The sequence below is a fragment of the Nonomuraea turkmeniaca genome (assembly GCF_005889735.1).
Taxonomy (GTDB): domain Bacteria; phylum Actinomycetota; class Actinomycetes; order Streptosporangiales; family Streptosporangiaceae; genus Nonomuraea; species Nonomuraea turkmeniaca.
Map to the genome: position 1 here is coordinate 56,430 of NZ_VCKY01000004.1, position 54,218 is coordinate 110,647.

The 54,218-nt window shown below is 70.7% G+C and carries 51 protein-coding genes (1 of these 51 only partly in view); 17 read left to right on the forward strand and 34 right to left on the reverse strand.

Annotated elements, in window-relative coordinates; translation table 11 throughout:
* Window positions 1-540, forward strand: partial view of a Rid family hydrolase gene (locus ETD86_RS02050; protein WP_138664342.1) — the 3' portion only. Its footprint begins 90 nt before the window's first position; only the last 540 of its 630 coding nucleotides appear in the window; its start codon lies off the left edge, out of view; the stop codon is at window positions 538-540.
* 64 nt (window positions 541-604) lie between these two features.
* Here the strand turns inward: ETD86_RS02050 and ETD86_RS02055 are convergent, their stop codons facing one another.
* A complete protein-coding gene (locus tag ETD86_RS02055; protein ID WP_138664343.1) occupies window positions 605-883 on the reverse strand; it encodes a hypothetical protein in 279 nt (92 codons plus the stop codon).
* A gap of 307 nt (window positions 884-1,190) precedes the next feature.
* On the opposite strand from ETD86_RS02055, the gene ETD86_RS02060 reads away from it, so the two are divergent.
* The gene (locus tag ETD86_RS02060) at window positions 1,191-2,171 is read left to right on the forward strand and encodes a C40 family peptidase (protein WP_246147521.1); all 981 of its coding nucleotides are present in this window, start codon (window positions 1,191-1,193) and stop codon (window positions 2,169-2,171) included.
* A gap of 51 nt (window positions 2,172-2,222) precedes the next feature.
* Window positions 2,223-3,089 carry an aldo/keto reductase gene (locus ETD86_RS02065; protein WP_246147522.1) on the forward strand — a complete coding sequence of 289 codons (867 nt, stop codon included), beginning with the start codon at window positions 2,223-2,225 and terminating at the stop codon, window positions 3,087-3,089.
* Between the two features lie 55 nt (window positions 3,090-3,144).
* Here ETD86_RS02065 and ETD86_RS02070 read toward each other — a convergent pair whose 3' ends face one another.
* The 13 genes from ETD86_RS02070 to ETD86_RS02130 form a co-directional block, all read right to left on the reverse strand.
* Entirely contained in the window at window positions 3,145-4,452 is a 1,308-nt protein-coding gene (locus tag ETD86_RS02070) for an acyltransferase family protein (protein WP_138664345.1), read from the reverse strand.
* A 41-nt stretch (window positions 4,453-4,493) separates the two neighbouring features.
* Window positions 4,494-5,348 carry a zinc metalloprotease HtpX gene (gene htpX, locus ETD86_RS02075; RefSeq protein ID WP_138664346.1) on the reverse strand — a complete coding sequence of 285 codons (855 nt, stop codon included), beginning with the start codon at window positions 5,346-5,348 and terminating at the stop codon, window positions 4,494-4,496.
* Window positions 5,349-5,446: 98 nt separating this feature from the next.
* Entirely contained in the window at window positions 5,447-7,858 is a 2,412-nt protein-coding gene (locus tag ETD86_RS02080; protein WP_138664347.1) for a glycoside hydrolase family 95 protein, read from the reverse strand.
* A 49-nt stretch (window positions 7,859-7,907) separates the two neighbouring features.
* Window positions 7,908-9,782 carry a glycoside hydrolase family 97 protein gene (locus ETD86_RS02085; protein WP_211369769.1) on the reverse strand — a complete coding sequence of 625 codons (1,875 nt, stop codon included), beginning with the start codon at window positions 9,780-9,782 and terminating at the stop codon, window positions 7,908-7,910.
* A 105-nt stretch (window positions 9,783-9,887) separates the two neighbouring features.
* Window positions 9,888-10,655 (reverse strand): IclR family transcriptional regulator, encoded by a 768-nt coding sequence (locus tag ETD86_RS02090; protein WP_246147524.1) that lies wholly within the window; start codon window positions 10,653-10,655, stop codon window positions 9,888-9,890.
* A gap of 14 nt (window positions 10,656-10,669) precedes the next feature.
* On the reverse strand, window positions 10,670-11,683 hold the full coding sequence (locus ETD86_RS02095; RefSeq protein ID WP_138664348.1) for a PDR/VanB family oxidoreductase: 1,014 nt from the start codon (window positions 11,681-11,683) through the stop codon (window positions 10,670-10,672).
* Window positions 11,680-11,958, reverse strand: coding sequence for a hypothetical protein (locus ETD86_RS02100; RefSeq protein WP_138664349.1), 279 nt, complete (start codon window positions 11,956-11,958; stop codon window positions 11,680-11,682). The genes ETD86_RS02095 and ETD86_RS02100 overlap by 4 nt, the downstream gene beginning before the upstream one ends.
* 5 nt (window positions 11,959-11,963) lie before the next feature.
* Window positions 11,964-13,013: an aromatic ring-hydroxylating oxygenase subunit alpha gene (locus ETD86_RS02105; protein ID WP_138664350.1), complete on the reverse strand. Its 1,050-nt coding sequence runs from the start codon at window positions 13,011-13,013 to the stop codon at window positions 11,964-11,966.
* A 176-nt stretch (window positions 13,014-13,189) separates the two neighbouring features.
* On the reverse strand, window positions 13,190-14,695 hold the full coding sequence (locus tag ETD86_RS02110; protein WP_138664351.1) for an acyl-CoA synthetase: 1,506 nt from the start codon (window positions 14,693-14,695) through the stop codon (window positions 13,190-13,192).
* A 16-nt stretch (window positions 14,696-14,711) separates the two neighbouring features.
* On the reverse strand, window positions 14,712-16,025 hold the full coding sequence (locus ETD86_RS02115; protein WP_138664352.1) for an MFS transporter: 1,314 nt from the start codon (window positions 16,023-16,025) through the stop codon (window positions 14,712-14,714).
* 29 nt (window positions 16,026-16,054) lie between these two features.
* Window positions 16,055-16,513 (reverse strand): MaoC family dehydratase, encoded by a 459-nt coding sequence (locus ETD86_RS02120; RefSeq protein ID WP_138664353.1) that lies wholly within the window; start codon window positions 16,511-16,513, stop codon window positions 16,055-16,057.
* Window positions 16,510-17,388 (reverse strand): amidohydrolase family protein, encoded by an 879-nt coding sequence (locus tag ETD86_RS02125; RefSeq protein WP_138664354.1) that lies wholly within the window; start codon window positions 17,386-17,388, stop codon window positions 16,510-16,512. The genes ETD86_RS02120 and ETD86_RS02125 overlap by 4 nt, the downstream gene beginning before the upstream one ends.
* A 1-nt stretch (window position 17,389) precedes the next feature.
* Entirely contained in the window at window positions 17,390-18,295 is a 906-nt protein-coding gene (locus ETD86_RS02130) for an SDR family oxidoreductase (RefSeq protein ID WP_138664355.1), read from the reverse strand.
* Between the two features lie 181 nt (window positions 18,296-18,476).
* On the opposite strand from ETD86_RS02130, the gene ETD86_RS02135 reads away from it, so the two are divergent.
* From ETD86_RS02135 to ETD86_RS02145, 3 genes are all read left to right on the forward strand, one after another.
* Window positions 18,477-19,322 (forward strand): PaaX family transcriptional regulator, encoded by an 846-nt coding sequence (locus ETD86_RS02135; protein ID WP_246147526.1) that lies wholly within the window; start codon window positions 18,477-18,479, stop codon window positions 19,320-19,322.
* A 137-nt stretch (window positions 19,323-19,459) separates the two neighbouring features.
* A complete protein-coding gene (locus tag ETD86_RS02140) occupies window positions 19,460-20,014 on the forward strand; it encodes a TetR/AcrR family transcriptional regulator (RefSeq protein WP_138664356.1) in 555 nt (184 codons plus the stop codon).
* A gap of 6 nt (window positions 20,015-20,020) precedes the next feature.
* On the forward strand, window positions 20,021-21,232 hold the full coding sequence (locus tag ETD86_RS02145; protein WP_138664357.1) for an FAD-dependent oxidoreductase: 1,212 nt from the start codon (window positions 20,021-20,023) through the stop codon (window positions 21,230-21,232).
* Window positions 21,233-21,285: 53 nt separating this feature from the next.
* Here ETD86_RS02145 and ETD86_RS02150 read toward each other — a convergent pair whose 3' ends face one another.
* Genes ETD86_RS02150 through ETD86_RS02170 form a run of 5 tightly spaced genes read right to left on the reverse strand, consistent with a single transcriptional unit; the run spans window position 21,286 to window position 26,482 of the window.
* Window positions 21,286-22,809, reverse strand: coding sequence for a tripartite tricarboxylate transporter permease (locus tag ETD86_RS02150; protein ID WP_246147528.1), 1,524 nt, complete (start codon window positions 22,807-22,809; stop codon window positions 21,286-21,288).
* Window positions 22,806-23,252: a tripartite tricarboxylate transporter TctB family protein gene (locus ETD86_RS02155; RefSeq protein WP_138664358.1), complete on the reverse strand. Its 447-nt coding sequence runs from the start codon at window positions 23,250-23,252 to the stop codon at window positions 22,806-22,808. Before ETD86_RS02155 ends, ETD86_RS02150 begins: the two co-directional genes overlap by 4 nt.
* Complete coding sequence (locus ETD86_RS02160; RefSeq protein ID WP_138664359.1) at window positions 23,249-24,235, reverse strand: Bug family tripartite tricarboxylate transporter substrate binding protein; 987 nt, start codon at window positions 24,233-24,235, stop codon at window positions 23,249-23,251. Before ETD86_RS02160 ends, ETD86_RS02155 begins: the two co-directional genes overlap by 4 nt.
* 14 nt (window positions 24,236-24,249) lie before the next feature.
* Window positions 24,250-25,527: a glucarate dehydratase family protein gene (locus tag ETD86_RS02165; protein WP_138664360.1), complete on the reverse strand. Its 1,278-nt coding sequence runs from the start codon at window positions 25,525-25,527 to the stop codon at window positions 24,250-24,252.
* A gap of 13 nt (window positions 25,528-25,540) precedes the next feature.
* Window positions 25,541-26,482: a 5-dehydro-4-deoxyglucarate dehydratase gene (locus ETD86_RS02170; RefSeq protein WP_281286859.1), complete on the reverse strand. Its 942-nt coding sequence runs from the start codon at window positions 26,480-26,482 to the stop codon at window positions 25,541-25,543.
* A 104-nt stretch (window positions 26,483-26,586) separates the two neighbouring features.
* On the opposite strand from ETD86_RS02170, the gene ETD86_RS02175 reads away from it, so the two are divergent.
* Both ETD86_RS02175 and ETD86_RS02180 read left to right on the forward strand, forming a co-directional pair.
* Window positions 26,587-27,381: an IclR family transcriptional regulator gene (locus tag ETD86_RS02175; protein ID WP_138664362.1), complete on the forward strand. Its 795-nt coding sequence runs from the start codon at window positions 26,587-26,589 to the stop codon at window positions 27,379-27,381.
* Window positions 27,382-27,399: 18 nt separating this feature from the next.
* A complete protein-coding gene (locus ETD86_RS02180; protein WP_246147530.1) occupies window positions 27,400-28,134 on the forward strand; it encodes a sulfite exporter TauE/SafE family protein in 735 nt (244 codons plus the stop codon).
* Here the strand turns inward: ETD86_RS02180 and ETD86_RS02185 are convergent, their stop codons facing one another.
* From ETD86_RS02185 to ETD86_RS02205, 5 genes are all read right to left on the reverse strand, one after another.
* On the reverse strand, window positions 28,135-29,010 hold the full coding sequence (locus ETD86_RS02185) for a carbohydrate ABC transporter permease (RefSeq protein WP_211369771.1): 876 nt from the start codon (window positions 29,008-29,010) through the stop codon (window positions 28,135-28,137).
* The gene (locus ETD86_RS02190; RefSeq protein WP_211369772.1) at window positions 29,007-29,930 is read right to left on the reverse strand and encodes a carbohydrate ABC transporter permease; all 924 of its coding nucleotides are present in this window, start codon (window positions 29,928-29,930) and stop codon (window positions 29,007-29,009) included. Before ETD86_RS02190 ends, ETD86_RS02185 begins: the two co-directional genes overlap by 4 nt.
* 62 nt (window positions 29,931-29,992) lie before the next feature.
* On the reverse strand, window positions 29,993-31,312 hold the full coding sequence (locus ETD86_RS02195; RefSeq protein WP_138664364.1) for an extracellular solute-binding protein: 1,320 nt from the start codon (window positions 31,310-31,312) through the stop codon (window positions 29,993-29,995).
* Between the two features lie 18 nt (window positions 31,313-31,330).
* Window positions 31,331-33,430, reverse strand: coding sequence for an alpha-galactosidase (locus tag ETD86_RS02200; protein ID WP_170222831.1), 2,100 nt, complete (start codon window positions 33,428-33,430; stop codon window positions 31,331-31,333).
* Window positions 33,431-33,587: 157 nt separating this feature from the next.
* A complete protein-coding gene (locus ETD86_RS02205) occupies window positions 33,588-34,607 on the reverse strand; it encodes a LacI family DNA-binding transcriptional regulator (RefSeq protein WP_170222832.1) in 1,020 nt (339 codons plus the stop codon).
* Between the two features lie 83 nt (window positions 34,608-34,690).
* On the opposite strand from ETD86_RS02205, the gene ETD86_RS02210 reads away from it, so the two are divergent.
* Together ETD86_RS02210 and ETD86_RS02215 are read left to right on the forward strand one after the other, a co-directional pair.
* The gene (locus tag ETD86_RS02210; protein WP_138664366.1) at window positions 34,691-35,578 is read left to right on the forward strand and encodes a DNA-3-methyladenine glycosylase family protein; all 888 of its coding nucleotides are present in this window, start codon (window positions 34,691-34,693) and stop codon (window positions 35,576-35,578) included.
* 43 nt (window positions 35,579-35,621) lie between these two features.
* Window positions 35,622-36,041, forward strand: coding sequence for a CoA-binding protein (locus ETD86_RS02215; protein WP_138664367.1), 420 nt, complete (start codon window positions 35,622-35,624; stop codon window positions 36,039-36,041).
* A gap of 253 nt (window positions 36,042-36,294) precedes the next feature.
* Here the strand turns inward: ETD86_RS02215 and ETD86_RS02220 are convergent, their stop codons facing one another.
* Entirely contained in the window at window positions 36,295-36,903 is a 609-nt protein-coding gene (locus tag ETD86_RS02220) for a hypothetical protein (RefSeq protein WP_138664368.1), read from the reverse strand.
* Window positions 36,904-37,285: 382 nt separating this feature from the next.
* On the opposite strand from ETD86_RS02220, the gene ETD86_RS02225 reads away from it, so the two are divergent.
* Complete coding sequence (locus ETD86_RS02225; RefSeq protein WP_211369773.1) at window positions 37,286-38,449, forward strand: NAD(P)/FAD-dependent oxidoreductase; 1,164 nt, start codon at window positions 37,286-37,288, stop codon at window positions 38,447-38,449.
* Window positions 38,450-38,453: 4 nt separating this feature from the next.
* Here the strand turns inward: ETD86_RS02225 and ETD86_RS02230 are convergent, their stop codons facing one another.
* The 3 genes from ETD86_RS02230 to ETD86_RS02240 are packed head-to-tail and all read right to left on the reverse strand — an operon-like array spanning window position 38,454 to window position 41,175.
* Entirely contained in the window at window positions 38,454-39,122 is a 669-nt protein-coding gene (locus tag ETD86_RS02230; RefSeq protein ID WP_138664369.1) for an alpha/beta fold hydrolase, read from the reverse strand.
* Complete coding sequence (locus ETD86_RS02235; protein WP_246147532.1) at window positions 39,119-40,354, reverse strand: YbfB/YjiJ family MFS transporter; 1,236 nt, start codon at window positions 40,352-40,354, stop codon at window positions 39,119-39,121. The genes ETD86_RS02230 and ETD86_RS02235 overlap by 4 nt, the downstream gene beginning before the upstream one ends.
* The gene (locus ETD86_RS02240; RefSeq protein ID WP_138664370.1) at window positions 40,345-41,175 is read right to left on the reverse strand and encodes an alpha/beta hydrolase family protein; all 831 of its coding nucleotides are present in this window, start codon (window positions 41,173-41,175) and stop codon (window positions 40,345-40,347) included. The genes ETD86_RS02235 and ETD86_RS02240 overlap by 10 nt, the downstream gene beginning before the upstream one ends.
* A gap of 79 nt (window positions 41,176-41,254) precedes the next feature.
* Here ETD86_RS02240 and ETD86_RS02245 point away from each other — a divergent pair, with 79 nt between their 5' ends.
* Window positions 41,255-41,851, forward strand: a complete 597-nt coding sequence (locus ETD86_RS02245; protein ID WP_138664371.1) for a TetR/AcrR family transcriptional regulator — start codon at window positions 41,255-41,257, stop codon at window positions 41,849-41,851.
* Window positions 41,852-42,042: 191 nt separating this feature from the next.
* Here ETD86_RS02245 and ETD86_RS02250 read toward each other — a convergent pair whose 3' ends face one another.
* A complete protein-coding gene (locus ETD86_RS02250; protein ID WP_138664372.1) occupies window positions 42,043-42,777 on the reverse strand; it encodes a maleylpyruvate isomerase family mycothiol-dependent enzyme in 735 nt (244 codons plus the stop codon).
* A gap of 140 nt (window positions 42,778-42,917) precedes the next feature.
* Here ETD86_RS02250 and ETD86_RS02255 point away from each other — a divergent pair, with 140 nt between their 5' ends.
* Window positions 42,918-43,985, forward strand: coding sequence for a trypsin-like serine peptidase (locus tag ETD86_RS02255; RefSeq protein ID WP_138664373.1), 1,068 nt, complete (start codon window positions 42,918-42,920; stop codon window positions 43,983-43,985).
* 323 nt (window positions 43,986-44,308) lie between these two features.
* Here the strand turns inward: ETD86_RS02255 and ETD86_RS02265 are convergent, their stop codons facing one another.
* A complete protein-coding gene (locus ETD86_RS02265) occupies window positions 44,309-45,961 on the reverse strand; it encodes an FAD-binding dehydrogenase (RefSeq protein WP_138664374.1) in 1,653 nt (550 codons plus the stop codon).
* A gap of 22 nt (window positions 45,962-45,983) precedes the next feature.
* Window positions 45,984-46,754, reverse strand: coding sequence for a SigB/SigF/SigG family RNA polymerase sigma factor (locus ETD86_RS02270; protein WP_138664375.1), 771 nt, complete (start codon window positions 46,752-46,754; stop codon window positions 45,984-45,986).
* A gap of 280 nt (window positions 46,755-47,034) precedes the next feature.
* On the opposite strand from ETD86_RS02270, the gene ETD86_RS02275 reads away from it, so the two are divergent.
* Window positions 47,035-48,153, forward strand: coding sequence for a uroporphyrinogen decarboxylase/cobalamine-independent methonine synthase family protein (locus ETD86_RS02275; RefSeq protein ID WP_138664376.1), 1,119 nt, complete (start codon window positions 47,035-47,037; stop codon window positions 48,151-48,153).
* A 262-nt stretch (window positions 48,154-48,415) separates the two neighbouring features.
* On the opposite strand, the gene ETD86_RS02280 is transcribed toward ETD86_RS02275, so the two are convergent.
* The gene (locus tag ETD86_RS02280; RefSeq protein WP_138664377.1) at window positions 48,416-48,748 is read right to left on the reverse strand and encodes a helix-turn-helix transcriptional regulator; all 333 of its coding nucleotides are present in this window, start codon (window positions 48,746-48,748) and stop codon (window positions 48,416-48,418) included.
* Between the two features lie 206 nt (window positions 48,749-48,954).
* Between ETD86_RS02280 and ETD86_RS02285 the strand changes: the two genes are divergently transcribed.
* The gene (locus ETD86_RS02285; protein ID WP_138664378.1) at window positions 48,955-49,233 is read left to right on the forward strand and encodes a hypothetical protein; all 279 of its coding nucleotides are present in this window, start codon (window positions 48,955-48,957) and stop codon (window positions 49,231-49,233) included.
* Between the two features lie 2 nt (window positions 49,234-49,235).
* On the opposite strand, the gene ETD86_RS54755 is transcribed toward ETD86_RS02285, so the two are convergent.
* A complete protein-coding gene (locus ETD86_RS54755; protein WP_170222833.1) occupies window positions 49,236-49,565 on the reverse strand; it encodes an STAS domain-containing protein in 330 nt (109 codons plus the stop codon).
* Between the two features lie 211 nt (window positions 49,566-49,776).
* On the opposite strand from ETD86_RS54755, the gene ETD86_RS02295 reads away from it, so the two are divergent.
* Window positions 49,777-51,684 (forward strand): primary-amine oxidase, encoded by a 1,908-nt coding sequence (locus ETD86_RS02295; RefSeq protein ID WP_138664380.1) that lies wholly within the window; start codon window positions 49,777-49,779, stop codon window positions 51,682-51,684.
* A gap of 446 nt (window positions 51,685-52,130) precedes the next feature.
* Here the strand turns inward: ETD86_RS02295 and ETD86_RS02305 are convergent, their stop codons facing one another.
* On the reverse strand, window positions 52,131-53,462 hold the full coding sequence (locus tag ETD86_RS02305) for an MFS transporter (RefSeq protein WP_138664381.1): 1,332 nt from the start codon (window positions 53,460-53,462) through the stop codon (window positions 52,131-52,133).
* A gap of 196 nt (window positions 53,463-53,658) precedes the next feature.
* Here ETD86_RS02305 and ETD86_RS54760 point away from each other — a divergent pair, with 196 nt between their 5' ends.
* On the forward strand, window positions 53,659-54,162 hold the full coding sequence (locus tag ETD86_RS54760) for a hypothetical protein (RefSeq protein ID WP_170222834.1): 504 nt from the start codon (window positions 53,659-53,661) through the stop codon (window positions 54,160-54,162).
* Window positions 54,163-54,218: the final 56 nt, after the last annotated feature.

The window sequence follows — 54,218 nt, forward strand, 5'->3', positions numbered from 1 at the left end:
CCCACCGAGGTCAAGCCCTTCCTCCCCGCGGGCGCCACCAACCCGGCGATCGCCGACGGCGTGGCGCTCGGGAAGCTCGTCGCCACGTACACCGCCAGCGGGCTGGGCCCGGCGGCGGCCAACCCCGCGGCCCCGGCCGACTCCCCCGAACGTTACGTCGACTTCCCCGGCGGCGCGCTGCCACCAGGCGTCACGATCACCGAGGCGCAGGCGCTCAACGTGCTCAAGCGCATCAAGGCCAACCTCGCCGCGGCCGGCCTGGGCCTCGGTGACGTGGTCTCCATGCGTGCCTACCTGGAGAGGCCGCCGGGCGCGGCGGAGGCCGACTTCGCCGGCTGGAACCGTGCCTACCGCCAGTTCTTCGCCAACGTGGATCTGGCGACGGGCAAGCCCGTGCCCGTCCCGCTGGGCACGGCGCCGCCCGCCCCGCCGATGGAGGTCAACGCCGCCCGCCCGGCCCGCGTGACGCTCGAGATCGCGAATCTGCCGGTGGCGGGATGGCTCGTCGAGGTGGAGGTCGTCGCCGCCTACAAGCATTGACGCGCCCCGTCCCCGCGCGGCCGGATCGGCGGCGCGGGGACGGTGCCGGCCCGGCTGTGGCGGGTCAAGACCTGGGCAGCGCAACGTCGGGTTTCAGCGGCTGGGGAGTGACGACCAGCCTGACCACCCCGTTGCTCTGCGGCACCGCCCGCCACACCAGCCAGTCCGAGCCCACCGCGTCGGCGGCGATGGGTTCGTACCTGACGCGGAAGCTGCCCTTCCTCCCGTCGGTGAAGGACGTCTGGGAGCGGGGGTCCGACCTCACCAGCTCATAGACGACCTGCAGGTCACGCTTGTGTACCTCGTCGAGAACCTCCCCGACCGTACGATCCTCCAGCTGCACGCCCGCGAGCATCTCCCCCGGAACCGTGGCCGCGGGCGCCGCCTGGTAGAGCTCGCCGGGCTCGGCCGGCCGGCCCAGCTGGGCGCGGACCTGGCCCTCGAAGCCGACGGGAACCCGGAACGCCAGGTGACACCCTGCCTCATCACATCACGTTGGGCCATGCATGTCCTTCTCACCGTGGCCGGCTTACATCTCCTACTAGCCCGGTACAGCGCCAAGAGTTCACGGACGCTGAACATCTTGGCGGCGGCACGCGTATCTCCCCATGGATCGGCACCACAGTCCACTGGGACGAGGAGGCATGGTCGTGGCCGCGGCGACATGGCGTGGGCGTACAGCAGCCGCATTGGCGCTGGCCTCGGTGGCGCTGGCCGCGACCCCTGGGGCCGCCCTGGCAGATCCCTCGCCCGCCCAGGCCAGGGCCCGGCTGGTGAAGCTGAACGAGCAGGCCGACCAGCTGGTCGAGCGGTACAACCGGGCCACCGAGACGTACAAGACGGCCAAGAAGAAGTATGACGCGCTCAACGCCGAACTCAAGGGCAAGGACGCCCGGGCCGACGACCTGCGCCGCGATCTCGTCACCCTGGCGGTGAACGACTACCAGTTCGGCCCGTTCGGAAGCTGGGCGCCGTTGACCGCCCCGGACAACCCCGGGGCGGTCCTGGGCACGATGGCCTCCCTCGATGAGATGGCGCGGGCGAGAGCGGCGAAGGCACGCGCCTACGAGGCCGCCATCAAGGAATTACGCGACCGGCACGGCGAGGCCAAGGCCATCCTGGCGGCGGCCGAGGCCGCGCGCCGCAAGGCCCGCACCGAGCAGGCCAAGGTCGACAAGATGGTCACGACGCAGACCCGACTCATGCGCCGGCTGGGCCTCTTCCGGACCGGCGACCCCGACAGCCCCGGCATCCAGTACGCCGGCCCGGCCTCCGGGAACGCCCGCACAGCGCTCGAGTTCGCCTTCGCCCAGGTCGGCAAGCCGTACCGGTACGGCGGCACCGGCCCGGGCTCCTTCGACTGCTCCGGCCTGGCCCAGGCCGCCTGGCGCAGCGCGGGCGTCTCCCTGCCGCGCACGACCTATGACCAATGGGGCTGGGGCGCCGGCCGTCGTGTCCCCATGGACAAGCTGGAGCCCGGGGATCTGCTCTTCAGCAAGGGGCTCGGGCACATGGGCCTGTACGCCGGCGACGGGAAAATGGTCCACGCGCCCCAGACCGGAGACGTCGTCAAGGTGGTCGACCTCGACGACTACTGGCGTACCCGCCTGCTCGGCGCCGTGCGCCCATGACGAGCCGGGCCGCCTTGACCTGGAGTGCACTCCAGCAGACAGGGTGGACCCATGAGCAACGCCATGAGAACACGTGCCATCGGGAGCCGCAACGTCGGCGTCATCGGGCTCGGGGCCATGCCCATGTCGGTCGCCGGGCACATGCCGGACGAGGGCCAGTCGATCCGTACCATTCTCGCGGCCCTGGACGCCGGCGTGACGTTGATAGACACCGCTGATGCCTACACCCCGTCGCACACCGACGTCGGCCACAACGAGCGCCTGGTCGCCCGGGCTCTCTCCCTGTGGGCCGGCGACGCCGACAGCGTGCTGGTCGCGACCAAGGGCGGGCACACCCGCGTGCCGGACGGCTGGGACGTCGACGGCCGCCCGTCGTACCTCAAGGAGGCCTGCGACCGGTCGCTGAAGGTGCTCGGCGTGGAGAGCATCGGCCTCTACCAGCACCATCGGCCCGACCCGCGGGTCCCGTACGAGGAGACGATGGGCGCGCTGAAGGACCTGCACGACGCCGGCAAGATCCAGATGGCGGGCATCTCGAACGCCAACCCGGAGCAGATCAGGCTCGCCCACGACATCCTGGGCGACCGCCTGGTGAGCGTCCAGAACGAGTACTCGCCGCGGTTCCGCTCCAGCGAGCCCGAGATCGACGTCTGCGCCGAGCTCGGCCTGGCCTTCCTGCCCTGGTCGCCGCTGGGCGGCATGAGCCGTACCGGGGAGCTGGGCCGGCACAACTCCGCATTCGACGAGATCGCCGAGGAACGCGGCGTGTCCCCGCAGCAGGTCTGCCTCGCCTGGGAGCTGGCCCGCAGCCCGGTGGTCATCCCGATCCCCGGTGCCAGCCGCCCGGAGACCATCCTCGACTCCGTCGGCGCCGCCACGCTGGAGCTCAGCAAGGAGGAGCTCGCCCGCCTCGGCTGACCCCATCAAAAACCCATATTCACGCGTTGCCGTGGTCTGCCACCCGCCGCCTTGGTCACGTCCGCCGCCGGGCGAGCCGCACGACGGCGGCACCGGCGAAGTAGGCGAGCAAGGCCATGCCGGGCAGGTCGCGCTGCCCCGGACCCGGCACCGCGATTCCGAGGATGCCGGCCACGACGCCGCACATCCCCAGGACGGTGAGGACACCCGCCGGCGCGCCTGCCGCGGTTCCAGGCGCGCGGTGGGTGCCGGCGTGCCGTTCCACGGGTCCGAACGCCACGACCAGCACCCCGAGAATCACGGTGAGCACGACCAGCCAGGGCAGCCGCATCAGCAGCCACCCGGCCGACCCGGGCGGGTCGGCGAGCCATCCGGTGCGGTACAACGCGAGCGCGCCGAGCACGGCGGCCGTCATGTGCCACAGGAACAACGTCATGATCACAGAGTTGACCGCCACCACGACGGTCCACGGACGTGGCCGCCGCAACCACCGGGTGGCCGGGCCATGGAAGGCCAGCGCCAGCCCGGTCTGCGCCGCGGCCAATGCCAGCAGCGCCAACGTCGGCGGCGAGGTGTTCTGGATCTGCTCGCCCGTCAGCCCCACCATGCTGATCGGGTAGGGCCCCGCGACGGTCAGCACCACCAGCGTGATCAGCCCGATGCCCGCCATCGGCAGGCCGACGCCCGGCCTGGCCCGCAGCCGCCCGTCCTGCCAGGCGAAGCCGAGCTGATGGACGGCCAGCCAGGCGAACAGGAAGTTGGCCACCGCCGCGAGGGGCACGCCCAGTGCCAGCCGGGCCGCGTCGCCGGCGCCGACCAGCACGACCAGCACCGCCGGCACGGCCAGGCCGTACCGGCAGTGCAGGGCGTGTGTCAGCGGGGTGAGGACCACCACGGCCAGGTAGGCCACCAGGAACCACAGCGGGATCCCGGCCGCCCACACCGCGGTGCCCACCAGGCCGGGATCGGCGCCCACCGCACGGGCGACCAGAGCCGTCCCCGTCAGCACGGCCAGCAGCATCGTGGTGGGCCGGATGAGCCGGTCGGTACGGCGCAGCACCCACCCGGCCGCATCGCCGCCGCGGTCTCTGCAGGCGGTCAGCGAGGCCGCGTTGGCGTACCCGCCGACCAGGAAGAAGACGGGCATGACCTGGAACAGCCAGGTCAGGGGCCGCGTCCACGGCACGACCTCCAGCACGTTGCCGGCGCGCACGGACCCGTCCGGGGTCACGAGCACGAACACCGCCAGCCAGTGGCCGATGACCACGGCCGTGATGGCGATCGCGCGGAGCAGATCGACCTGGCGATCCCGGCCCGGCGGCGTGCGATCCGCCAGCCGCCGCATCTCCTGAACGACCCCCATCGCCGCCTGGCCCCCTCACCGGCTGTCGACGTGCGTGCTGCTCAGCCCTGGATCCCGGCCATGGACTCCAGCCGCCGGATCCGATCGGCGATCGGCGGGTGCGTGGAGAACAGCCGCCCGAGACCGCCGCCGCGGAACGGGTTGGCGATCATGAGGTGGGACGTCGACTCGAGCCTGGGGGTCTGGGGAAGCGGCACCTGCCGCGTACCGGCATCGATCTTCCGCAGCGCGCTCGCCAGCCCCAGCGGGTCCTGCGTCAGCCGCGCGCCCGATTCGTCCGCCTGGTACTCCCGCGCCCGCGAGATGGCCATCTGGATCATCGCCGCGGCCATCGGCCCGAGAATCATCAGCAGCAACGCCCCGAGAACCCCCGGCCCCCCGTTGTTGCGGCCGCCGCCGCCGAAGAACCCCATCATGTAGGCGAGGTAGGTGATCATCGTGGCCAGTGCACCCGCCACGGAGGAGATCAGGATGTCGCGGTTGTACACGTGGGACAGCTCATGTCCGATGACCGCGCGAAGCTCGCGTTCGTTCAGCATCTGGGTGATCCCGTAGGTCACGCAGACCGCCGCGTTCTGCGGGTTGCGTCCGGTGGCGAACGCGTTGGGCTGCAGCATCGCCGACATGTACAGCCGCGGCATGGGCTCGCCCGCCCGGTCCGACAACTCGCGGACCATCCTGTGCAGTTCGGGCCAGTCGGCCGGGCCGACCGGCTGCGCGCGCATCGCCGACAGCGCGATCTTGTCGGAGAAGAAGTAAGCGACGCCGTTGCTCACGAGAGCGATCAGGACCGCGATCTGAACCCCTCGCCCGCCGCCGAACCACCAACCCACCAGAACGATCAAGGCGGACAGAGCACCCAGCAGGACCGCGGTACGCAGGCCGTTGTGATGCATGACAGCCTCCTTTCCCCCAGGTCCACCCCCTACCCCCTTCGGACCTGCGGATGCCGGACATGGGCCCGAGACCGCGCCGGCGGCTCGGGCCCTGCCGTCTATCGGCCGATCCGGTATTCCCCGCCGGGCCGGACCCGGAAGGTGATGGTGTCGCCGTCGGTGGTGTGGGCGACCGGCCGCCCACGGTCCGTCGTGACCCGAACCCCGCCGCCGCGGAAGGCGTCATGACGCAGCTTGACGGTTGTCGCCTCGCCGGCCGTCAGCCGCGCCTCGGACAACCGCCCCGACGCCCACGTCAGCCCAACGGTGTGGCCGCCGCGGGCGCGCAGCCCGGACACGCGGCCGTCCGCCCACGCGGCGGGCAGCGCCGGCAGCAGGTCGACCACTCCGAGGTGGCTCTGCAGCAGCATCTCCGTCATGCCGGACGTGGCGCCGAAGTTGCCGTCGATCTGGAACGGCGGGTGCGTGTCCCACAGGTTGGCCAGCGTGCTGGTCTGCAACTGGTCGCCCAGCAGCTTGTGCGCCCGGTCGCCGTCGAGCAGCCGAGCCCAGAAGTTGATCTTCCAGGCCTTGCTCCACCCGGTGCCCTCGTCGGTGCGGGCGTTGAGCGAGACCTTGGCCGCCGCCGCGAGCTCCGGCGTCGTACGCGGCGAGACCTGCCGCCCCGGATGCACCGAGAACAGGTGGGAGACGTGCCGGTGCCTCTCCGCCGGGTCGTCGATGTCCTCCTTCCACTCCTGCAACTGCCCCCATTTGCCGATCCGCAGGCCCGGGTCGAGCTTGGCCAGCACGTCGCCGGCGGCGGCCGCCTCCTTGCGATCGCCCACGAGCTCCGCGGCCTCGCGCAGGTCGGTGAACAGGTGCCAGAGGATCTGCTGCGACATCGCGGCGCCCGCCGTGGACGGGCCGATCTCGGGCGATCGGCTGGGGATGGCGACCAGCTTGCCGTCCCTGGGGTCGGTCTGCAGGAAGTCGCGCCAGAACTCCGCGGTCTCCTTCATGACCGGGTACGCGGTCCGCTTCAGGTACTGCTTGTCCTGCGTGAACCGGTAGTGGTCATAGAGCTGCAGGACCAGCCAGGCGCCCGACTCGGGGAAGAAGTAGGCGGGATGGTCCCAGGCGCCGGTGTGGCCGAAGATGTTCGAGGCGTGGTGGGCGACCCAGCCGTCGGCCCCGAACATCTGCCGGGCGGTGACCCGGCCGGGTTCGCGTAACCCGTCCACGTAGGTGTGCAGGGGTTCGGCCAGCTCGGCGAGGTTGGTCATCTCGGCCGGCCAGTAGTTCATCTGCAGGTTGATGTTGAGGTGGTAGTCCGCCTGCCACGGCGGGGCCTCGAGGACGTTCCACACGCCTTGGAGGTTGGCCGGCAGCGATCCGGGGCGGGACGAGGCGATGAGCAGGTAGCGGCCGTACTGGTAAAAGAGCTGCTCCAGCGCCCGGTCAGCGGCCGGGGCCGTGCCGTACTGGGCGAGCAGGTCGTCGGTCGGCACGGCGGGCAGGCTGCCGCCCAGGTCCAGCCGCACCCGGTCGAACAGGGCGGCGTGGTCGGCCCGGTGGGCGGCCAGCAGCCTGGTGTAGCCGCGGGCAGCGGCGGCGTCGACCCGCGCCGTGAGCTTGGCGTGCGGGTCCTCGCCCTTGTAGGTCGGGTAGTCGGGGGCGTAGTCGGTGCCCGTGCCGAGGATGAGGACGGCTGAGTCCGCGCCGGCCACGGTGACGGTCCCGTCGGGGTTGTCGGTCCTGGTCCCGCCCTGGTTGAGTACCTGGAGCTGCGCCTCGTACGCCATCGTGTTGCTGGTCAGCGCCCCCTTGACGGTGACCCGGCCGCCGGCGGCCGTGGAGGTCGCCGAACGGTTGGCGGGCACGGCGATCCTGGCGGTGAACGTCACCCCGCCGGGCCGGTCGGCGGCCACCCGGGCCACGACCACGCCGGACGGCGCGGAGGCGAAGTACTCGCGGGTGTGGCGCACGCCGCCGGCCGTGAACGACACGCCCGCCACGCCGCGCGAGATGTCCAGCTCCCTGCGGTAGTCCGCCACCTGCGCCGGCAGCTCGGGGAAGGCGAGACGCACGTCGCCGAAGCTCTGGTACGCGCCGAACCTGCGGTGGCGCGGCGAGTCCGACTTGTGCCCGAGGGCGGCCAGCACATCGTTGGGCGAGATGCCGCCTTCCTTCCAGATCCGCTCCCTGATGGCCTCCAGCGCGCCGGGCCGCGGCGCGTCCCAGTTGCCGAAGGTGTAGTCGGCGACGCCGGGCCCGCCGGTCCACAGGGTCTTGTCGTTGAACTGCAGCCGTTCGGCCTGCACGCCGCCGAACACGGTGGCGCCCATGGCGCCGTTGCCGATCGGCAGCGACCGCGTCTCCCAGCCTTCGTTCGAGTCGGGGGCCGGCTCGTCGTACCACAGCGTGTACGGCTTCGCCGCGCTCGCGGCCTGCGCCTGCGTGGCCGGGACCACGGTCAGCGCCGCGCCGAGAGCGAGGGCGATCGGCCCTGCCAGTAAGCGTTTCTTCATAAGGATGCACCTATACATCGGATGTGTGAGAGGAGACTAGGTCGGAGGTCTATCGGTCGCATGTGGTGATCGTGGCGTGCCAACGGCAGGCGATCGCGGCGAAACCGCCCTCGGCGGTCACCGGCACCTGCAGCCGGTCCCCGCCCCGCCCGTCGATCACGTGGCTCTCCCGCACCAGGCCGTCCGTGCCGTCGCGGACGACCTCGACCAGCCAGCGGCCGTGCAACATGCTCAGCGGGACGTCGAGCGTGCGGGCCGCGCCCGAGACGCCGGCGCCCACGAACCACCGGTCGCCGCTGCGCCGGGCCAGCACCACGTGGTCGGCCGGGCGGCCGGACAGCAGCCGCGTCTCGTCCCAGGCGGTGGGCACCTGCTCCAGGAAACGTTCGGCCTCCGGCCTGGCCCGGTAGGACTCGACGGTGCCGGCCAGGTTCTGCAGGCCGGACTCGTACGTGACCGCCAGCCCCAGCTCGTGCGCGTCGGACGTGGGCCGGCTCGGCCGGTGGAAGGCCATCGGCGTGTAGTCCATGGAGCCGATCACGTTCCTGGTGAAGGGCAGGGTGGTCACGTGGGCGGTGGTGAGCGTGCGCTTCTCGCCGCCGTGCACGCCTTCCATGGTCATCACGTGCGGCCAGGTGCGGTGAATGCCCTTGGGGACGGTAGAGCCGTGGAAGTTGACCAGGAGCCGGCTCGCGGCGGTGGCGGGCAGGATCTCGTCGTACCAGCGCAGCCGCTCCTGCGACTCGGCGTCCATGAAGTCGATCTTGACGCCGCGCACGCCCCAGCGGTTCAGCGTGGGCAGCCACAAGGCGCGTTCCTCCGGGGTGTCCAGGTCGCGGAAGTGCACCCAGACCAGGATCTCCACGCCCTTGCCTCGCCCGTACTCGACGAGCTGCGGCATCCAGCTGGTGGTCGGCCAGTCCGGGTCGGTGACGTCCCATTGGTCCCGCAGGAAGTACCAGCCGGCGTCCACGGCCACGTACGGCCAGCCGCGTGCCGCGGCGTAGTCGACGTACCCCTTCTGGATCTCGAGGCTCTGCCCGGCCTCCCTGCCGCCCGCGAGCCAGGTCCAGAGCACCTGGCCGGGCCGGATCCATGAGGTGTCGCGCACGCGGGAGCCGGGGGCCAGGTCGTCGACCAGCGTGGACTCGGTGACCGTGGCCAGGTCCCCGATGACCAGCACCCGCCACGGGCTCTCCCCCGCGGCCTGGACCTGCTCGTCCCACAACCGCAGCCGGTACGTGCCGGTGCCTTCCTCGTGCGCCAGCCGCGGCCCCGAGTAGCCCCCGTCCAGCGCGGACTCGCTGATCAGGACGTAGCCGCCGCCGGTCTCGAACAGGGCGGGCACCATGAAGTCGGCAGCGGGCGCGCTCAGTGCCGTGTACTGGACGAACGGGTTCTCGTAGTCGCGGCGGTGCCGGGCCAGCCAGGCGGCGGCGTCCTGCCGGAGGGTGAACGCGGACGTCTCTCGCAGGACCGGCCCGTGGTCGTCCGGCCACCGGTAGCGGTAGGCGACGCCGTCCCGCGCGAGCCTGACGACCAGGTCGAGCCGGGCGCCGGCGGCGTTCTCGAAGGCGAACGTGGCCTCCCGCATGAGCGCCGACCGCTTGAGCCGCTTGCCGACGGTGGCGGTGTAGTGCTCGGCCACCACGCGGTCGCGGCGGTGCAGGAACCGAAGCCCCTGGGACAGATCGGCCCGCTCGGTCACGATGCCGACGGGGCTGGGCTCCAGAACCTGGGCGCCGCGGCGGTCCGCGGCCAGCGTGAGCGTGCCCGTCCCGGGGTCGAGCGCGAGCTGCGCCGCCGGGCCGCCCGGGAAGCCGGAGATCCTCCAGCTCTGGTCGGCGCGGGCGGGCAGAGCGGGGAGGAGGCAGAAGGTCAGGAGGAGTGCGACGCACAGACGTAACGGCATGGCGGTGGGCATGAGGGGCTCCTGCGGCCGGATACATCGGACCTGTTACCGGATCGTAAACCCTTCATTTCCATATGACCAGGCCGTAAGATCCGATCTCTCCCCTCGCAGCCCTCGTCACCGCCCGGCCGCGAACGGCGGCAGAGCGCGGGAGATGGCGCGGGCGCTGGTGCGTACCAGGTGGGCGAGCGCTTGGGTCGAGGCCGTGCCGTGGTGGACGACCAGGGACACGGCGGCGACGACCTCACCTTGGGAGTCGTGGATCGGGGCCGCGACGGACAAGGCGTCCATGGTGACCTGGCGGTCGCTGATGGCGTAACCGCGGGCGCGGGTGTCGGCCAGGGCCGCGCGGACCTGGTGCGAGGTGGTGAGCGTGCGCTCGGTGTACCGTTCGACGGGACGGGCCAGGACCTGTTCCTGCACGTCGGCGGGGGCATGGGCGAGCAGCACCAGTCCGACGCCGGTGGCCGTGAGGGCGAAGCGGCCGCCGACCCGGGTGAGCACCGGCACGGCGCCGGTGCCCGCGATCCGTTCGACGAACACGACCTCGGTGCCCTCCCGCACGGCCAGTTGCACGTTCTCACGGGTCACCTGCGACAGGTCCTCCAGGTACGGCAGAGCGGCCTCGCGCAGGCCGAGGCCGCGCGGGGCGAGCGAGCCGATCTCCCACAGGCGCAGGCCGATGTGGTAACAGCTGGCCGCGTCCCGTTCCAGGGCGCCCCAGGCCACGAGCTCCGCCGCCAGCCGGTGCACGGTGGAGGTCGGCAGCCCGGAGTACCGGGACAGGTCGCTGAGCGTCAGCGCGCGACGGTCGGGGGTGAACGCGCCGAGGATCTGCAGGGCACGCGCCACGACCGGCCCGGTCCTCATGGCGGCTGACGGCATCGACGGCTCCATGGTCAGAGCTCGAGGACCAGCTTGGGGCAGGCGGCGCGGGAGACGCAGATGAACATCACGTCGTTCGCCGCCTCCTCTTCGGGGGTGAGGAGCGAGTCGCGGTGGTCCACGACGCCGGCGAGGACGGGGGTCTCGCAGGTGCCGCAGGTGCCCTCCCGGCAGGAGGTCAGGACCTGCACGCCTGATTCCTCCACGACCTCCAGGATCGACCGGTCCGGCGGCACCGTCAGGGTGAGACCGGAGATGGCCAGCTCGACCTCGAACGACCCGCTCATGACCGGGTCGGCCGCGTCCTTCGGGGTGAAGCGTTCCACGTGCAGCGGCCGGTTCGCACAGCGTGCTTCGACGGCGGCCAGGAGCGGGGCGGGGCCGCAGCAGTAGACGAGGGTGTCCGGCGGCTCCTCGGCCAGGAGGGTGTCGAGGTCGAGCAGGCCGTGCTCCTCCTGCGGCCACAGGAGCACCCGGTCGCCGTGGGCGGCGCGCAGCTCGCCGGCGAACGCCATCGACGCCGCCGTGCGGCCGCCGTAGGCCAGCCGCCACTCAGCGCCTTCGACGGCGGCGATCATGGGGAGGATGGGGGTGATGCCGATCCCGCCGGCGATGAACAGGTAGCGGGGGGCAGGGTGGAGCGGGAAGTTGTTGCGGGGCCCGCGGACCAGGAGGGTGGCGCCCGGGTGGAGGTCGTCGTGCACATACGCCGACCCGCCGCGGCCGTCGGGCTCGCGCAGGACGGCGATCCGCCATGTCGTCCGGTCGGCCGGGTCACCGCATAACGAGTACTGGCGGACGAGGTCGTCGCCCAGGATCAGGTCGATGTGCGCGCCGGGGGTCCACGCCGGCAGCTCTCCGCCGGCCGGGCCGCGCAGCTCGATCGCCACGACTCCGTCGGCCGCCTGCTCGCGAGCGTGCACGACGAGCTTCCGCTCGGCTCCCGAGCCGCCGCCCGCACCAGCCAGGGCACGGCCCGCCACCTCGGCGCCGGCCGTCCGGCCACCCGTGCTCTCGACGGCGGTCATCGGGGCACTCCTGCGCCGGACAGGGCTGCTGGGCCATGGGCGGCCGTCCCCTGGCCGGGGGCGACCACAGCCGGGGCCGGGGTGGCCTCCCCCAGGGCGGTGGCGGCTTCCGGGGTGTGGCCGATCGGGTGGGCGAGCAGCCACTCCCACACCTCGATCGGCCCCTCGGCGAGGTGCGTGGCACCGCAGTGGCAGGTGCCCTGCAGCAGGTCGCTGCCCGGCAGCCACACCACGCGCAGCACCCCGCGACCGGTGAGCATGCGGGTCGGTTCCATGACCGTCACACCCGGCTGCCGGCGCTCTGCCCGGCGAGCCTGGCCAGCATGCGCCGCGCCGCCAGCCCGCCGGTGTCGATGTTGATGGACAGCTCCTGGTATCCGTCGGGCTCGGTCGCGATCACCTGCTCCAGCACGTCCAGCGCGGCCACGTCCTGCAGCACCACGGTCCGGTTGTTCTCGGCGAGGAAGTCCGACACACCCTGGTCGTCGAGGGCGAAGTCGCGGGCCACGGCCCAGAAGTCGTGAGTGGTGTGCTCGGTCTCGGGCGTGATCGCGTACACGACCTCGACGTGGAAGGCGTCCGGGTCGCTGCCGTCGGCGTCCGGCAGCACCCCGAGCGGCGCGATCCTCGAGTGCAGCTTGTACAGGCACGGCGGCGTGTACTCGATGTCCTGCCACCGCATGATCCGCCCGGTCAGTCCGGTCGACTTGGCGTAGAACGGCGGGCACTCGGCGTCGTCCATGTGCCGGCTGACGTAGACGATCCCGGCCTCCTCGTCCACCTCGGTGGTGATCGGGGTGGCGGCCACCTCGGGGGTGCCGATGTAGCCGCCGTGCAGGTACGTCTCGTGCGACAGGTCGAGCAGGTTGTCCACCAGCAGCCCGAAGCGCGCCTTGAGCGGCTCCATCCCGGACACGGTGGTGTAGTCGGGCGAGACCAGCCAGGGCGCCCGCGGGATGCGGGTGGCGTCGGCCTTGGCCGGGTCGCCGATCCAGACCCAGACGAACGAGTCCTGTTCGACGACCGGGTAGCTCTTCAGGCGGGCGGTGCGCGGCACCCGGGTCTGGCCGGGGACGGCCACGCAGCCGCCGTCAGCGGCGTAGGTGAAGCCGTGGTAGCCGCACACCACCTGGTCGTCGACCAGCCGGCTCGGCGTCTCGGACAGCGGGAAACGACGGTGCACGCAGCGGTCGGACATGGCGGTGACGGTCCCGGCGCGGGTCCGCCAGAACAGGATCGACTCGCCGCAGACGGTGCGGCTGAACAGCTCCTGGCCGATCTCGCGGCCGTACGCGGCGACGTACCACTGGTCGCGGGGGATGCTTGACATGGGCGACTCCTTCTCAGTGGAACGATGGTGACCTCGGTCACGTACGGGACGGAACCGCGCTTCCCGCATGCCGGCAAACGAATGTCCCTAGAACCGCAGCACCGGCATGATCACCACGCTGGAGCGGCGCGGTCTCATCGTCCGCCGCCACGCCGATCCGCCGCCGCACTGAGTCATCAGAGCGACGGAACGGACAGGGCCCGGAGCTTGAGCTTCTGGATCTTGCCCGAGCCGGTCTTCGGCAGGTCCCCGACGAACGTGACGTACCGGGGAATCTTGTACTTGGCGAGCCGGGCGAGCAGGAAGTCGCGCAGCTCCTCCCCCGTGACGTCATGCCCGGGACGGGCGACCACGAACGCGCGACCGGTCTCGCCCCACGTCTCGTCGGCCACGCCGACCACCGCCGCCTCGGCCACCGCGGGGTGCTCGAAGAGGACCGCCTCCACCTCCGCCGGATAGACGTTCTCGCCGCCGGAGATGTACATGTCCTTGACCCGGTCCACGATGTACAGGTGCCCCTCGTCGTCCCGATAGGCGACGTCGCCGGAGCGGAACCAGCCGCCGTCGGCGAAGGCCGCGGCCGTGGCCCCGGCGTCGTTCCAATAGCCGGGAGTGACGTTGGGGCCCTGGATGAGGACCTCCCCCGGCTCGCCCGGCGCGGCGTCGTCGAGGTCGGCCCGGACGACCCGGACGTCGGCGAAGAAGACGGGCACGCCCGCCGAGCCCACCTTGTGGTCGCTCTGGCTGGCCTCCAGGAACGTCGCCCCCGGCGAGGTCTCGGTCAGCCCGTATCCCTGGCAGAACACCAGACCCCGCTCCTGGTACGTGCGGATCAGCGCGGGCGGGATCGACGCTCCCCCGGACATCAGCGTCCGCAGCGAGGACAGGTCCGCCCCGGCCCACCGCGGCGAACCCGCGAACGCGGCGAACATCGTGGTGACCCCGAACATCCAGGTCACACCGAGCTTCTCGATCAGGTCATAACACGTGTCCACGTCCCACGACGACATGATCACCGACCGGCCGCCCTTGGCGAAGGTCGGCAGCAACGTCTGGTTCAGCGCCGCCACGTGGAACAGCGGGGCGCTGACCAGCGTCGTCTCGTCGCCGGCCACGTCCACCCCGATGAGCATGTTGTACGTGTTCCAGATCAGGTTGGCGTGGCTGAGCATGGCGCCCTTGGGCCGGCCGGTGGTGCCCGACGTGTACAGGATGAGCGCGATGTCGTCCTGCGCCACCGGCACGTCGATCGGGGTGGTGTCGCCCGTCGCCAGCCAGCTCTCATAGGCTTCGAGCGAGACGGTCTCCTCCAGTGCCGACGTGCCGGTCAGCGCCTCGACCACGCCCGCGCACTGCGGCGCGTGGATCAGGACCTTCGCGCCGCAGTGACCCAGCATGTAGTCGATCTCGGGCGCCGCGAGCCGGAAGTTCAGCGGGACGAAGATCCCGCCGAGCACGTGCGTGGCGAACATGGTCTCCGCGAACGCGGTGTGGTTCGGGCCGAGATAGGCGACCCGGTCCCCGGCCCGCACGCCACTGTCCCGCAGCCGCGCGGCCAGCCGCGTCACCCGCTCGTGGACTTCGGCGTACGTCAGGGAGCGGTCCTCGAAGACGAAGGCCGTGCGGTCCGGCGTCATCATGGCCCGCCGCGCCGGCCAGCCGCCGATCCCGGAGTTCTGCATGAGCGTGCCTCTCCTGTCAGGAGGTGGTGGTCTTGGGGGCTCCCGCGGGGACGGACTCCCCGGTCAGATCGCCGCGGCTGGTCTCCTTCAGCGCCAAGGTGCAGACCACGGCCAGCAGGCACGAGGCGGCGATGACGGCGGAGACCACGAGGGTTCCGCCGCCGCCGTTGGCCGCCTGGATCTGGGCGAACACCACGGGCGCCAGCCCGGCGCCGAGCCCGGCCAGCTGGTAGCCGAGCGACGCGCCGGTGTAGCGGGTGCGGGTGCTGAACAGCTCGGTGTAGAGCGCGGCCAGCGGACCGTACATCATCGGGTGCACGACGGCCTGGCCGAAGACGAGCGCGGCGGTGAGCAGCCCGGCGCTGCCGGTGTTCACCAGCGGGAACAGGGCGAACGCGAACACCGCCATGATCAGCGCGCCGGTGATGACGACCGGCCGCCGCCCCACCCGGTCGGACAGCGCCGACCAGCCGAGGATGCCGATCACGGCCAATGCCGACGACAGCGTCAGCCCGTTCAGCACGGTCTGCCGCTCGAACCCGGCCTGCACCCCGTACGCGATGAGGTAGGTGGTGAGCGTGCCCTGCGCCACGAACGCGGCCAGCCCCACGCCGACCCCGAGCAGCAGCGTCCTGGGCTGCCCGCGCAGCACCTCCAGCAGCGGAGCCCTGGATGCGCTCTCCTTGACGGCGGCGCTGAAGACCGGGGTCTCCTCCACCCGCGTCCTGACGAACAGGCCGATCGCGAGCAGGACGATGCTGATGAGGAACGGCACCCGCCATCCCCACGCCAGGAAGGCCTCGTTGCCGAGCACGGCGGCGGTGCCGCTCAGCGCGGCGGTGGACAACACCATGCCGAACGGTGCGCCGGCGTTGGTGAAGCTGGCCCAGAGGCCGCGGCGTGCGGTGGCGTGCTCTGCCGACATGAGCACCGCACCGCCCCACTCGCCGCCGACCGCGATCCCCTGCACGACCCTGAGCAGGACGAGCGCTATCGGGGCGAGCACCCCGGCCTGCGCGTACGTGGGCAGCACCCCGATGAGGAAGCTGGCCACGCCCATCAGCACCATGGTGAGCACCAGCATGCGCTTGCGGCCCAGCCGGTCGCCGAAGTGGCCGAACACGACGCCGCCGATCGGCCTGGCCAGGTAGCCGGTGGCGAACGTGCCCAGGCTGGCCACCGTGGCGACCAGCGGGTCGAGGTTGGAGAAGAAGACCTTGTTGAACACGACGGCGGAGGCCGTGGCGTACAGGAGGAAGTCGTAGTACTCGATGACGCTGCCGAGGAAGCTCGATGCCACCGCGCGGCGCAGCTGGACGGGATTGGACATGAGTGGGGGGCTCCTCACACCTAGAAGGGTCAGGCGTAGTGCCGGTAGACGGCACGGGCGACGCACGCGGGCTTGGCCGCGCCGTCGATCTCCACGGTGAAGTCGAGCGACATCTGGACGCCGTCGCCGGGGACCTCCTCGACCTCGGCGACCTTGGCGGCAAGGCGGATCTTGCTCCCGACCCTGACCGGACTGGGGAAGCGGACCTTGTCCAGGCCGTAGTTGATGCTCATCTTCATGCCCTGGATGTCCAGCAGCTCGGTGAACAGCGGGATGAGCAGCGACAGGGTCAGGTAGCCGTGCGCGATCGTGCCGCCGAACGGGCCGTCCTTCGCCTTCTCGGGATCGATGTGGATCCACTGGTGGTCGTTGGTGGCGTCGGCGAAGGTGTTCACCCGGTCCTGGGTGATCTCCAGCCAGCGGCTGTGGCCGAGTTCCTGCCCGGCCAGCGCCTTGAGCTCGGTGAGACCGTTCGCGACGGTGGTCATGGCTGTGTCTCCTTGGGGGTCAGGCCGAGCAGGCGCGCGGCGTTGTCTTTGAGGATCTTGGGGCGGACCTCGGGCTTGATGTCGAGCTTGGCGAAGTCCGCCAGCCACCGGTCCGGGGTGATCACCGGGTAGTCCGAGCCGAACAGCACCTTGTCCTTGAGCAGCGTGTTGGCGTAGCGGACGAGCTGCGGCGGGAAGTACTTCGGCGACCAGCCGGACAGGTCGATGTACACCGACGGCTTGTGTGTGGCGACCGCCAGGGCCTCGTCCTGCCAGGGGAACGACGGATGCGCCAGGATGATCTTCAGGTGCGGGAAGTCGACGGCGACATCGTCGACCAGCATCGGGTTGGAGTACTTCAGCCGGATGCCGGCGCCGCCGGGCACGCCCGCGCCGATGCCGGTCTGGCCGGTGTGGAACAGGGCCACCGCGCCGAGCTCCTCGATCACCTCGTACAGGGGGTAGGCCATCGGGTCGTCGGGGGCGAAGCCCTGGATGCTGGGGTGGAACTTGAAGCCGCGCACGCCGTACTCGGTGACCAGGCGGCGGGCCTCGCGGACGCCTGCCCGGCCCTTCCACGGGTCGACGCTGGCGAACGGGATGAGCACGTCAGAGTGCTCGGCGCAGCTCTCGGCGATCTCCTCGTTGGAGATGCGGCGATGGCCGGTGGCGTGCTCGGCGTCCACCGTGAACACCACCGCGGCCATCTGCCGCTCCCGGTAGTAGGCGGCCATCTGCGCGATGGTCGGCCGCTCGTGCGCGCCGAAGTAGTCCGCCGACGCCCCGAACAACTCCGGGCTGAGCGAGCCGTGCCCGTCCTTGGAGACCTCGGCGTGGGTGTGGACGTCGATCGCGACCAGGCTGTCGACGTCCATGTCAGGCCCCCTTGGGGGCGGGGATGCCGTACGTCTCCGGTTCGAACCCGGCGCCGCCGTCCCAATAGGCGGCGATGGCATCGGCGGGCCAACCGCCGTCGGTGATGGCGACGGCCTTCTCCTGGGGGTGCGACCAGAGGGTCAGCTTGTCGCCGCCGATGCCGACGGCCTGCCCGGTGACGCCGGCCGAGGCGTCCGAGGCGAGGTAGACGATGAGCCCGGCCACGTCCTCGACCGTGCCGAGTCCCTCGTCCTTCCGCACCCAGTCCGGCAGCGGGTCGCCGGTGCGCTCGGCCTCCTCCAGGATCGGCGCGAAGACCGGGATCGTCTTGGTCATCTCGGTGGCCGCGACCGGGACGACGGCGTTCACCGTGATGTTCGCCCTGGCCAGCTCCAGGGCCCAGGTGCGGGCCATGGCCACGATGCCGGCCTTGGCGGCGGCGTAGTTGGTCTGGCCGAAGTTGCCGCGCTGGCCGGCCGGCGAGGAGATCAGGATCAGCCGGCCGCCCTCGCCCTGCTCGCGCATGCGGACGGCCGCCGCGCGGGCGCAGGTGAACGTGCCCCGCAGGTGCACCTCGACGACCGCGTCGAAGTCCTCGTCGGACATCTTCCACAGGACCCGGTCCCGCAGGATGCCGGCGTTGGTCACCATGACGTCGAGCCGGCCGAACACCTTGACCGCGGTGTCCACCAGCCGCTGCGCGACCTCGGACCCGCCGACCGCGCCTGCCTCGACCACGGCCTTGCCACCTGCGGCGACGACGGCCTCGGCCACCTCCGAGGCCGCCGCGGCGTCCACGTCGTTGACGACGACCGCCGCGCCCGCGGCGCCGAGCGCCTCCGCGTACGCCCGGCCGAGACCGCGACCGGCCCCGGTGACCACAGCCACCTTGCCCGACAAATCCATCTATTCCACCCCAAACACCGCAAAGTTCCACCGACGTCGGCCAATGTAGGGCAGCCTCGTGACCCAGGTCAAAGTTTTGCCCAACTTCAGGCTCACCAATCTGATGCCCACTACGTTGGGCATAATTTCAACCTTCGTCAAGACTTTGCCCGGCATCGCTGCTCCGTCTACGCTCAGGCGTGTGAAGCACGAGGATGAGCAGGACCAGCCGCATCAGCTGCCGGCTGCGCGCCCGCAGTCGCTGATGTTCAGCTTTCTCGGCATCTACGTGCTGGAGCGCGACACCGCGGTCTACTCGGGCAGCGTCATCGACGTCTTCGCCCGCCTGGGCGTGTCCGAGGAGGCGGTGCGCTCGACGCTCACCCGCATGGTCAAGCGCAACCTGCTGGCCAGGCACCGCCAGGGGAAGAAGGTCTACTTCGGGCTCACCCCGCATGCCACGGAGGTGCTCGACGACGGGCGCAGACATGTCTGGGAGACCGGCGCGATCAACCGCGACTGGGACGGCACCTGGACGCTGGTCGGTTTCTCACTGCCGGGCAGTGAGCGCAGCACCCGCCACGACCTGCGCTCCCAGCTCATCTGGTCCGGGTTCGGGCTGCTGCAGGGCGGGTTGTGGATCGCTCCCGGCACGAAGGACGTGGAGTCGGTGCTCGCCGCACTCGGTCTCGGCGACAACGTGACGGTGCTGCAGGCGCGGGCGTTCAGGCCGACCGAGTCGGCCGACCTGGTGCGCAAGGCTTTCGACACCGACCAGATCGCCGAACGGTACCGAGCCTTCCTCGACCGCTGGGACACCGCGCACCCGCTGCCGTCCGCCGCCGACGACCTGGCCAGGCAGTTGCTGCTGCACACCGACTGGCTGCAACTCGTCCGCCAGGACCCGCGCCTCCCGGCCGAGCACCTGCCCGCCGACTGGCCGGCGATCCGCGCGGAGACGCTGTTCCACACACTGGCCCGCCGCTACGAGCCCACTGCGGCGAAGCTCGCCGCAGCCGTGCTCGACGAGCTCCCCCTTCGTCCCTAGCGGGCACCTCCGACGGGGAGCGCCGGCTCCCGCAGAGGCGGCGCGCCCGCGTCGGGCCGAGTCGATCTCCCTTGCCTCTCCCACCATGCACGGCTATCTTGTTGAGTAAACGTTTATTCAATGAAGGAACGGCGGACATGGCCAGAACCCGGAAGGAGCAGGCGGAATGGCGGCGCGAGCAGCTGCTCGACGCGGCATTGACCGTCTTCGCCGCGAAAGGCGTCGACGGCGCCTCCGTCAAGGACCTCGCCGCCGCGGCGGGAGCGACGCCCGGCCTGCTCTACCGCTACTTCGACAGCAAGGAGGCCCTGGTCCAAGCGCTGCTGGCGGAGCGCGGCTTCCTGCCGCGCCTACGCGAGCTGCTGACCGCCGACCACGGCACACGCCCGGCCAGGCAGGTGCTGACCGAGTTGCTGGCCGCGTTCGACCGCCTGCTCACCGAGAACGCCGACCTCGTGGCCGTGTTCTTCGGCACCACCCAGGCGCGCGCCGCGCTGGCCGAGCTGATGGCCGAAGGGCAGCGGCTGGTCGGCGATTTCCTCACCGTCCGCATCGCGGCCGGCGAGTTGCGCCCCCACGACGTCGCGACGGCGGCCAAGACCTTGCTCGCCACCGTTGCCGTGAACCGCCGGACGGGCACCCCGGTCGACGTCGCACGGCTGGTCCAGCTGTTGTTCCCCGAGGAAGGGTGAAACGTCATGCGTACGGAGAGCACCAGATGTTGCGTGGTCGGCGGCGGCCCGGCCGGGATGATGGCCGGGTTGTTGCTGGCCCGCCAGGGGGTCGAGGTGATCGTCCTGGAGAAGCACGCCGACTTCCTCAGGGACTTCAGGGGCGACACCGTCCATCCCTCCACGCTGGAGCTGATCGCGGAGCTGGGCTGGATCGAGGAGTTCCTGAGCCTGCCGCACAGCAGGATGCCCGACGTCACCGTGAGCATCGGCGGCCGGGCCGTCACCTTCGCCGACTTCAGCAGGCTGCCCGCGCGATGCCCGTACATCGCCTTCATGCCCCAGTGGGACGTGCTGGACTTCCTGGCCGGCAAGGCCGCCGCGTACCCCTCCTTCCGCCTGCTGCGCAGCACGAGAGCGACGGAGCTGATCGTGGAGGACGGGCGCGTCGCCGGGGTCCGGGCGACCACCGCCGACGGCCCGCTCGAGGTACGGGCCGACCTGGTGATCGGGGCGGACGGCCGCCACTCGACGCTCCGTGACCAGGCCGGGCTGGAGGCCACGGCGAGTTCGCCGCCCATGGACGTGCTGTGGTTCCGTCTGCCGCGCCGCGAAGACGATCAAGTGCCCTTCTTCCAGGGCGGCAAGGGGGCCCTGGTCGCCATCGACCGCGGGGAGTTCTGGCAGCTCGCCTACACGATCCCGCCAGGGGCCTCCGAGGAGCTCAAGACGGCCGGGATGAGCGCGTTCCGCGAGCGGGTGGCGGGCCTGGCGCCGGCTCTGAGCGACCGCGTCGCGCTGCTCGGTGACTGGGACCAGATCCACCAGCTGACCGTCCGGGTCGACCGGCTGCGGCGGTGGCACCGGCCGGGGTTGCTCTGCATCGGTGACGCCGCCCACGCCATGTCTCCGGCGGGCGGCGTGGGCATCAACCTGGCCGTCCAGGACGCGGTCGCCACCGTCAACCTGCTCGGTCCCATCCTGCGGGGGGCGGACGTTCCGAGCGACGCCGACCTCGCCAGGGTGCAGGCACGCCGGGAACGGGCCGTCCGCGTGACCCAGGCGTTCCAGGTCGGGATCCTCCGCGACCTCTACCCGAAGGAGACGGCGGACGACACGGCCGGGCACGTGCCGCCGATCTTCACCGTCTTCAAGGCGCTGCCGCCGCTACGCCACCTGATGGGGCGCTTCATCGGGATGGGAGTGCGGCCGGAGCACATCGAACATCCCGGGGTCTAGCCGCCGGCGGTCAGCACCGGCGATGCCACGTCGCGGAGGAAGGAGTGCTTGCCTCAGGCCGCCACGTTCTCCTCCTGCCGCTGCCGCTTCCGCTTGGACAGGCGCAGGACCGGGGGCACGACGACGATCAGGACGATCACGGCGAGCAGCGTGGCGGTGATGGGCTGGGTGAGGAACCCGGTCACGTCGCCGCCGAAGATCCGCATCGACCGCCGGAACGACGACTCGAGCAGGCCGCCGAGCACGAACGCCAGCACGAGCGGCCCGGGCTCGAAGCCGGCCTTCTTCATCAGGTAACCGACCACACCAAGACCGACCATGATGAACATGTCGAAGACGCTCATCCGGACGGTGTAGACGCCGATCATGGTGACGAGGATCGTCAGCGGGGCCAGGATGGCCTGCCGCACCCGCAGGATACGGACGAACACCCCGATCAGCGGCATGCTCATGGCCAGCAACAGCAGGTTGCCGACGTACATGGAGTTGACCACGCCCCAGAACAGGTCGGGCTTCTCCGCCACCAGTGCCGGGCCGGGCGTGATGCCCTGGATGAGCAGCGCCCCGAACATGATCGCCATGGTGGCGTTCGCCGGGATGCCGAGCGTCAGCAGCGGGATGAACGACGAGGTCGCGGCGGCGTTGTTGGCGGTCTCCGGCCCGGCGACGCCCTGGATGGCGCCCTTGCCGAACTTCTCCGGCTGTTTGCTGGCCCGCTTCTCCACGGCGTAGGCGACCATGGACGACATGGTCGCGCCGCCGCCCGGCAGGATGCCGAGCAGGAACCCGAGCACCGAGCCCCGGGTGATCGCACCCTTGGACTCGCGGAGCTCCGCGCGGGAGGGGTAGACCGAGCCGACGGCCGCGGCCGGCTCCGCGGGCTTGCGCAGCGACTCCAGGTTGTAGAGGATCTCGCCGACGCCGAACAGGCCCATCGCGACGATGACGAAGTCGATCCCGTCGAGCAGCTGGTCGACGCCGAAGGTCAGGCGGGAGACGCCCTCCAGCGGGTCCTGCCCGATGGTGGCCAGCAGCAGCCCGACCGTGGCCATGAGGATGCTCTTGAGCGGCGATCCGGTGCCGAGCGTGGTGATCAGCAGGATGCCGAGCAGGGCCAGCGCGGTGTACTCCGACGGCCCGAAGTCCAGCGCGAAGCCGGCCACCAGCGGCGCCACGAACGTCAGGCCGATGATCGCGACCGTGCCGCCGATGAAGGAGCCGATGGCGGCGATGCCGAGCGCGGAGCCGGCCCGGCCCTGCCGGGCCAGCGCGTGGCCGTCGATGGCGGTGACCACGCTGGACGCCTCGCCGGGCAGGCGCAGCAGCACCGAGGTGATGGTGCCGCCGTACTGGGCGCCGTAGAAGATGCCGGCGAGCATGATGATGGCCGCGGTCGGCTCGATGTTGTACGTGATCGGCAGCAGCACCGCGATGGTGGCCGCGGGCCCGAGCCCGGGCAGCACCCCGATCAGCATGCCGAGCGTGACCCCGAGCAGGCAGTAGAAGAGGTTCTCCGGCTGGAAGACCACGCCGAATCCGGCGATCACCGGGGAGAGGAAGTCCATGTCCGCTCTCACAGTTGGATGATGTGGGGCAGCGACACTCCGAGCCCTGTGATGAACAGCAGGTAGAGCGCCGCCGTCGCGACGACCGAGACCACGGCGGTCACCGGCCAGCTCTCCCTGCCGAGCCCCTTGAGCCACAGGACGAGCAGCGCGATGGTCGGCACCTCGAAGCCGACGAGCTCGAACAGGAACGCGTACCCGATCAGCGAGGCGGCCGCGATGGCGACCGTCACGACGTCCTTGGTGAACCGTTCCTCGTCGCCGCGGGGCCGCGACTGGAGCACCAGCACCGCGGCCGTGATCACCATGGCGACGCTGACCACCAGCGGCCACATGCCCGGCCCGGGGGCCGACAGGCTGCCGACCCCCAGGTTCCATGACATGATCGCGGCCGCCACGCCGATGACCAGCGGGACCAGCGCGGCCACCACGTTCAGCCGACGCTCGTAGCTCACTGCTGCTGCGCCTTCAGGTCGATGCCGAGGTCCTTGGCCAGGGTCTCGAACCGCTTGAGGCTCTCGTTGAGCTGGGCGCCCACCTGGTCACCGTTGGCGTCCCAGCGCCCGATGTAGTTGGCCTTCAGGATCTCGTTGTATTCGGGCGAGGCGATGGCCTTGTCGATGGCCGCGGCCAGCTTGTCGCGCACCTCGGCGGGCAGCCCGGCCGGCCCGGCCACGAACCTGCGCTGGTCCACCACGACGTCGTAGCCGGACTCCTTGGCGGTCGGCACCTCGGGCATGGCCTCGAGACGCTTGTCGGAGAAGACCGCGAGCGCCCGCATCTTGCCGGCCTGGACCTGCTTGAAGCCCTCGGCGATCTGCACGGAGGCGGCGTCGACCTTGCCGCCGAGCACCGCGGTCACCGTCGGCGCGCCGCCGTCGAAGGGCACCGGCGCGGCGTTCGTCTTGCCCAGGCCGAACAGCAGTGTCTGCGACAGCTGGCTGCCGGTGCCCGGGCCGGTGGTGCCGTACTTGACGTCGGAGGCGCTGACAAGGTCCTTGAGCGTCTTGTACTTCGAGTCCGCGGGCACGACCAGGACGTAGTCCTCCACCGCCAGACCCTTGATGAAGGTCATGTCGGTGAGCTTGACCGGGTCGGCGTCGTCGAGCATGAGCGGCCCGATGGCGAACAACGACTGCGGCATCACGGCGATGCGGTAACCGTCCGGCTTGCTGCCGAACACGTCCTTGCCGGCGATCTTGCCGTTGGCGCCGGGCTTGTTCACGACCACGGCCTTGGCGCCGAGCGGCTCCTCGATGCTCTTGGCGAGGGCCCGCGTGAGCAGGTCGGTGCTGCCGCCCGGGTCCGTCGGCACGGTGAACTCGACGGGCTTGTTCGGGTAGCCGGACGCGGCGGCGCCCTTGTCCGAGCTGCCGCCCTGCACGGCGCAGGCGGAGGCAGCCAGCGCGACGGCGGCCAGGAGTACGCCGATTCTCATGATTTTCTCCGTTTTCACCAGCGAGGGAGTGAGGGCTGAACCCAGTCGGGGTGGACCTTGCGCATCGCGGCGACGTCGTCCCTGTCACGCATGTCGGGGCGGGCGAGCCAGCGCTCGTGCAGCGCGCCCAGCGCGTCCCGGTCGAGCTCGACGCCGAGACCAGGCGCGTCGCTGACCTCGATCGCGCCGCCGGTGAAGCGGTGCGGCTCGGTGATGACGTCCTCGGTCTGCCAGGGTCGGTGGCTGTCGCAGGCGTAGCTGAGGTCGGGGATCACGCTGGCGACGTGGGTCATGGCCGCCAGGCTGATCCCGAGGTGGGTGTTGGAGTGCATGGACAGGCCCACGCCGTACGTGCGGCAGAGCGCCGCCAGCTCGCGGGTGGCGTGCAGCCCGCCCCAGTAGTGGTGGTCGGAGAGCACGACCTGGACGGCGTCCTTGGCGAACGCCTCCGGCACTTCGCCGAACGTGGTGACGCACATGTTGGTGGCCAGCACCGCGCCGGTGCGCTCGCGCACCTCTGCCATGCCCGCCACACCCGCGGTCGGGTCCTCCATGTATTCGAGCAGGTCGCCGACCTCCTCGGCCACCCGCACGCTGGCTTCGACGGACCAGCCGCCGTTGGGGTCCAGCCGCAGCGGGTAGCCGGGGAACGCCTTGGCCAGCGCCTTGACGGCGGCGATCTCCTCCTCGGGCGCGAACACGCCGCCCTTGAGCTTGAAGGAGGTGAAGCCGTAGTCGTCGGCGAAGCGCTGGGCCTGCCGGACCACGCCGTCGGGGTCGAGGGCGGCGTCCCAGTCGTCGGGCGCCTCGCCATCGGGGTGCTCGGCCCAGCGGTAGAACAGGTAGCCGCTGTAGTCGACGCGGTCGCGTACCTTGCCGCCGAGCAGGCAGTGCACCGGCAGCCCGGTCGTCTTGCCGAGCGCGTCGAGGCTGGCCACCTCGAAGGCGGACACCACGCTGCGGATCAGCTTCTCGTTGTTGCGGGTGCCGCGCAGGCCGGCCGGGTCGAACTCCTTGACCTCGTCCGTGGCCCCGGTCAGCGTCGCGGACGCCAGGGCGTACAGGCCGTTCATGGAGGTGAGGTCGCGGCCGGGGAGGACGTCGGCGAGCTTGCGCGCGACGTCCAGGTAGTCGGTGTCGCCGTAGGTCTCGCCGATGCCGGTGACGCCGTCGTCGGTCTCGATCTCGACGATCGTGCGCGGCGTGTACGGCTGGTGCACGCCGAGCACATTGAGCAACGGCGGGTCGCTGATCAGGATGGGCGTGACGGTCGCCCGGACGATACGTGACATGTGGGGATTCCTTCTAGGCGGCGGCGAGGGCGAGTCCGGTGGTCAGCAGTCCTTCGAGGGCCCGCAGATGCTCGGGCGCCGGGTCGACCAGCGGGGCGCGTACGGAGCCGACGTTCGCGCCGCGCAGCCGGGCTCCGGCCTTGACCAGGGAGACCGCGTAGCCACTGCCCTGGTCGCGCAGCTCTACCAGCGGGACGTAGAACTCCTTGAGCAACTGGTCGACGCGCACCTGGTCACCGGCGTGGAACGCGCGGAAGAAGGCCCCGGCGATCTCGGGCGCGAAGGCGTGCACCGCGGAGGAGTAGGCCGGCACGCCGATGCTGCTGTAGGCCCGCGCCTGCATCTCGGCGGTGGCCGCGCCGTTGAAGAACAGCCACTCGCTGGGGGCGGCCAGCTTGATGCGCTGCAGCCGGTCGAGGTCGGAGTGGCCGTCCTTGACGCCGATCACGTTGGGGATCTCGGCGAGGGCCGGCACGGTGGCGACGTCGATCCGGACCTGGGCGCGCTGGTAGACGATGATCGGCAGCGCGGTGCTCGCGGCGACGCGGCGCACGTGCTCGACCAGTCCCCGCTGCGGCGTCTCGGCCAGGTACGGCGGCAGCAGGAGCAGGGCGTCGGCCCCGGCCCGCTCCGCGGCGGCGGCGAACCTGGCGGCCTGCGCCCAGCCGTAGCCCGCGCCGGCGACCACCGGCAGCGCGCCGTCCGCCTCCTCGACGGCCGCCTTGATCAAGGTCGCGTACTCGTCCTCGGCGAGCGAGAAGAACTCACCGGTTCCGCAGCACGGGAACACCGCGCCCGGACCGGCCGCGATCTGCGTACGCAGATGCGCGCGGAAGCCGTCCAGATCGACGCGCCCGTCGGCGTCGAATGCCGTCAGCGGGAACGACAGCACGCCCTTGTCCATCCCCCGGCGCAGCCGTTCGGATATCTCCTCGCTCGTATACGTGGCAGGCAAACTGTCTCCATATGTAGATTGCCGAGCATGTGGCTGGCAGTTAAGCTCCATTTTGGTAATGTGTCAACACTTTGACCGAGGCGCGCAGACTCCTGTGAGGTGCAATGACCCATCCCGAAAGCGGGGTGCGTAGCGTCAAGTCCGCGGCGCGGACCATCGAGCTCCTCGAACTTCTGGCCTCCCGCCAAAACCGCCCCGCCCGCCTGCGCGAGCTGAGCGAGGCGCTGGGAGCCCCCCGCAGCAGCCTGTACGCCCTGATCCGCACCCTCGTGGAGCATGGCTGGGTCCGCACCGACGAGACCGGCAGCCTCTACAGCATCGGCATCAGCGCCCTGCTGGCCGGCACCACCTACCTCGACACCGACCCCTACCTGCGCATCGCGCAGCCGCACATCAACGACCTCAGCGCCCAGCTGGACGAGACCATCCACTTCGGCCGGCTCGACCGCAACTACATCGTCTACCTGGCCACCAAGGAGTCGAGCCGGTACGTGCGCCCGTTCAGCCGGGTGGGCCGCCGGCTGCCCGCCTTCAGCACCGCCATGGGCAAGTCGCTGCTGGCCGAACGGATCGGCACGCCGCACGAGGTGCCTATCCCGCAGCCGATCGTGCCGCTGACCCCCAACACACTGGTGGACCACGACGCCCTGCGGCGCGACCTGGAGCTCACCCGCGAGCGCGGCTACGCCATCGACAACGAGGAGAACTACGCCGGCGTGAAATGCTTCGGCTTCGCGCTGCGCTACAGCTCCCCCGCGACGGACGCGATCAGCTGCTCGGTGCCCATCGCCAGCCTGAACGGCAAGCGGGAGCAAGAGGTCGTCGAGGCGATGGAGAAGGTCAGGCTGGCCATCGAGCGCATGGCCCCGATGGATCTGTCCGCACCCGGGTGGGTCTGACAGTTGGATCTTCTCTCCGTGGCCCTGCTGATCGCAGCAGGGCTGGGCTCCGGCCTGGCCGGCTCCATCGGCGGGCTCGCCTCGCTGGTCAGCTATCCGGCGCTGCTCGCCTTCGGGCTGCCACCGGTCGTCGCCAACGTCACCAACACCGTGGCGATGTTCTCCACCACCGTCGGCACCGCCGCGGGCTCCCGCCAGGAGCTGCGCGGCCACGGCCGGCGCGTCGCCAAGCTGGTCGTCGTGGCCGCCATCGGCGGCACGGCCGGAGCCTGGCTGCTGCTGGCCACCCCGGCCAAGGCGTTCGAGTTCGCCGCCCCGTTGCTCATCGCGTTCGGCTCGGCGCTGCTGCTGGCCAGGGACCCGCTGCGGCGCCTGGCCGACGCGCGGGCGCCCAAGACCGCCTCGTTCCTGCCGCTGGCCGTGGCCGTGGCGCTGGTCGGCGTGTACGGCGGCTACTTCGGCGCGGCCTCCGGCGTCATCATGCTGGCCGTGCTCTGCGCCGGCGTCACCGAGCCGCTGCCGGTCACCAACGCGGTCAAGAACATGGCCACCGGCGCCGCCAACATCACGGCCGCCGTCGCGTACGCGTTCCTGGCCCCGGTTCACTGGCTGGCCGCCGGTGCGCTGTCGTGCGGCTGCCTGGTGGGCAGCTGGCTCGGCCCGAAGGTCGTGCGGCGGCTGCCGGAGCGCCCGCTGCGTTTCGCCATCGCCCTGGCCGGCCTCGGCCTGGCCGTGAGCCTGTGGATGGCGTGACTACTTCACCGCCCCACCCGTGATGCCGGAGATGATCTTCCGCTGGGCGACCGCGAAGACGATCAGCAGCGGCAGGCTCATCAGGATGATGTAGGCGAAGATCAGGTGCCAGTTGTTGAGGTAGAGCCCCGCGTTGGCGACCTGGAACAGGTTCAGCGGCAGCGTGTCGAGCCGGCCGCCGATGACGAAGAACGCGTAGAAGACGTCGTTCCACACGTACAGGCAGATGAGGATGGTCGCGGTGGCCAGCACCGGCCGCAGCAGCGGCAGGATGACCGACACGAACACCCGCACGGGCCCCGCACCGTCCATGCGAGCGGCCTCTTCGAGCGACAGCGGCACGGTGCGGACGAAGCCGGTGACGAAGAAGATCACGGTGGACATGTAGATGCCGGTGTAGACGCCGATCATGCCGACCGGGCTGCCGGCCAGGCCGAGCTGGCGCAGCAGCAGCACGATGGTGACGACGGCGGGCGGCAGCACGATGCCGCTGATCGCCAGTGCGTACAACACGGCGTTGAGCCTGCTCGTGCGGCGGGCCAGCACCCAGGAGGCCATCGAGCCGAGCGTCAGCACCAGCGCCACGGACGGCGCGACGACGAGCAGGCTGCCGAAGAACGCCGTGGGGACCTCCCCCTGCTGCCAGACCTGGGCGAGGTTGTCCCACAACTGCCACTGCGACGGCAGGGACAGGTCCGGCGAGAGGGCCTCGCCCTGCGACTTGCCCGCGGTGACGACGACCAGCCACAGCGGCATGCCCATCACGAGGCCGACGAGCACGACGACGGCGAAGGGCCGTAGCCGGGCGGCGATCCCGCGCGAGCCCGGCGCGGGCACGCGGCTGCGCACCGTACTGCCGAAGACTTGAACTGTCACAGGATTTCCTCCCTCTTGCGCAGAATCCGGATGACGGGGAACGCCAGCAGGGCCACCATGAGGAACAACACCAGGCTCATGGTCGTGGCCTGCGCGAACAGCCCCTGGCCGAACGTGCGGTAGATGAAGATGTTGAGGATCTCGGTGCTGCGTGCGGGCCCGCCGCCGGTGAGCGCCTGGACGATGTCGAAGCCGTTCATGGAGCCGAGCAGCGACGTGGCGACGTTGAACGTGACGGCCGGAGCCAGCAGGGGGAAGCGGACCGACCAGAACGCCTGCCAGCCGGAGGCGCCGTCGATGCGGGCGGCCTCGGTGACGTCCTCGGGGATGGTCTTGAGCCCGGCCAGGTAGATGAGCATGGACAGGCCCATCCATTTCCAGGCGTGGATGACCGCGGCCAGCACGAGCGTCCAGGTGGTGCTGCCCAGCCAGGCGATGCTCACCTGCTGCCCGGTCAGCGCCGACAGCAGATCGTTGACGCTGCCGTCCGGCTTGAGCAGGGCCTGGAAGACGTACCCGACGGCCAGCGCGGACATCAGCACGGGGACGAGGAAGACCAGGCGCGCGGCACGGTTGAGCCAGGTGTCCTTCTCCAGCAGCACGGCCAGGCCGAACCCGAACAGGTTCTGGAAGAGCGCGACGAGGGCCGCGTAGATCACGGTGATGCGCAGCGCGCCGAACAGCGTGCCGTCCGACAGCAGGAAGCTGAAGTTGTCGAATCCGACGGGGCGGATGTCGCTCTTGAAGCTGGACCAGTCGGTGAAGGCGTAGATGAAGTTGAAGACGGTCGGCAGGAAGAAGAAGACGAAAAGGATCGCGAACGCCGGGACGAGGAACCACATCGGGTGGGTGTGACGCCTGGTGGACGCCGGGGCACGGCGCGTGGCAGCGAGCGTGAGCGTCTCCTGACCGATGGGCACGAGGCGGCTCCTAGAGGGGAGGGCGGGAGGCCGTGCGGGCCTCCCGCCGGGCGGTACGTGGGTCAGAAGCCGGAGGCTCCGGCGGCCTTGGCGAGCTGGGCGAACTGCTTCTGCGTCGCGGCGGCCACCTGCTCGGGCGTCAGGCTACCGGTGATCATGTCGGCCAGGTTGAGGTACAGGTCCGGGTTGGCCACGGCGAGGGCCTGCATGGACCCGACCGAGGCGCCGACCGACTCGTGCACGTCCAGCAGCGCCTGCGGCACGCCGTCGGGGGCAGGCACGTCGCTGCGCAGCGACACGGTCTTCCGGTCGGCCACGAAGCCCTGGTAGCCGGGGCCCATCCAGTACGCGAGCAGCTGCCGCGCGGCGGCCTCCCGCTTGGCGTCGCCGGTGCGGAAGGCGACCAGCGCGTTCGACTGGTCGGGGATGAACGTGCCGACGTTGCCGGACGGCGAGATCGGGAAGAAGCCGATCTTCTTGTCCAGCTCCGCCGTGTCGGCCTTGGCCTGGAGTTGGCCGAAGAACGAGTTCACCTGCATGGCCATGGCGGCCTTGCCGGACAGCAGCGCCTCGCCCTGGTCCTCGAACTTCGCGGTCTTGATGTCGGAGTTGAACAACCCCTCGTCGATCAGCGACTTGTACTTCTTGATCGCGTCCAGGATCGTCTTGTCCTCGAACGTCTCCTTGCCGGTGTTGACCCGATCCCAGAGACCGTCCTTGGCGGCGTCGGCGAGCTGCACCTGCACCCACCACTGGGTGGCCCACTTGTCACCGGCCATCTCGAAGAACGGCGTGACGCCCTTGCCCTTGAGCTTGCGCCCGACCTCGACCAGCTCGTCGAAGCTCTTCGGCGTCTCGGTGATGCCGTTGGCCGCGAAGACCTCCTTGTTGTAGTAGACGCCCTCGACGGCCGGGCTCGTGATCAACGCGGCGTAGCGGGTCTTGTCCAGCAGGCCTGTGATGTCACGCAGCTCAGGCGCCATGGTGGACACCCACGGAGCGCCGTCGAGCGGCTGGAGGTTGGAGCGGGCGTTGAGCGCGGTCAGCATGGAGGCCGTGGGCTGCCAGAAGGCCAGGTCGGGCTTGTCGCCGGTGGCCACCTTGGTCTGCACGCCCTGCTCGTACGGGTCCGGGATGGTGACGACCTCGACCTTGGCCCCGGTGGCCTGGGTGAAGGCGTCGGTCACGGCCTTGGGCACGGTGTTGCTGTTCTGAGCTGCCCAGATGGTGAGCGTGACCCCGTCCAGGCGGGCGGTGGGCGAGGGCCAGGCGGCGGGGGTGCTGCCGGCGGCCGGTGCGGCGGGCCCGGCGGCGGGGTCGCTGCAGGCGGTGAGTGCCAGGGCGGCCGCGGCCGCGACCGCGGTGAACGCTGCGAGTCTCACGGTGAGCTCCTTTGCGGGTCAGAGAGGGCGGAGCCGGAGGATGCGGGCGGTGGTTGCTGGAAGCGTGGTGGTGACGGTGAGCTCGGCGGTCCGCGGGTTCCACGTGTGCGTCCAGCCGTTCGCCGCCTCGGGGTAGGCGACCTCCACGCCCAGGTCCCGCCCCGCCAGGTGGGGCAGGGAGAGCACGGTGGTGTCCATGGCGCCGGGCCGGCGCCAGATCCCCAGGTGGGTGGTGTCCCCGGCACGCAGGCCGAGGGCGAGCCACGGGTCGTCCCAGCCGGGCAGGCCGAGCGGCCAGCACGGCGTGGCACGAAGCAGGTCCGGGCGAAGGCTCTGGTGGAGCCGGACACCCTCCCTGACCAGGGCGAACTGCTGCGGGATCATCCTATGCAGGTTGCCGGACAGGTAGAGACGGCCAAGAATGCCCGTGACCATGGTGAAGGCGATCTCCTCGTCCGCCATCTCGGGCTGGGGGTACGCCCAGTTGGCGGCCTGCTCGGGCAGCAGCGACAGCGGCGCGGCCACCGCGATCGGCGGGTAGCGCAGGAAGTCCTGCTGGTCGCTGGTGGACTGCAGCTGCATGCGGGTCAGCAGCGCGTAGTCCATGCGCATCGCGCCGGAGCCGCAGTTCTCCAGCACCAGGTGGGGGTGCCGGTCCAGGACGCCCTCCAGCCAGGCCAGGTGGGCCCGGTTGTGGGCGAGCAGCCCGGCGCCGACGCTGGTGGCGTCCCGGTCGGTGCCCGAGCCGGGATTGATGTTGTAGTCGAGCTTGAAGTAGCCGACACCCAGCTCTTCCACCAGCCGGTCCACCACCTGGTCGAGATGCCCGGCGGCGGCGGGGTGGCGCAGGTCCAGGTGGTAGCGGCCGTGCTCGGCGACGCGCTCGCCGCCGCGCTGGAGGAACGCCTCGGCGGGCAGCTTGTCGGCCATCGGGCTGCGGACGCCGATCACCTCCGGCTCCAGCCACAGGCCGGGAGTCAGGCCGCGGCTCGCGATGTGGGCCAGCACCTCCTCCAGCCCGTTGGGGAAACGGGTCTGGGAGGGCTGCCACTCGCCGACGCTGTCCCACCAGTCGCCTCCGTCGTCGTACCAGCCGGCGTCGACGCAGAAGACCTCCGCCCCGGCCGCGGCGGCCGCGTCGATCAGCGGCAGCAGCTTCTCCGTGGTGGGGTCGCCCATCAGCGTGTTCATGTAGTCGTTGAACACCACCGGCAGCGTGGCCCGGTCGGGGTGCGGGCGCAGCAGCGCGCGCCGGTGCGCGGTCATCGCCGCCGCCGCGCCCTCCACGCCGTCGTCCGAGACGGCGATCGAGACGGGCACGGTGGTGAAGGACTCGCCGGGCGCGAGCAGCTCGCTCCACTGGTGGTCCAGGTCGGTCGGGCCGGACAGGGCGACGTACACGCCGTCCATCCGGTCGCCGGTCTCCCACCGCCAGGGGCCGTTGTGCTCGATCTGCCACAACCAGGTCTGGCCGGTGCGCCGGTCGGTCAGCCCGCCCATCGGCACGTGCTCCCCGCTGGACCAGGTGCCGGTGCTGGTCAGGGCGAACACGCCCTTCCCGTGCTGACCGTGGCCCGCCAGGCCGAGGTCGGGTACGTGCTCACGCAACGGCCGCCGGGACCAGCGGCTCTCCCCCAGCCATTCGCTGCTCGCCCGCATCACGTCGAGCTCGCTCACCGGGCGGCCGAGGAAACCCGCCGCGAAGGAGGTGACCGCCAGCAGCAGCACGGGTTTGTCGCCGTGGTTGGTCACCTTGACGTGGGTCTGGATCGCGGACACACCCTCGATCGAGCGCATCGTCAGCTCCGCGTCCAGCCCCGAGGTCTCGTCCCGCAAGCGGACGCGCAGCTCTCGCCAATCTCCGTCGCTCGACTGGTCGGAGCCCGCGTACCGCAGCCGGCAGCCCACCGCCGTCTCCGACAGCCGCTGCGAGGCGCGTCCCCGGCCCTGGCCGGGGATCAGCACCTCCACCAGCGGCTGCGTCACCCGCGCCGGCGCGCCGGCCGGACCGGCCGACAACGCGCGCAGCGCCACCGGGCGATCCGGGTGGATCTCCACGACGGCGTCGAGGCCGGCATGGCCCCAGCGCAGGGTTTGCGCAACGTCAGCAGGCTTCAAGATCTCTCCTCAGGTACCGCGGCACAGCCATTTGTGACCGGTCACATTCACCGTTGGCGCTAGTGTGAGCGGTCACACGACCAGAAGAAAAGGTTCTTTGCGGGATCGTTACGCGCGGGTTTCCGGAAGGGGGCGGCGCGCGCCGGGGGCGGCGCGATCAGGGACGGGGCGGCGGCGCGGTCGACTCTCGCACCACGAGGGACGGCGGCACGAGGACAGGTTCGGGCTGCGCCTGGCCGGTCAGCTCGGCCACGGCCGCGTGGAAACAGGCCCGGCCCAGGCCGGCGAAGTCCATCCGCACCGTGGTCAGCGCAGGAGTCGCGTACGCCGAGCCCGGGATGTCGTCGAACCCGACGATGCTCACGTCACCGGGAACGTCCTTGCCCGCGTCGTACAACGCGCGCCGAACCCCCTGGGCGATGTCGTCGTTGCCGCACAGGATCGCGGTGACCTCTGGCTCGGCGGCCAGCCGCCGCCCCGCCGCGTAGGCGGACTTGATGTCCCACCCGCAACCCAGCACCTCGGGGACCTCCGCCCCGCCCTGCGCCAGCGCGTCCCGCCAGCCGGCGAGCCGGCCGCCCGGGCCGCCCTCGGACGGGATCGCCACGTGGTGGACGGTGCGATGGCCCAGCTCCAAGAGGTGCCTCGTGGCGTCGGCGGCGGCCCGCCGCTCGTCCAGGGCGATCGCGACCCGACCCCGGTCGGGCGCGGCCGGCTCGACCACGGCGACGGCCGGTACGTCGTCCGGCAGCGCCTCCAGCACCGCGATGCCCATCGGATCCCACGCGATCACCACCACGCCGCCCGCGCTGGCGTCGCTGACGTAGTCCACCGCCTGCTTCACCTCGGCGGGCGCGGCCGACTCCACGACCCGGATGCCCATGGCCAGGCCCTCGGCACGGGCGGCCTCCTCCATGCCCTGCAGCGTGGTGGCGTAGCCGTACAGCACGGTGTTGGACGTGACCACGGTGATGCCGCGGGCGCGGCCGAGGCTCAGCGCGCGCGCCGCCCGGCTGGGCCGGAAGCCGAGCCGCTCGATGGCCGCCAGGACGGCGGTGCGCGTCTCCGGCCGCACGCGCGGGGAGTCGTTGAGCACGCGGGAGACGGTCTGATAGGAGACCCCCGCGGCGGCGGCGACGTCCCGGATGCTGGGCACGGATCGAGGGCTTGGGCTCACGGTCACATGGTAGGGCGGGGCGTGAACCGGGGCGCCGCGCGGCCATCTCGTGCCGTACTGCTCGCGACGCCTACCATACGCGCATGACCACGCACGGCTTCACGCTCACCGCCGAGGGCCCGTTCGACTTCGGCGCCTCGCTGCGATTCGTCGAGGACTGGCCGGCGACCAGCGTGCTGCCCTCGGACGGGCAGGCGCTGCGCTTCGCGTTCTGCGCGGAGTCCGACTGGCTGCCGATCGGCGTCACCGTCACCGGCGTGCCGGGCGGGGTGTCCGTGGCCACGACGCGGGCCACGGGGCCCGGGATCCGGGGCGAGGTGGCGCGGATCCTCTCCCTCGACGTGGACGGCGCCGGCTTCGCCAAGCTGGGCGAGGCGGACCCGGTCCTCGGCGACCTGCTGCGACGCCGTCCCGGCCTGCGGCCGGTGTGCTTCTGGAGCCCGTGGGAGGCGGCGTGCTGGGCGGTGATCGTCCAGCGGTCGTCGATGCTCATCGCCTCCCGGATCAAGCAGCGCATCGCCGAACGGTACGGCGCGCGGGTGACCGTGGACGGGCACACCTACGCGGCCTTCCCGCCGCCCGTGACGTTGCTGGAGGCGGGCGGCCTGGGACTGCCCGCGCAGAAGGAGGAGTGGGTGCGCGGCCTCGCCCGCGCGGCGCTGGACGGGCTGCTCACCGCCGAGCACCTGCGTTCGCTCGGCCCCGAGGAGGCGCTGGCCGAGCTGCGTGGCCTGCCCGGCGTGGGGCCGTTCTCCGCGGGGCTGATCCTCATTCGCGGTGCGGGGGCGCCGGACGCGTTCCCCGGCGACGAGCCGCGCCTGTTCGCGATCCTGCGCGAGGCGTACGGGCTGCCGGAGGACGCGCCGCCGTCCGCCTACCGGAGGCTGGCCGACACGTGGCGGCCCTACCGCTCATGGGCCTCATTCCTGTTCCGGGCGTCCGCGTACGGCGTCATGGACGACCGCGATTGACGTTGGGCAGGAAGTTACGCGGGGCCGGGCTTGTTGCCCTGGCATGGACAATCGCTACGCGGATGAGAAGGTCATCCAGCGCCTGCTCGGCCAGGCGCAGACGTGGGCTTTCGTGGGTCTCGGCAACCACCCGGGGCGTACGGCGTACGACCAGGCGCGCCTGCTCCAGTCGCGAGGCAGGCGGATCATCCCCGTCCACCCCGCCGCCGAGACCGTGCTGGGCGAGCCGGGGTACGCGTCACTGTCCGACGTACCGGCGAAAGTGGACGTCGTCGCGGTTTACCGGCGTTCCGAGTACGCGGGAAAGGCGGTGGACGAGGCGATCGCCGCGGGCGCCGGGGCGGTCTGGCTGCCGCTTGACGTCGTCGACGTGGCCGCGGCCGAGCGCGCTCGCGACGCCGGCCTCGACGTCGTCATGAACCGTTGCCCAGGTGTCGAATGGGCATTGCGCCGGCCATCGTAGGCCAAGCCTCGGACGAGGCCATCCTCCACCGGGTAGTGTGGCTGTTTGGGGGGTATGTCCGAGTTCGCATCGGGACTCCCTCGGCAGCTCCACCGTCTCCAGAGGAGCAAATCCATGATTCTCAACCGTGCGATGACGGCCGCCCGGATTTGCCTCGCCGTGCCTCGCCTGGCAGATCCGTTCCCGGATCCGAACAGCGATTCCACCGGTCAGGGGTCACGCCGCCGGCGTCGCCGCCGGTGACTCCCTCTGGTCACTTCTTCGATATCACGCGCCCCTTGAACGTCGGGTGCTTGGTCTCCCAGTACCGCCAGCCTTCGACCCTCGCGGGCACGTTGGCGATGCCCCGGCCGATCGCGACGTGGCGGCAGTTGTTCAGCACTCGCCATGCCGACCAGCCGATACGGTAGCCGAGCACCCGGTACCACATGTTGCCGTACATGCCCTTGCTGATCTCCTGGGTGTACTCGTGCCCGGTGAAGACCATGTGCCGCTCCTCGAGGTGAGGAATGCCCAGCCTCCGTAGCTCGCGGACGATTTCACCGGTAGTGAAGGGGTGCGGCTCCGAGACGGACTTGGTCTTCTCGTTCTCGGTCTCGAGGAACGCGAGGACTTCGTGTTCCCGCGTGACCGACACCGTCATGGAGCCACCGGGGCCGTCGATGAAGCGGGTGCGGGGAACGAAGAAGTTCCTCGGCGACAGCCGGTGGTGCTTGAAGAACACCCGCGGCTGGCATTCACCGTGATCGCGAAGAGCATGCTCGAAACGGTGCTCGAAATGAAGCTTGTCATCGTCGTCGTCGTTGGCGGCCGCGCTGGTCGTCAGAGCGGCGACCAGAGCGACTGCGAGCGAGCCGCTCATGGCCAGTTTTGTCACTCTCCTCAGCGAGTGACGAGGCTTCGGCCGGTCGGGAGTTGGCGTAAACATGTGCTGTTCCTTCCGAAAATGCGACCTCACGGCCACAGGGCGGAATGCGGCTCGCGACCAGCGAGCCGACGAGACCTGCACGATGTTTACAGTTGCCGCGTTTCACGCCGCATCGCCACACCGAAGCTGATTTTCCGGGGTACGGAAAGAATCGGTGAGGAATTATCAATTGGCAGGTCTCACCGCCACTTTCCGGGAGTCCGCGCTATCCGCCCCCTGCGGGGTGCTCCCGCGCAAACCGGCAGCGTCTACCGCTTCCTCCCGGTCTGTCCGATCCGCGATGCTGGATCAGGTAACCGGCGAAAGGAACCGATCCATGCACGAGACCGGACGTGTGCTGCCCCCACATGCCTCGGCGGTCATCATCGGCGGCGGCGCCATGGGCGTCAGCTCGGCGTACGCGCTGGCCGCGGCCGGGGTACACGACCTGGTCCTGATCGACAAGGGGCCGCTGGGCTCGGGCTCCACCTCGAAGGCGGCCGGGGGCGTGCGCGCGCAGTTCTCCGACCGGGTCAACATCGAGCTCGCCGTACGCAGCTTGGAGACGTTCGAGACCTTCGCCGACCGCTTCGGGCAGGAGATCGACCTGCACAAGCCCGGCTACCTGTTCCTGCTCGACTCGCCGGAGTCGGTCGCGGAGTTCGAGAAGAATGTGGCAGTCCAGAACGACCTGGGCGTGCCCAGCCGGATGATCTCGGTGCGGGAGGCCGCGGAGTTGTCACCGCTGATCGACACCGGAGGGCTGCTCGCCGCCGCTTACTCCCCCACCGACGGTCACTGCACCCCCGAGTCCGTGGTGCTCGGCTACGCGGGCGCGGCCCGGCGGCTGGGCGCGCGGCTGCTGCCCAACTGCGCCGCCACCGGCATCGAGACCGTGGACGGGCGTGTCGTCGCGGTCCTGACCGAGGGCGGCCGCATCGAGACCGACACCGTGATCTGCGCGGCCGGCGCCTGGTCACGGGCGATCGGCGCATGGGTGGGCGTGGACCTGCCGGTGACCCCGCTGCGCAGGCAGATTCTCGTCACCGAGCCGATTCCCGATCTGCCGGCGACCGCGTTCACCATCGACTTCGGCACCACGTTCTACTTCCACCGCGAGGGCCCGGGACTGCTGCTCGGCATGTCCGACCCCGACGAGACCCCGGGGTTCAAGCTGGACCGCTCCGACGCCTGGCTGCCGCGGCTGGGCGAGGCCATGGCCCGCCGCGCCCCGGCGCTGATGGAGACCGGCATCGCCGGCGGGTGGGCCGGCCTGTACGAGGTGACGCCGGACCACAACGCGCTCATCGGCACCGCTCCGGGCGTCGACCGGTTCCTTTACGCCACCGGCTTCTCCGGCCACGGCTTCCTGATGAGCCCGGCCGTCGGGGAGGTGGTCCGGGACCTCTACCTGGGCCGGGCGCCGTTCGTGGACGTCACCGGCTTCGACGCCGGCCGGTTCGCCCTGGCGGGGGCCAGGCCCGAGCTGAACATCGTCTGATCGGTCAGCCGCCGATCTCGAGCAGGATTTTCAGGAGGTCCTGCGGGGCGTCCCGCATGAGGTTGTGCCCGCTGTCGAGCGCGAACGTGGTCCATGAGGGCTCCGCGCGCAGCCGCTGGTAGGTGGGGGTGAACGGCGATTGGTCCGCCCACCCCGCCGCGTACACGTAGACGGTGCGCCGGAGGCGCGCCCCGGCCCCGGTGATCCGGAGCGGCTGGAGGAGCGAGGCGAGCGGGTGGGGCGTGGCTCGGGGGTCGAAGAAGGGCAGGGGACGCACGGCGTCACCTGTCTCCACCACGTCCAGGTACCACTGCCGCTCCCGGTCGGAGACCAGGCTCCACATGGAGTCGCCGTGCCCCGGCACGACGGCGTCCAGGTAGACCAGCGAGTCCACCCGGTCCGGCAGGCGGTCGGCGACGCCGGTGATCACCATCCCCCCGTAGCTGTGGCCGACCAGCACCGCGTCCTGGATGTCCGCGGCCGCCAGCACGCCGGTCACGTCCTGGATGTGGGTCTCCAGGTTCACTCCGCCGTGCCGCAGATGGCTGCGCTCGCTGAGCCCGGTCAAGGTCAGCGGGTACGCGTGGTGCCCGTGGCGGCGCACCTGTTCGGTGAGCTGCTCGAAGCACCAGCCGCCATGACACATGCCGGGAACCAGAACAAAGGTGGTCACTGCCGTTCTCCTTCTCTCGCGGTCGTGGGTGCGGGGTGCGTACGGCCTGCGGTGGCGGCGATCGCGGCCGCCACCGCGCACAGGATCGCGGTCCAGGCCGGTGCGGCGTCGGTCGAGGTGTGATCGGCGAGCATGCCGGCGATCCACGGCCCGGCGGTCTGGCCGGCCGCGAACAAGGTGGTGAAGGCCGCCAGCGTGGCCGTCCAGCCGGCCGGCGGGGTGCCGTTCTTGATGAGCGCGGTCACGGCGGCGGGAACGGCCATGAACGTCGCCCCGTAGACCGCCGCGGAGGCGAGGATGACCGGCAGCGCCGATGACACCAGGGCGAGCGCCGCTCCACCGGCGAGAACGGCGAGCAGCGCGGCGAGGGCTCGGCCACCCGCCCAGTGGGTGATGGGACGGCTCCACAGGGAGGGCGCCACCACGACGGCCACCCCCAGGACCGTCCACGTGAGCGTCACCTGCGCGACCGGCATGTGCCGGTCCGCGAGGTAGGCGGACAGGTACGTGATGTAGGTGATGTAGCCGGCGGCGAACAGCAGATAGGCCAGGGCGATCCGCCAGACCGGGCGCATTCGCGCTCGCCCGGCGGTGGCGGCCGGCGCCCCCTTGCCCTCGCCGAAGTCCTCGCCCAAGTCCGCTCGCAAGTCCGCGGCAGAGTCCTCTCGCAAGTCCGCAGGAGAGTCCGCGGCAGACCAGCTGACCAGCGTCGCCAGCCCGGCGGCCACGCTGAGACCGGCCCAGGCGAGCTGCCAGCGATCACCCAGCGCCGGGATGGTCGCGCCGCTGAACACGATGCCCAGCCCCGCGCCGGCGAAGTAGACGGTGATGGGCACGCCGGAGGAGATCTCGGTGGCGATGCGCGCCGCGATCACCCCGCCGGCGATGAACACCAATGCCCCTGCCGCCCCGGCGACGGCCCGAGCGGTCAGCAGCGCCAGTTGGTCACCGCCGGCCGCGGTGGTGGCGAGCGCCAGGGTGGTGAGGACCATTCCCCAGCGGAAGGTGCCGGCGGTGCCCAGCCGGCGCCGGACGACGGGGGTCACCAGCGCGCCGAGGAGGTAGCCGAGCCCGTTCGCGGCGCTCATCACCCCGGCTTCCGCGAGGCTCCAGTGCAGGCCGTCACGCATGGCGGGGACGAGCAGTCCGTACGCGAAGCGCGCGAGCCCGAGCGCCGCAGCCGTGCCGAGCGCCAGCCGCAGCGCCTGCCAGTGCGCCGGCTTCACGGGCACCGCGCCAGGAAGCTCAAGATCGTGCGGGCCAGCGTCACGCGGTGGTCCGACAGAGCATGGTCGGTTTCGAAGACATGGTGTTCGAAATGCTTGATGGGTTGTGCCTGGTATGCCGCGACGAGCGGTTCGTGATGCACGTCGCACGGGGTGACGGGGTCGAGGCCGGTGCCGATGAGGAGCACCGGGCGGTCCGCCAGCGGCGGCGCGAGCCTGTCCAGCCGCCACGATTCGCCGGCCGTCTCCATCTCGGCGACGAGCGCCTCCCCGCTGGTGCCTCGAAGCGGGCCGAGCTCACCGGCGAACGCCTCGACATAGCTCTCCCGGAGGCTCGGGTCGGCGCGGCAGCGCGCCGCCACCGCGCCGAAGTCGAACCCGGCCACCGACGCGACCGCGGCGATGGACGGGTGCGCCGCCGCGGTCATCAGCGCGGCGAAGCCGCCGAGACTGTGCCCGATCAGCACCACCCGCCGCGGATCAAGCCGGTGAGCGGCCGCGAGGTCCTGGTCGCGCAGGCCGGTTACGACCGCTGCCGCGTCCTCGAGGACGTGTCCCCACGACCACGAACCACCGACGCCCCACGAGCCGCGATAGTGGAACACCAAGGACGCATGGCCCGCACGGCGCAGGGCCTGCGCGAGATCGAAGTTGCGCTCGTTGCCGGGGAATCCGTGCAGGAGCACGACCACCGGGTGCGGCCCCCGGCCGGCCGGCACGTGCAGGACGCCCAGCAAGGTCTCGCCGCCGCTCTCGAAGGTCAGCGCGGGGGTGACGGCGGGAAAGGCGGGGTCACGCGGAGGGTCGGTGGCAAGCGGGTCCGTCATCGAAGGCCTCTTAGATCGAACCGATCGGTACGATCCCTGACGCTAGCAGCCAATCGAACCGATCGGTACCATCTATCGCATGCCCGTCGCCAAAGGCTCGACGATCGACCCGGCCCGCACCCGCGCCGCCGTCCTCGAAGCGGCCACCCCGGTGCTGTACGAACGCGGACTCGACGGCATCGGCGTCGCCGAGCTGTGTGCCCGCATCGGGGTGTCCAAGGAGACGCTCTACCGGCACTTCGGCACCAAGGACGGCCTCGTGCAGGCCATCCTGGAGGCGCGCAGCGAGCGGCTGACCGGCTGGCTGACCGAGGCCGTCGCGGCGGCCGGAGACGCCCCCCACGACCAGCTGGCCGCGGTCTTCGACGCCCTCCAGCGGTGGTACGAGAGGCCGGCCTTCCGCGGCTGCGCGATGGTGAACGCGTCCGCCCAGCACCACGACGATGCCGTGCGCGCCATCACCGCCCGGCATCTGGACCGCTACCTGGACCTTCTCACCGGCATCGCCGCCCGCGCCGGAGCCGCCGACCCGGGCGCCCTAGGCCGCCAGCTGCTCATGCTGGTCGAGGGCGCGACCATCGTCGCCGCCCACCACCGCACGGCCGACACGGCCGGCCAGGCCCGCCACGCCGCCCTCACCCTGCTGTCAGCCGCCTCTGCGCCTGACCCTCCCTGACCTCCCCCGTTTTTCCCTCACCCCTCGCCCCGGCCACGAGCCGGCGCGCGGGGCCAAGGGCCGCGCGCCGGACCACCGGCCGAATCCCTCAGGGGCCGGTGAGGTGGCCGTGGGCGACGATATGGGAGGCGCGGCGGCGGTCGCGGGGATCACTTCCTTGATGACCTCACCCCACCGCCGGCAGGAAGGGCTCAGGCCGCGTAGTTGCGGACGACCCGCAGGGCGTCGGCGGCGCGCGGGCCTTCGGCGGTGAGGCCGGTCTGCTCGGGCGCGAGCCGGCGGGCGCCGACCCGGCAGAACTCCGAGGCCAGGCCGGTGATGCGGTTCGGGGCGTCCGGGTCGCCGAAGGTCCAGCGGGCTCCGTCCGGTGCGGTGAGCTCGCAGCAGACCGGGGCGTCGGGGAGGCCTTCGACGGCGAAGGCGTACTGCAGCGTACGGTGGGCCAGCCAGGCCACATGCCGCAGCCGCGCCGTGTCCGGGTAGGCGACGCCCAGCGGGAGCGTGATGTCGAGGGCGTGGGCCCAGTGCTCGGCGATCCTGGTCGTGGCCAGGGTGCGGGGCGACAGCGGCGTCCTGACCCAGGACAGACGCGTGCCCGGCGGATGGGCGCGGAGCGCGTCAGGAGTGGCGAAGGCGGCCTTGCGCCAGCGGGCCAGCAGGTCGGCCGGCGGCATCCCGCGCTCGGCGGCGACCATCTCGTCGGCCAGTCCGTCCACGGTGGTCCCCGTGGAGGGGAGGAAGGCCGTCCCTGCCGTGATGGACTGGCCGGTGACCGCTTCTTCGGTCTGCGCGAGGTGCAGGACGACGTCGGAGACGGTCCAGCCCGCCGCCGCGGAGGGGTGAGCCCACTGCTCCGGGGTCAAGGACTCCAATGCCGCGTCCAGCTGGCGGTATTCCGCAGCGAGATCGTCGAAGATGTCCGCCATCGCCTCATCATACAGAACTTTGTTCGGCACGGAGCCGGCTCGCGACGGACGCTGCCATACCCAGATGCGCATACTTTGAGGCAGATCGACAGCTCCGTACGTACCTCTGAGCGCAACTATCCGGTTTCGGGAGGTACGTAATGCACCGCAGAGTCGCCCTGCTCTCCGCCGTCGCGCTCACCGTGGCAGGCGCACTGATCCCCGGGGGCGCGGCCCAGGCCAGCGCCTCGACCGGCCTCGATCCCAGGCGGCCCGTCGAATGGTCCGGCGCCGACTCCTGGTCGGAGCGCAGGACCGTCCTGCAGTACTGGACACCGCAGCGCATGCTGGCGGCCCAGCCTTTGGGCGCGCCCGCGCCACGACGCACCAGCCAGTGGGACGACCCGACCCAGGGCAACCCCTGGGCGACCCGCGGCGCCGCGTCCACCACCACAACCCGGCGCACCCCATGGACCTACGGCACCCAGGGCGCCGCGTGGTCGGTCCGGGGCGTCTCCGCTCAGCGGACCCTGGTGCCCAACAGTCCCGGACTGCGGTGGACCGACGGCGGCGCGGTCGCGCGCACTGTCGGGCGGGTGTTCTTCACCACGGCGGAAGGCCGCAACTCCTCCTGCTCCGGCACGGCCGTGACCAGCGCGAACGAGAGCGTCGTGATCACGGCGGGGCACTGCGTGAAGCTGAACGGCGCCGCGCACCGCAACTGGGTGTTCGTCCCCGGGTTCGACAACGGCCGGCGGCCGTTCGGCACCTGGACAGCCACGAGGCTGCTCACCACCCAGCAGTGGAACGCTCGAGAGGACATCAACTTCGACGTCGCCGCGGCCGTGGTGGCGCCGCTGCAGGGGCGCACGCTGACGGACGTCGTGGGCGGGCAGGGAGTGGCGTTCAACCAGCCCAGGCGGCAGCAGATGTACTCCTTCGGCTATCCGGCGGCGGCGCCGTTCGACGGGTCGCGGCTGATCTACTGCAGCGGGCGCGCGATCGACGACACCGTCATGACCAGCGACCTGGGGCTGCGGTGCAACATGACCGGCGGGTCCAGCGGCGGGCCCTGGTTCCAGGGGTTCGACGAGTCGACCGGGCAGGGCTGGCTGAACTCGGTCAACAGCTTCAAGTACAACTTCGCGCCGAACTTCATGTTCGGCCCCTTCTTCGGGAACGAGGCAATGACGGTCTACCAGGCCGCGCAGAGCACCAACGCGCTCTGACCCGTCTACTCCCGGGGCGTCTGGCTGCGGTAGGAGTGGCCGAGCTCCGGGCCGACCCGCCCGCGACGCCCGGCCGTACCCGTTCGGCCCGTGCCTCCAGCTGGATGGAGCACTCGGCGACCCGCGGCGGTCGTACCGTGTCGGACGGTTCGGCCCGCAACCCCGCCGCGCCGAACTCGTCCGGCTCGAAGCGGCAGCCGTGCGGCTTGCTCGGGGGCACGGGAGGGCGGCCGGTGAGGGGCGCCAGCCGCTCCACCGCCGCCCGCTGGTGCGGCGCGGGCAGGCCCGGACCCGGCGCCCGCCCGAGGTCGGCGTCCCCCCCGTCAGCCGCCCGCGGCGCGGCCCGCCTGGCGGCCGGAGAACAGGCAGCCTCCGAGGAACGTGCCCTCCAGCGCGTTGTACCCGTGCACCCCGCCGCCACCGAACCCGGCCACCTCCCCTGCCGCGAACAACCCCTCGACCGGTCGTCCGTCCCGGCCCAGCGCCCGCGACTCCAGGTCGGTCTGGATGCCGCCGAGCGTCTTGCGGGTGAGCACGTGCAGCTTGACGCCGATCAGCGGACCGGCGGCCGGGTCGAGGAGCCGGTGCGGCGTGGCGACGCGCCCCAGCCGGTCGCCGACGTAGCGGCGGGCGTTGCGGATGCCCTGGACCTGGGCGTCCTTGCTGTAAGGGTTGGCCAGTTGCAGGTCGCGTGCCACGATCTGGCGGCGGACGAGGCCGAGGTCGAGCAGCGGCTCCTTGGTCAGCTCGTTCATCCGGGCCACCAGGTCCTCCACGGTGGAGGCGATGACGAAGTCCGCGCCGTGCCGTTTGAACGCCTCCACCGGGGCGGGCGCGCCCTTGCCTACCAGCCGCTCCTTGAGGAAGGCCCGCCGGTCCTTGCGCGTGATGTCGGGGTTCTGCTCCGAGCCCGACAGCGCGAACTCCTTCTCGATGATCTTCTGGGTGAGCACGAACCACGAGTGGTCGTGCCCGGTGCCGCGCAGGTGCCGTAGCGTGCTCATCGTGTCGTAGCCGGGCAGGCACGGGTCCGGCAGCCGCCGGCCCAGTGCGTCGAGCCACAGGGAGGAAGGGCCTGGCAGGATGCGGATGCCGTGTCCCGGCCAGACCGGGTCCCAGTTGCGCACGCCCTCGGTGTAGTGCCACATGCGGTCCCGGTTGACCAGCCGCGCCCCCGCCTGGGCGCTGATCTCCAGCATGCGCCCGTCCACGTGGGCGGGCACGCCCGTGAGCATGCTCTCCGGCGCGGGGCCGAGCCGCTCGGGCCAGTAGCGGCGTACCAGATCGTGGTCTCCGCCGATCCCGCCGCTCGTGACGATCACGGCGGGGGCGGCGAGCTCGAACTCGCCGATCCGCTCGCGGCTGGACGTGACGCCGCGCGGCGAGTCGTCCTCGGCCAGCAGCGTGCCGCGGACGCCCTGGACGGCGCCGCCCGACACGATCAGCTCGTCGACCCGGTGGCGGTGGTGGAAGGTGACCAGCCCCTCGGCGGCGGCCTGCCGGACCTTTCGGACGAACGGCTCCAGCACGCCGGGCCCGGTGCCCCACGCGACGTGGAATCGCGGCACCGAGTTGCCGTGCCCGTCGGCGCGCAGGCCGCCGCGTTCGGCCCAGCCGACGGTGGGCAGCAGCTTGACGCCGAGTCGGTCGAGCCAGGCACGCTTCTCGCCGGAGGCGAACTCCACGTACGCCCGCGCCCACTGGACCGCCCAGCAGTCCTCGTCCTCGAGGCGGTCGAACCCGGCGCTGCCCTGCCAGTCGCTCCAGGCCAGCTCGAAGGAGTCGCGAACGCCGAGCCGTCGCTGCTCCGGCGAGTTCACCAGGAACAGCCCGCCGAAGGACCAGTGGGCCTGGCCGCCGAGGTTGGCCGCGTTCTCCTGGTCGAGCAGGAGGACCTTCTTGCCCTTGGCGACGAGTTCGGAGGTCGCCACCAGCCCGGCCAGGCCGGCTCCGACGACGATGACATCAGCGTTCATGCATGGAGGGTACCGAGCCCGCTCAGTCCTGCAGTTGCGCGCGCAGCTTGGCGAGCACCGCACGCAGGATGCGGGACACGTGCATCTGCGAGATCCCGAACTCGGCGGCGATCTCGGACTGGGTCATGTTGCCGTAGAAGCGCATGAGGAGGATGTTCCGTTCCCGGTCCGGCAGCGCGTCGATGAGCGGCTTGATCGCCTGCGCGCCCAGCATGTCGTCGAGCGTGTCGTCCTGCGCGGGCAGGAAGTCGCCCAGGTCCGCCGCGTCCTCCTCACCGCCGACCGGCGCGTCCAGCGACAGCGTGTTGTACGCCGCCGACGCGTCGAGCGTGAGCAGCACGTCCTCCTCCGAGATGCCCATCTTGACGGCCAGCTCCGCGACGGTCGGCGCGTGGCCCAGCGTCTGCGTGAGCTCGGCGGTGGCCTTGTTCAGCTCCAGACGGCGCTCCTGGTAAACACGCGGCACTCTGATCGCCCAGGTACGGTCCCGGAAGTGCCGCTTGACCTCGCCCACCATCGTGATCATCGCGTAGCCGCGGAACTCGTGCCCAAGCTCGGGGTCGAAGCCGTTGATGGCCTTCATCAGGCCGACGTACGCGGCCTGGCGCAGGTCCTCCATGGGCTCGCCGCGGTGGTAGTAGCGGCGCGTGACATCGTTGACCAGACCCGCGTACATGTCCACCAGACGCTCGCGGATACGGATCTTCTGCAGGTCAGAGGTGCCCGGTTGGTTCATCTCCGCCAGCAGCTGCTCGGCGGTCATCTCTTCGAAGGTGATTTCCAGGACTGCCATCCGATACTCCAAGAGTAAGCCTCAGGCGCCCCCGCGCATGGAAAAAGCCCAGGCAGAGGCACACCACGTTTGACGCGTGAAGTGAAGCCCTCTGCTGGACTTCGAGATCAGTGGTTCCCAACAGATCCTGATTTATCTCCATATTAGGTCACGAAAAGATCACGGCGCAAGGAGAGGTGGACGACCCTGCCCCGCTGGCGGAGAGTGGCGGGTGGACTCTCACCTCACGGCCGGCGCGGGCGCCATCGGTCTCCCGCGTCCCTGACATGGAGGAGGAAGCATGCCCGCGATCCACCACGCCGAGCACGTCGGGAGCCTGCTGCGTCCGCCCGAGCTGCTGCAGGCCAGGGAGGCGCGCGAAAGAGGCGAGCTGAACGGCGAGCACGTGGCGAAGCTGGAGGACGACGCGGCGCTGGCCGCGATCCGGCTGCAGCGCGAGGCCGGGATCGAGGTCTTCACCGACGGGGAGGTGCGGCGGGCCACCTGGATGGCCGGCCTGCTGGAGTCGCTGGGCGGGGTGGTGCCCGTGGCGGCGCCCAACTCGATGTGGTTCAGGGACGACGGCATGCCGCCGCCCGAGGAGACCGCTTTCCAGATGGTGGCCGCGAACGACAAGGTCACCCAGAAGGCGCAGCTCACCGCGGTCGAGGCCGACTTCATGGCCCGGCACGCACCCGGCCAGTTCAAGATCACGATGATGAGCTCCTCCATGGGGACCCTCCTGTGGCGGCCGGACCTCAGCCGGACCGTCTACCCCACGCCCGACGACATGATGCGCGACCTCGTCGCCCTGCGGATCAAGGAGATCGAGAACCTGCTGGGCCACGGGGTGAACTGGATCCAACTGGACTCCCTGAGCTACAACATGGTGATCGACCTGGACTTCCGAGCGCGTATGTTGGGGCCCGATGCCCCGGCCCCGGAGGCCATCCTCGACGCGACGGTCACGATCGACGCCGAACTGGTGCGCGCGACCAAGGCCATGGACCCCGACGTCACGGTCGGGATGCACATCTGCAGGGGCAACAACCGCAGCGCGTGGATGTCCTCCGGCGGCTACGAGCCGATCGCCGAACGGCTGTTCGGCGAGGTCCCGGTGGACCGGTTCCTGCTCGAGTACGACACCGAACGGGCCGGCGGGTTCGAGCCGCTCCGGTTCGTCCCGCAGGGCACCACCGTCGTCCTCGGGCTGATCTCCTCCAAGATCCCGCGGCTGGAGTCGCAGGACGACCTGCGCCGCCGGATCGACGAGGCGGCCAAGTACGTGCCGCTGGAGAACCTCGCGATCAGCCCGCAGTGCGGCTTCGCCTCCACGGCCAGGGGCAACCTGCTGACGGTGGACGAGGAGCGGCGCAAGCTGGAGCTGGTCGTGGACACCGCCCAGAAGGTGTGGGGCTGAGCGGCGCCAGGCGATCGCTTTGAGGTCGAGCACCCAGAGGGTGTCACCCGCGCTCTACGCCACCAGCGTCCGGCCGCCGTGGAGGTGGAACTCGTCCTCGACGGCGGCCGAGTCCGGCGGGGCGAACCCGGCGGACACAACTGCTCCACCCCCGCCAGCCCCTCAGGAGCACAGGACGCACGAGCGGCCCCGAACTGTTGCGTCCTCAGCTCAGTGTGCGCGTCCTCCGGCGTCCGCTCCATACGCGGACGACGACCCTTCCTCACCGGGAATCGAGCGACTGGTCCGGTGAGAGGTCGTGCTGGGTGAACATGTCGATGAGGAGGCGGACGGGCAGGTTGGCCTCGGTCGGGTAGCGGAAGCTCTGATCGAGGTTGAGGACGTAGTGGTTACGCCGCCCCACCCGCTCGCGCGTCAGGTAGCCGGCCTCGTGCAGGTCGGTCACGATGCCCTGCACGGCGCGTTCGGTGATGCCGATGCTGGCGGCGATGTCACGTAGCCGGACCTCGGGATCGCGGGCGATCTCCAGCAGAACCCGGGCATGGTGGGTCAGGAAGGTCCAGGAGGAGGAAGAACGATCGTGGTATCTGCTCACGGATTCTCACGCTCCTGACCTCGCGTAGGCGCCCAGTCCTTCCACCGAGACGTGCGGCTCATTTCCTGAAGATCCTATAGCGAACTCGTCTTCTGGCATCCGCCTTGCGGACTGGTGTTCCCGGCGGCTGCCGGATGTTTCTGTGCCCGAAGCCGGGTATGACCTTGTTCCGGGTGACGATCGTACCGGGCCGAAAGGAGCCCCATATGGAACAGCCGGGTATCGACAGCCGGCGGATCGGCGAGCCCACCGGGCACGTCTCCTGCACGCCGGCTCCGGCCGCCCAGCTATTCGAGATCACCGTGCTCGACTCCACCGGCGAGGACGGGCTGGGCCGCTGGCACACGATCGGGTGGGGCGTCGACCGGGTGCATGCCGACAGCATCGCCGAGTCGTTCGTCAACCGGCCGGTGTGCCCGTACGACGTGGCGCAGATCCGGCACAACGGGCGTCTGGTCGGCGAGCACCGCCGCCCGGCCGAGTAGGCCTACGAGGACCGGCTCTCCTCGAAAGGGCGCAGCCCCATGAGCTGCATCAGGCGGGCCATCTGGGGCGGAGTGTTGCGTACGCGGGTGTCGCCCTGCTCGGCAAAGGCCGTCAGCACCCGGACTCCCGTGATGTCGATGAAGCCGACCCGGCCGACGTCGACGACGAACCGGTCGTCGATCCGCCGGGCCTGCTCCAGCGCACGCAGCAATTCGGCGCTGTTGGTCCTGTCGATCTCCCCGACGATCTGGATCAGCGATGGGCCGGACATCAGGGTGCAGGTGACCCGCACGAGGTGATCGACGTACAACAGCTGGTCAGTCGTCGTCATGGTGTCGTCCGCCTTGAGCTGGGGTCTGTTCAAGGTAACTTGCGATGAAGAATACCGGAAAAAGATTTCCGTAGAAAGTCTTCGCACATACGTCTCCGGCTCCACCCCCGCAGGCGTGTCCCGAACCCGGGTGGAACGGCGGCGGCCCCGGGGCCGAAGAAGAGGGTGAACCATGCTGAACCCCCCGGACGGCGGCGAAGGAGCCCACGACATGACCGCCCACCCCCTCGACCGGCTCACGGCCGGCGAGATCCGGCACAACCGCTCGATCCTGGTCCACGCGGGCCTGGTGGGGCCGGACACCCGGTTCCCGCTCGTCCAGTTGCGCGAGCCGCCCAAGAGCGAGGTGCTCGCGTTCACCGGCACGGCCCCGCCGGACCGTCAGGTGCTCAGCGTCCTGCTCGACACCGTGACCGGCGCCTGTGTGGAGACCGTGGTCTCGCTCAGCCAGGACAAGCTGGTGAGCAAGCGGGACGTCGACCCGGCCGCCGAGGGCCAGCCGCCCATCATGATCGAGGAGTACGCGCTCACCGATGAGATCGTCAAGGCCGATCCCGGATGGCGGGCGGCGATGGCCCGCCGCGGCATCACCGACCTGGACCTGGCCTGCCCCTGCCCGCTCTCGGCCGGGAGTTTCGACCTGCCCGGCGAGCGGGGCCGGCGGCTGCTGCGGGTGCTCACGTTCGTCAAGCACCGCCCCGAGGACCACCCGTGGGCACATCCGGTGGACGGCCTCGTCGCGTACGTCGACCTGATCGAGCGGCGGGTCATCGAGCTCCTCGATCACCGGCTCGCGCCCGTGCCGGCCGAAGAGGGCAACTTCGACGACGAGAGCGTGGTCGGCCCGCCGCGTGCCACGCTCAGGCCCATCGAGATCACCCAGCCCGAGGGACCGAGCCACACCGTCGACGGCGACGTGATCGAGTGGGCCAACTGGCGGCTGCGGATCGGCTTCGACGTGCGCGAGGGCCTGGTGCTGCACCAGCTGTCGTTCCGCGACGGCGAGCGCGAGCGCCCCGTGCTCTACCGGGCCTCGATCGCCGAGATGGTGGTCCCGTACGCGGACCCGAGCCCGATCAGGTTCTGGCAGAACTACTTCGACGCCGGCGAGTACTGCCTGGGCAAGATGGCCAACTCGCTGGTCCTGGGCTGCGACTGCCTCGGCGAGATCACCTACTTCGACGCCGTCATGGCCGACGACCACGGCGAGCCGCTCACGATCCCGAACGCCGTCTGCGTGCACGAGGAAGACCAGGGCGTGTTGTGGAAGCACAGCGACCTGTTCACGGGGTCGGCCGAGACCCGCCGCGCCCGCCGCCTCGTCCTGTCCTATTTCGCCACCGTCGGCAACTACGACTACGGCTTCTACTGGTACCTCTATCTGGACGGCAGCATCACGTTCGAGTGCAAGTCGACCGGTGTGCTGTTCACCTCGTCCTACGAGGACGGCCGGTACGCCACCGAGGTCGCGCCCGGGCTCGGCGCGCCCTACCACCAGCACCTGTTCTGCGCCCGCCTCGACCTGACGGTCGACGGGGTGACGAACGCCGTGGACGAGGTCGAGATCACCCCCGTCGAGGCCGGCCCGGGCAACCCGTACGGCAACGCGTTCACCACGACGGCGACCCGGCTGCGTACCGAGGCCGAGGCGGCCCGGCTGGCCGCGCCGGGCACGGGGCGATCCTGGCACATCAGCAACCCGGCCGTGGTCAACCGGCTCGGCCGGCCCGTGGCGTACGCGTTGACACCGCAGGGCCGGCCGGCGCTGCTGGCTGCCGAGACGTCGTCGATCGCGCGCCGCGCCGCGTTCGCCACCAAACACCTCTGGGTGACCAGGTACGACAGCGCGGAGCGCTACCCGGCCGGCGACTACGTCAACCAGAGCCCTGGGCATGGCGGGCTGCCGGCGTGGGTGGCGCGGGACCGGGACATCGACGGCGCGGACATCGTGGTGTGGCACACGTTCGGGCTCACGCACGTGCCGCGCGTGGAGGACTGGCCGGTCATGCCCGCCGACAGTTGCGGCTTCACCTTGAAGCCCGTCGGCTTCTTCGACCGGAACCCGGCACTGGACCTGCCGAGACCGGCAGGCCACCACTGCGATCCGGCGGGCTCCTAGAGCGTGGTGTCCACGCTCAGGGCCGAATCCAGCGCCAACGTAGCCACCGCCAGGGTGAGGAAGACCGTCGCCAGGTAGAACTGCGGCGAGTAGTCGCTCACCCGGAGGTGGGTGTAGAGGGCGCAGACGAAGTACAGGATCAGGCCGGCCGCATGACGGGCTTGAGCCGGGTCATGGCCGCGAACCCGGAGAACGTGTTGAAGGCGATCGTCACCGCGGCCGTGACGATGTGGGCGGTCGACATGGTGTCAGCTCCCCGTGCCTCGTCAGGCCTTGGAAGGCCGCGGCATGGTCTCCGGCGCCGCCGGTCGCTCCGGTAACCAGGATCTTCATGTCATCTCCCTCGTTCGCTGAGTGACGTGCACCCTTGAGAGGAGTCCTGGCTGCCGGAGTGTGACGTGCGTGCCGCGAATGTGAGCTGGGCCTCAGTCTCCGCCCAGGCCGGCTCAGCCCTTCGAGGGTTGCGGCTCGTCGTACTCGACCGCGTAGTCGTACTGCGACCGGTCCTTCAGCGCGATCGCCGCCGCCACACTGATCAACGCGCAGATCGCCATGTAGATCGCGATGGCCAGCGAACTCTGGTACGTCGCGTACAGCCAGACGGCGATCAGCGGCGCCGGCCCGCCCGCTGTGACCGACGCCAGCTGGTAGCCCAGCGAGGCGCCGCTGTAGCGCAGGCGGCCGGTGAAGCTCTCGGCGATGAACGTGGCCTGCGGGCCGTACTGGATGTCGTGGATCGGCGCGGCCAGCACGATGGCCAGGAAGATCAGCGACGGGACGCGGGTGTCCAGCAGGGGCCAGTAGATGAAGGACCAGACGACCATGACGGCGGCGCCCACGATGTAGAGGCGCCGGCGGCCCACGATGTCCGAGATGTAGCCCCAGAACGGCACGGTGAACAGCGACACGACGCCCGCGACGATCACGTACGTGTAGACGTCGCCGGCCGCGAGCCCCAGGGTCTTGGTGGCGTACGTCAGGATGAAGACGGTGAAGATGTAGAACGGCGCCTGCTGGCCGGTGCGCAGGAGCGCGCTCAGCAGGATCTCCCGCCAGTTCCTGACGATGACCTCGCGCACGGGGACCCGCTCGACCTTGTTCTCCGCGAGGACCTTGGCGAAGACCGGGGTCTCCAGGATGCCGAGCCTGATGTACAGCCCGACCCCGGCCATCACGATGCTGAGCAGGAACGGGATGCGCCAGCCCCAGTAGGGGTCGATCGGCTGGAAGATCTGCAGCGCCAGGTAGCCGAGCACGAGACCGACCGGGACGCCGAACTGCGGCCAGCTGCCGAGGAACCCGCGCCGCCCGCCACGCGACTTGCCCCACTCGGTGGCGAGCAGGACGGAGCCGCCCCATTCGCCGCCGACGCTGATGCCCTGCAGCAGGCGCAGCAGCGTCAGCAGGATGCCGCCCCAGATGCCGATCTGCTCGTACGTCGGCACCAGGCCCACGAGCGCGGTGGCCACGCCCATGGTGAGCAGTGTGATGATCAGGGTGGCCTTGCGGCCGATGCGGTCACCGTAGTGGCCGAAGATCGCCGCGCCGATCGGGCGGGCGGCGAAGCCGCCGAAGTAGGTGCCGAGCGCGAGCAGCAGGCCCGTGGTCGGATCGCTCTTCGGGAAGAACAGCTGCGCGAAGATGGTGCTGGCCGCGAAGCCGTACAGGAAGAAGTCATACCATTCGATCGAGGTGCCCACGGCCGAGGCGATCACCGCCCGGACCAGCTGTCGTCTCTTTTCCTGGCCTGTGGCGTCGAGCGCCTGCTCCTCAACCATCTACCGCTCCTCGGTAGGGTCCCGCTTTCCCGTGACGTTACCTGAAGTGCCGTTGACGGTCACGAGGCAGATTTCGCGGGAAATGGTATGTCCGGCTCGGCCGGTGGCGTCGGGGCTTCGGCGACGGCTGGGTTCGGGGGGGAGCTGACGGGTAGCGGAGCGGCAACGAGGGGTGATGAGAGGGGAGGGCCGTGCGATGCGTCCCATCGCTTCTGCCGTGCTGGTCGTGGCCTTGGCGGCCGCCGCCGGTTGCCAGGGTCATGCGGGATTCGACACCAGCGCTCAGGACCGCCCCCAGAACGAGGGGGCCAACGTCGACGCGAAGAGCACCCTGCATCTGCGTAACGTCTTCCTGCTGGGCAGCGCGGACCCGGCCTCGCCCGCCCCGCAGCAGATCCTGTACGCGGTGCTGATCAACGAAGGCTCCCGGCCGGTGCGGCTCGAGCGGATCACCGTCGACGGCGGCGGTACGGCGCAGTTGCCCGGGCCCGTCACCGTGTCGCGCAACCAGCCCGTCGGCACCGGCGCGAAGCCACTCTGCACGGTCACCGGGGTTCGCCCGCGCGGCTCCACGGTGCCGATGACGTTCGTCTTCAGCGGCAACGAAACCGTGCGCCTGAACGTGCCGATCAAGGAGAAGACCGGCCAATACGCGACGTTGACACCCTCGTTGTCGAGCATCAACCGCGCGGAGACGTAATTGGCCACCGGCTGCAGCCTTCCGCTCTGCTGGTTGTAGACGTACGAGGCCCCGGT

What these genes read in the sequence shown, in the direction of transcription:
- ETD86_RS02275 (WP_138664376.1), top strand. Translation starts at nt 47,035, where the DNA reads ATGCCCGCGATCCACCACGCCGAGCACGTCGGGAGCCTGCTGCGTCCG.
- ETD86_RS02120 (WP_138664353.1), bottom strand. Translation starts at nt 16,513, where the DNA reads ATGACCACCGTCGCGAACGGTCTCACCGAGCTCAAGGCGCTGGCCGGG.
- ETD86_RS02165 (WP_138664360.1), bottom strand. Translation starts at nt 25,527, where the DNA reads ATGTCACGTATCGTCCGGGCGACCGTCACGCCCATCCTGATCAGCGAC.
- ETD86_RS02105 (WP_138664350.1), bottom strand. Translation starts at nt 13,013, where the DNA reads ATGTCAAGCATCCCCCGCGACCAGTGGTACGTCGCCGCGTACGGCCGC.
- ETD86_RS02125 (WP_138664354.1), bottom strand. Translation starts at nt 17,388, where the DNA reads ATGGACGTCGACAGCCTGGTCGCGATCGACGTCCACACCCACGCCGAG.
- ETD86_RS02285 (WP_138664378.1), top strand. Translation starts at nt 48,955, where the DNA reads ATGGAACAGCCGGGTATCGACAGCCGGCGGATCGGCGAGCCCACCGGG.
- ETD86_RS02210 (WP_138664366.1), top strand. Translation starts at nt 34,691, where the DNA reads ATGACCACGCACGGCTTCACGCTCACCGCCGAGGGCCCGTTCGACTTC.
- ETD86_RS02215 (WP_138664367.1), top strand. Translation starts at nt 35,622, where the DNA reads ATGGACAATCGCTACGCGGATGAGAAGGTCATCCAGCGCCTGCTCGGC.
- ETD86_RS02070 (WP_138664345.1), bottom strand. Translation starts at nt 4,452, where the DNA reads ATGGGGGTCGTTCAGGAGATGCGGCGGCTGGCGGATCGCACGCCGCCG.
- ETD86_RS02295 (WP_138664380.1), top strand. Translation starts at nt 49,777, where the DNA reads ATGACCGCCCACCCCCTCGACCGGCTCACGGCCGGCGAGATCCGGCAC.
- ETD86_RS02305 (WP_138664381.1), bottom strand. Translation starts at nt 53,462, where the DNA reads ATGGTTGAGGAGCAGGCGCTCGACGCCACAGGCCAGGAAAAGAGACGA.
- ETD86_RS02220 (WP_138664368.1), bottom strand. Translation starts at nt 36,903, where the DNA reads ATGAGCGGCTCGCTCGCAGTCGCTCTGGTCGCCGCTCTGACGACCAGC.
- htpX (WP_138664346.1), bottom strand. Translation starts at nt 5,348, where the DNA reads ATGCATCACAACGGCCTGCGTACCGCGGTCCTGCTGGGTGCTCTGTCC.
- ETD86_RS02255 (WP_138664373.1), top strand. Translation starts at nt 42,918, where the DNA reads ATGCACCGCAGAGTCGCCCTGCTCTCCGCCGTCGCGCTCACCGTGGCA.
- ETD86_RS02130 (WP_138664355.1), bottom strand. Translation starts at nt 18,295, where the DNA reads ATGGATTTGTCGGGCAAGGTGGCTGTGGTCACCGGGGCCGGTCGCGGT.
- ETD86_RS02095 (WP_138664348.1), bottom strand. Translation starts at nt 11,683, where the DNA reads ATGACCGCCGTCGAGAGCACGGGTGGCCGGACGGCCGGCGCCGAGGTG.
- ETD86_RS02160 (WP_138664359.1), bottom strand. Translation starts at nt 24,235, where the DNA reads ATGAGAATCGGCGTACTCCTGGCCGCCGTCGCGCTGGCTGCCTCCGCC.
- ETD86_RS02145 (WP_138664357.1), top strand. Translation starts at nt 20,021, where the DNA reads ATGCGTACGGAGAGCACCAGATGTTGCGTGGTCGGCGGCGGCCCGGCC.
- ETD86_RS02085 (WP_211369769.1), bottom strand. Translation starts at nt 9,782, where the DNA reads ATGCCCACCGCCATGCCGTTACGTCTGTGCGTCGCACTCCTCCTGACC.
- ETD86_RS02250 (WP_138664372.1), bottom strand. Translation starts at nt 42,777, where the DNA reads ATGGCGGACATCTTCGACGATCTCGCTGCGGAATACCGCCAGCTGGAC.
- ETD86_RS02140 (WP_138664356.1), top strand. Translation starts at nt 19,460, where the DNA reads ATGGCCAGAACCCGGAAGGAGCAGGCGGAATGGCGGCGCGAGCAGCTG.
- ETD86_RS02245 (WP_138664371.1), top strand. Translation starts at nt 41,255, where the DNA reads ATGCCCGTCGCCAAAGGCTCGACGATCGACCCGGCCCGCACCCGCGCC.
- ETD86_RS54760 (WP_170222834.1), top strand. Translation starts at nt 53,659, where the DNA reads ATGCGTCCCATCGCTTCTGCCGTGCTGGTCGTGGCCTTGGCGGCCGCC.
- ETD86_RS02080 (WP_138664347.1), bottom strand. Translation starts at nt 7,858, where the DNA reads ATGAAGAAACGCTTACTGGCAGGGCCGATCGCCCTCGCTCTCGGCGCG.
- ETD86_RS02225 (WP_211369773.1), top strand. Translation starts at nt 37,286, where the DNA reads ATGCACGAGACCGGACGTGTGCTGCCCCCACATGCCTCGGCGGTCATC.
- ETD86_RS54755 (WP_170222833.1), bottom strand. Translation starts at nt 49,565, where the DNA reads ATGACGACGACTGACCAGCTGTTGTACGTCGATCACCTCGTGCGGGTC.
- ETD86_RS02100 (WP_138664349.1), bottom strand. Translation starts at nt 11,958, where the DNA reads ATGGAACCGACCCGCATGCTCACCGGTCGCGGGGTGCTGCGCGTGGTG.
- ETD86_RS02265 (WP_138664374.1), bottom strand. Translation starts at nt 45,961, where the DNA reads ATGAACGCTGATGTCATCGTCGTCGGAGCCGGCCTGGCCGGGCTGGTG.
- ETD86_RS02090 (WP_246147524.1), bottom strand. Translation starts at nt 10,655, where the DNA reads ATGCCGTCAGCCGCCATGAGGACCGGGCCGGTCGTGGCGCGTGCCCTG.
- ETD86_RS02110 (WP_138664351.1), bottom strand. Translation starts at nt 14,695, where the DNA reads ATGCAGAACTCCGGGATCGGCGGCTGGCCGGCGCGGCGGGCCATGATG.
- ETD86_RS02270 (WP_138664375.1), bottom strand. Translation starts at nt 46,754, where the DNA reads ATGGCAGTCCTGGAAATCACCTTCGAAGAGATGACCGCCGAGCAGCTG.
- ETD86_RS02065 (WP_246147522.1), top strand. Translation starts at nt 2,223, where the DNA reads ATGAGCAACGCCATGAGAACACGTGCCATCGGGAGCCGCAACGTCGGC.
- ETD86_RS02175 (WP_138664362.1), top strand. Translation starts at nt 26,587, where the DNA reads ATGACCCATCCCGAAAGCGGGGTGCGTAGCGTCAAGTCCGCGGCGCGG.
- ETD86_RS02240 (WP_138664370.1), bottom strand. Translation starts at nt 41,175, where the DNA reads ATGACGGACCCGCTTGCCACCGACCCTCCGCGTGACCCCGCCTTTCCC.
- ETD86_RS02115 (WP_138664352.1), bottom strand. Translation starts at nt 16,025, where the DNA reads ATGTCCAATCCCGTCCAGCTGCGCCGCGCGGTGGCATCGAGCTTCCTC.